This window comes from Entomoplasma ellychniae (genome assembly GCF_002930155.1).
GTDB lineage: Bacteria > Bacillota_I > Bacilli_A > Mycoplasmatales > Mycoplasmataceae > Entomoplasma > Entomoplasma ellychniae.
The window spans coordinates 634383-692053 of the sequence record NZ_PHND01000001.1 but is presented as its reverse complement, the minus strand read 5'-3'; the positions used below and the strand labels follow the sequence as shown (position 1 = coordinate 692053).

Genomic DNA, 57671 nt, shown 5'->3' with positions numbered 1-57671 from the left:
TATTTTTGAAGCTAAAGCAACTGCATCAGATGCAAGAATTGAACCATCAGTTTCAACTTCTAAAATCAATTTTTCAGAATCTTGAGCTTTACCCAAGTTAATTATTTCTGAGTTATATGCAACTCTTATAATTGGTGAGTAATTTGAATCTATAGTAATCATTCCAGGTTCAATGTTTTTGTTATCTTTGTTTTCTTTAAAAGTTCTATACCCTCTTGAGTTTTTAGCATATAAAACTAAGTCAAGACTTCCACCTTCAGCAATATTTGCAATGACTAAATCTTTATTTAAAATTTCTACCCCTGCTGGTAAAACTAAATCTTTAGCTTTAATAGGCCCAACTGTTGTTGATGAAATCTTTATTTCAATATGTTCATCATCTTTATACATTTTTGAATTTATTGATAACACTATTTTTTTAACATTTAAAACTATACGAGATACATTTTCTTCAATACCAGGAATCGAAATGAATTCATGTTGAGCTCCAGCAATTTTAATTGCGTAAACTGCTGCACCTGGTGTTGATGATAATAAAGTTCTTCTTAAAACATTACCTAAAGTAATGGCAAAACCTCTTTCAAGAGGTGAAGCTGAAAACTTTCCGTAAAATTTACTTGGTGATTCTTGTATGATTCCGAATTCTGGTTTATTAAATTGTTTCATTCGCTATAACTCCTATTTTCTTTTATTATTTTCTTGGGCGTTTTCTTGGACGCACTCCATTATGTGGAACGGGAGTGCAGTCTTTAATTGAAGTTACTTCAATACCTGCTATTGATAATGCTCTAACAGCAGCATCACGTCCTGGTCCTGGTCCTTTAACTTCAACTTGAACAGATTTAATACCTTGATCAATAGCTCCTTTTGCAGCAGCTTCTGAAATTAATTGAGCGGCATACGGTGTAGATTTTTTAGAACCTTTAAACCCGATAGCTCCAGCACTTGATCATGAAAGAACATTACCTTGTTCATCACTAATAGTAACAATTGTATTGTTAAAAGTAGAGTGAATGTGTGCAATACCCTTTGGTATATTTTTTTTAATACGTTTTTTTGTACTTGTTTTTGGTTTAGCCATTTTTAAAATTCCTCTACTTTCTATTTTTTCTTGTTAGCTACAGTTTTTCTTGGACCTTTAACTGTTCTTGCATTTGTTTTTGATGATTGACCTCTTACAGGTAATCCTTTACGATGTCTTAATCCTCTATAACATCCAATTTCCATTAAACGTTTGATGTTTAATGAAACTTCTCTGCGAAGTTCTCCTTCAACTTTGAATTTCGAAACCTCAGCAGATATTAATTTAATTTGTTCTTCAGTTAAATCTTTTGTACGAAGATCTTCACTTATATTTAACTTAGCTAAAATAGTTTGTGAAGTTGATAGTCCCACACCATAAATATATGTTAGTGAGATTACAACTCTTTTTTCGTTTGGTATTTCTACTCCACTAATACGAGCCATTTTTAAAATTCCCTTCTTTTATTTTTTAATTTAGACTGTTTAAATTAACCTTGTCTTTGTTTGTGCTTTGGTTGTGCACAAATAATCATTACACGGCCTTTACGTCTAATAACACGACATTTGTCGCAAATTTTTTTGACTGATGATCTAACTTTCATCACAACCTCCGTATTTCTTTTAAAATAGTTTAAATCAGTTTTTAGCTGATTTAATTTATTTTGTTTATTTTTTAATTACTCTCAGGTTTTTTTTGAATTCTTCTGTAGGTAATTCTTCCACGTGTCATATCATAAGGTGATATCACGACTGTTACTTTATCTCCAGGTAAGATGCGAATGTGGTGCATTCGGATTTTACCTGACACGTGTGCATCAATAACTATGTCGTTTTCCAGTTTAACTTTGAATTGCGCGTTTGCTAACACTTCAGCAACTGTTCCCTCAAATTCCATTTCTGCTTCTTTTGCCATTACTACAACTCCTTTACTTTTGATTTGGTTAATACTTCATAACCGCTATCTGTTACTAGAATTGTGTGTTCAAAGTGAGCAGCCATGCTTTTATCAGCTGACAAGACAGTTCAGTTATCAGAAGCTAATTTAGTTTTGTATGTTCCGATTTGAATCATAGGTTCAATACAAATAACCATTCCAGCTTTTAAACGCATTCCAGTATCATAAATACCATAATTAGGTATATATGGGTCTTCATGCATTTGAGTTCCAATACCGTGTCCTGTATAATCTCTAGGAACACCAAATCCATGTTTTTCAGCATGACTTTGAATTATGTAACCTATAGTTCCTATACGAGTTCCTGGTTTAACTTCTTTAATTGCTAATTCCAAACACTCCTCAGTGACTTTAATAAGTATATCATGTTTTTCATTTTTTGCAATACCGCAAATCATAGTAAAAGCGCTATCAGCATGATAACCTTGAAAAATACATCCAGTATCAACAGAAACAATATCACCATCTTGCAAAATTCTGTCTTCAGGTATACCATGTACTAATTGTTCATTGATTGAAATACAAATAGTTTTTGGAAAACCATGGTAATTTTTAAAATTAGATTGACATCCTTTTGCTTTTATGAATTTATAAAATTCTTCATCTAAATCTAAGCAATTAACACCTGGTACTATCATTTTTTTTAGCATGCTAATAGCGTCTGATAAAACACTTGATGCTATTCGCATTTTTTGAATTTCAGCATTTGATTTAATACTAACGGCCATTAAAATGTTTCCATAACTTTTTGATATGTTTCTTCTGGTGTCAAAGTACCTGAATCCACAATTTTTAAAAATCCAGAATTTGTAGAAAAATATTTTATTAATGGTGCTGTTTGTTTTGCATATGCTTTTAATCTAACTTCAACTTTGTTTGGTTCATCATCTACTCTTCTTATTAATTCTGTTTGATCTTTATCGCAAATTCATTCAATTTTAGGTTTTCTGTTAATTGTATGATAACTAATTTTACAAGTTGGGCAAATTAATCTTCCACTTATTCTAGATAACAAAACTTCTTTAGCAACATCAATATAAATAATTTTTGAAATGCTTGATCCTAATTCTTTTAAAATTTCTTCCAAAGCTTTTGCTTGATTTAAAGTTCTTGGATATCCGTCAAAAATTAATCCATTGTGTTTTTCTTTTAAAAATTCTTTAACAATACCATTTGTCACTTCATCTGGTACTAGTTTGCCTGCATTTATGTATTCAATACATTGAATTCCCAAAACAGATTTTTTAGAAATTTCTTTGCGCATCAAATCACCAGTTGACAACTGTGTAAAACCTTTTTTATTAATTAATTTTTCAGCTAAAGTTCCTTTACCACAACCAGGTGCACCCAACAACATTATATTCATTTTGATTCTCCTTATTCTAACTATGTCATTATAACAAAATGCTTTTTAGCTTTTCAAATCATTAGATGAAAAAGCATATGGTAACAACTCTTGATTAATAATAGTTTTAATATAACCGTGCTTATTAAAAATCACAATTTCTTGTAGTGGATTTAACAATTCGCTCATTACTTGTCTACAAACTCCACATGGTGTGCCTAAATTTTCACTATCTGTATATAGCGAAAACTCTTCAATATCTTTTTCATTTCACCCCAAAGCGTAAAGCTGAGATATTGCTGCTCTTTCTGCACAAATAGTTGGTGAATATGAAGCAGATTCAATATTTACACCTTTAACAACATCTTGATTTTTTAATCTAATTATACAAGCAACTTTAAAATTAGAATATGGAGAGTATGCATTATTTTTTAAGTTTAATAACTTTTCAAACAATTCTTCTTTTTTCACAACGTCCTTTTAAATATTATAAAACAAAAAAGTTTTTGCTTTTATTATCATATATGAGTTGATGAATTTTGGTTTTCATCTGTAAACTTTTGTTTTTTAGATTCGATAAACTTGTGTTGTTGTATACGGCCTTGTATTTGTTGTGTTGTTTGTATCGCAACAGAAATACAAATAATTAGTCCAGTCCCACCAATTGCTAAATTACTTGGTAAATCTATTAACTTAGATATAACATATGGTAATGCCGCTATTGCTGCTAAAAAAATTGAACCAAATAAAGAAAGTCTATTTATTGTTGCTTGTAAAAAATTGGTTGTGTCTATTCCTGGTTTAATTCCAGGGATAAATGTCCCTGATTTTTGAAAATTTTCGCTTATTTTTTCTGGATTTATTTGAACTTGTGCATATAAAAATGTGAATAGTATAACCATGATTGAAAAAATCCCTATTCCTCATCATTTACTAAAAGATAAATACATTTGAGTAAACTTAACAAAACCATTTGAAGAGTAAATTCCACTTGACGCTAATGATGCTGCTGCTGTTGGATCTAAAATTTGAGCAATTGTAATTGGTGTTGAAATAATTGCAGAAGCAAATATAACCGGAATAACTCCAGCATTATTTAACTTCAATGGTAAATAAGGAGTATGGTCTTTAGCATCTACTAATCCACTACCAGTTTGTTGAATAGGTATTTTTCTTTCAGCTTCATTCATTAAAACTACAGAAAATATAACAATTAAAAAAATACCCATATAAATAGTAAAAAATATAATTCCACTAAATAAAATATTTATACTTTCTCCCTTGTCTGGAATTCACCATGTTCAAGTTTGAATTATATTTACTGGCATTTGAGTAATGATACCTATAAAAATAACAATAGAAATTCCATTACCAACACCTTTAATAGTTATCTGATCTGCTATTCATAACATGAAGTATGAACCAGCTAACATAACTAGAGGCACTAATATATAATAAAAAGCAGGACTGGCTAAAACTTTTGTTGAAACTCAACCAGGTTCAATTACTCCTTGTTGTTGTAAAGTAAATATAGTTGCAACACCTTGCATTAAAGCAAAAGGAATCATTAATACTTTAGTTAATTTATCTAATTTTTTTCTACCTCGCTCACCAGACTTATTTCATCTAGTTAAAATAGGTATTACATCTGTTGATAATAATTGAACAATAATAGAAGCAGTAATATAAGGAGAAACCCCTAAAGCTAATATTGAGAATCTTCCAATGGTACCACCACCTAAAGTTGATAGCAATTGAAAGAACTGTGAATTATCAATTGAGCTTTGAAAATCACTTGTTAATTTAATTCCTGGAACAGTTATATAAACACCAATCCTAATAATTATTAATAAGATTAAAGTAAAAACGATTCTTTTAATAAGATCTTTATTTTTAATAAAGAAGCTCTTATTAGCAAAATCGCTTTTATTAAGTGATTTTTTGGCTAACTTTGAATATTTTGTTTTCTCAGTTTTTTTTAGTGCCATTATTAAATCACCTCTACTTTTCCTCCAAGTTGTTCAATTATAACTTGAGCTTGTTTTGATATTTTATTTAATTTTACATTAACTTTTTTAGTTAATGTTCCATTATTTAAAACTTTAACTAATTGTTTTTCGTTTTTAATAACTTTTGCTTCTATTAAAGTTTTATGATCAATATTACTTAAGTTTAAATTTTCTAAATCAGAAAGAGTTAATATGATGTATTGTTTTTGATTAATTGAAGTAAAACCAATTTTTGGTAATCTTCTGTATAAAGGAGTTTGACCCCCTTCAAATCCGGGTCTAACACCCCCACCTGAACGAGAATTTTGACCTTTGTGACCTCTTGTAGAAGTTTTTCCTTTTCCAGAAGCCATACCTCTACCTACTCTAGTAGCATCTTTATGACTACCTTCAGTATATTTTAATTCATGTAATTTCATTGTATGGTTTCCTTCCTATTCAGCTTCTACTTGTTTATTTGTTTCAACAATAACTGATGCTGCTTCTTTTTTAATAACTGGTTTAGCGAATCTTAAATCATTTACTTTTTTACCAGTATGCATTAATGTTAAACCATCAAGTGTAGCTCTAATCATATTAATAGGATTATTTCTACCTAATGATTTAGCATAAACATCAGCAATACCAGCCAATTCAATAACAGCACGTGCTGGTCCACCAGCAATAATTCCAGTTCCTGGTTTTGCAGGTTTAATTAATACTTGACCTGCTCCAAATTTACCAAGTACTTCATGAGGTACAGTGGTTCCTCTTAAAGGTACTCTAATAACATTTTTTCTAGCTTCTTTAATTGCTTTTTTAATTGCTTCAGGAACTTCGTTTGCTTTTCCTGTTCCTAAACCAACACGTCCTTTTTTATCTCCAACAACAACAACTGCTGCAAATCTAAAGTGACGTCCACCTTTTGTAACTTTTGTAACACGTCTAATTGTTACAACTTTTTCTTCAAAATCATCTTGTTTTTGAAACTGTCTTGGCCCATTACCACGGCTGTTATTTGGTTTTCTATCAAACTTTCTTTTTTCAGGTTGAGTTTGATCATTTGATGTAGCAACTATTGGCGCTGATACAGCTTCAGTAGTAATTGTAGTTTCCACAACTGGTGTGTCTAATTTATTTTCTATCATAATCTTATTCACCCTTCCTAAAATTTCAATCCATTTTCTCTTGCAGTTTCTGCAAAAGCTTTAACTTTACCATGATATAAATATCCACCACGATCAAACACAACATCAATAATTTTTTTATTAGCTGCTAGTTTTGCAATTTCAGCCCCAACTTTTTTTGCAGCTTCTACATTACCAGCTTTTAAACCAAGTTTTAATGATGATGCTGAAACTAAAGTATTTCCTGTTATATCATCAATAATTTGTGCATAGAAATTAGTGTTAGATTTAAATACATTTAATCTAGGTCTTTCAGCTGTACCAATTACTTTACTTCTAACACGAAAGTGTCTTCTTTTTCTGGCTTCTTGTTTAGTGTACTTCATAATTTAATAACCTTAAGCGTGATACTACTTACCAGCTGCTTTCCCTTCTTTTCTAATAATAATTTCATCAGAGTATTTAATACCTTTTCCTTTATAAGGTTCAGGTTTTCTATATGCTCTAATTTCTGCTGCAACTTGACCAACTTTTTGTTTATCAATTCCTGTAACAATAATTTGTGTAACCTTAGGCACTTCAATTGTTATGCCTTCAGGAATATCATATTCTACTGGATGAGAATAACCTAATGACAGGTTTAATTTAGCACCATTTAATGCCGCTCTATAACCAACCCCATTAATATCTAATATTTTTTTAAATCCTTCATGTACTCCAACTAACATTCCTTGTAATAAAGAATTGGTTGTTCCGTGAAGTTGTTTTGTATGTTTTAATTCATTTTCTCTTTTAGTTGTTAATTCTGTTCCTTCAACTCCAATTGAAATTAAAGGTGAAAATGTTTGAATTAAAGTTCCTTTTGAACCTTTGATTGTAACTGTGTTTTTTTCATCAATATTTATTTCAACTCCTGCAGGGATTGCTAAAACTCTGTTTCCTATACGTGACATATTCTAATCTTCCCTTCTATTATCAGACAAAAGCTAACACTTCTCCACCAAAATTTGATAGTCGTGCTTTCTTACCTGTCATGATTCCTTGTGATGTTGAAACTATTGATATTCCTAATCCGTTTAATACTTGAGGGATTTCGTTTGCTGGTGCATATACTCTTAATCCTGGTTTAGAGATTTTTTTAAGTCCTGATATAACTCTTTGCTTTCCATGATATTTTAATTCAATAGTAATAGTTTTTTTAACTTCACCTTCAACAGTGAAGTCAACGATGAATCCTTCATCTTTAAGAATTTTAGCAATTTCTACTTTCATTTTTGATGAAGGCACTAAAACTGTTTTTAACATTCTTTGATTTGCGTTACGGATTCTGGTTAACATATCTGCAATTACATCTGTTGTCATATTTTTATCCTTTTATCTTTCTATTCCTATTATCATGAAGCTTTTCTAACTCCAGGGATTTGCCCTTCATACGCATATTTTCTAAAGCATAAACGACAAATTCCGAATTTTTTTAGCACAGCATGCGGTCTACCACATTTTTGACATCTTGTATAATTTCTTACACCAAACTTTTGATGTTTGGCTTGTTTAACTTTTAATGATTTTTTTGCCATAATTCGATCTCCCTATTTCGCGAAAGGCATTCCAAATTTTTCTAATAATTTGAAAGCTTCCTCATTTGTATTAGCACTAGTTACAATTGTTATATCCATACCACGAAGTTTAGCAACTTTATCATAATCTATTTCTGGGAATATGATTTGTTCTTTAATTCCTAAAGTATAGTTTCCAAATCCATCAAATGAAGTTTTTGGAACTCCTCTGAAGTCACGCACACGTGGCAAAGCAACTGAAGTTAAACGGTCTAAAAAGTCATACATCTTTTTACCTCTTAAAGTTACTTTTGTACCAATTGGCATTCCTTCTCTTAATTTAAATACAGCTAATGATTTTTTAGCTTTTGTAATTAAAGGTTTTTGACCAGCTAATTGTTGCAATTCAATAGCTGCTGCATCTAATTTTTTAGGATCTGTTGTCGCATCCCCTACTCCCATATTAATTACTATTTTAGTAATTTTTGGGACTTGCATAATTGATCTGTATTCTAATTCCTTAAATAATTCAGGAATAATTTGATCTTTATATTTAGTTTCTAATCTTGATTTCATATTAAATCTATTCCTTTCTTATTTTCCGGCTTTTTTTAAAGGTGATTTAGAAGCTTTAGCTAATCTAATTTTTTTACCATTTTCAATTTTATAACCGATTTTTGATATTCTTTCTTTATTTTTCGGATCTTGTAATGCGATGTTTGATATATTGATGTTAGCAGGAATTTGTTTAATCCCACCTTCTTGATCAGTTTGTGAAGGTTTAACATGTTTAACAACATCAATTCCTTGAACAGAAACTGTCCTTTTGTCTTTTGATATACTTGTGACTGGCCCGATTTCACCTTTGTGAGAACCAGCAATAACTTTAACTACGTCACCAACTAAGATTTTTGATTTGTTCATTTCTAGTTCCCCCTATAATACTTCTGGAGCTAGTGATGCAATTTTAACAAAACCAGCTTCTTTTATTTCACGTGCAATTGGACCGAAAATACGAGTTCCACGTGGTGATTTGTCATCTTTAATAATAACTACAGCATTTTCAGAAAATCTAATGTAAGTTCCATCATCTCTTCTTAATTCTCTTTTAGTTCTTACGATAACTGCTTTAACAACTTGACCTTTTTTAACAGCCCCGCCAGGTGCTGCTGATTGAATTGAACAAACTATAATGTCTCCAATACCTGTAAACTTTCTAACAGATCCACCTAGATTACGAATAACACGGACTTCTTTAGCACCCGAATTGTCAGCTACTTTTAATTTTGATAATGTTTGAATCATTTCTGTGTACCTTCTATAAAACTGCTTTTTCTACAATTTTAACTAATCTAAAGTTTTTTGTTTTTGAAAGAGGACGTGTTTCCATAATTTGAACTTTATCACCTATTGCAGCAATTTGTTGTTCATCATGAGCTTTATATTTTTTAGAATATTTAACACGTTTTTTATAAATTGGGTGGTTTTTGTAAGTTTCAACTAATACAGTAATTGTTTTTTCCATCTTGTCAGATACAACTTTACCAACTAGTATTTTTCTACTATTTCTTTCCATTATTTTGTTTCTCCTTCAGGCGAGTTTATTTGTTCTTCTTCAGCACTATTCATTGCAGCAGCAATAGCGTCTTCTTCACCATTTACTCCACCTTCATATTGTGCTTGTAATTCTTCAATCATTTTACGTTGTTTAGCTCTAACTTCTTTTCCAGATTTTTCTGCTTCTTGAACAGCTTTACTGTAATCAGTTTTCACTTTTGTATTAACATTTTCTCCAGCTTTTGCTTTTTCAGATAATACTAATTGAATTCTTGCAATTTCTTTTTTGATAATTTTAATTTGGTGAGTTTGTTCTAAGCTACCAACAGCAGCTTGAAATTTAAGAGCGAATAACTCAGCTTTTTTAGCTTCGTTTTTTTCAAGTAATTCACTTGTTGATAATGCTCTTGTTTCGTCCATTAATTTATTAGCCATTACTCTTCACCTCTCTTAACGAATTTGCAACGAACTGGAAGTTTATGCATTGCTAAACGCAAAGCTTCTCTTGCAGTTTCTTCGTTTACTCCAGCAATTTCAAACATAATAGTTCCTTCTTTAACAACAGCTACTCACTTTTCAGGGTTTCCTTTTCCAGATCCCATTCTAACTTCAGCTGGCTTTTTTGACATTGAAATATGTGGAAAAATTCTCATTCAAACTTTACCATCACGTTTCATAAAACGAGTCATGGCAATACGAGCTGCTTCAATTTGACGGTTATCAATTCAAGCTCCATCAAGAGACATTAATCCATAATCACCAAAATCAATTGTTTTAGCACCTTTTGCTTTTCCTTTAAAACTAACTTTGTGGGGTTTACGATATTTTGTTCTTTTTGGTAACAACATTATTTTCTTCCCCCTTTATTAGGTCTTCTATTAAAGTCTTTTCTAAACTCGTTAGCATATGTTGGTCTTTGACCTCCAATAACTTCACCATGGTTAATTCAAACTTTAACTCCAATTTGTCCATATGTAGTTGGTGCTTCATATAAAGCATAATCAATATCAGCTCTTAGAGTTGACAAAGGAACTGAACCTTCTATATATCCTTCAGTACGAGCCATTTCAACTCCACCTAGACGTCCACTAACAGAAGTTTTAATTCCTTTAACTCCTGCTTTTAATGCTCTTCTTATTGCAGCTTTTTGCACTGTTCTAAAAGAAGCACGATTTGTAATTTGTTCACCAATTCATCTTGCAACTAGTGTAGCGTCAGTATCAGGGTTTTTAATTTCAACAACTTTAACTTCAACTTTAACTTTTCTATCTTTAATAGCTTTTTTAACAGCTAAAACAATACTCTCAATGTTTTTTCCTTCTTGCCCTAACACTATTGCTGGACGAGCTGATGATATAACCAAAATAATTGATGAGGCAATTCTTTCGATTTTAACTTTTGCAACTGCAGCATCTTTTAATAACTTAACTACAGTTTCACGAATTGCGATATCTTGATTCAATCATTTAACATATTGATCTTTTTCTGCATATCATGTGTCTTCTCATTCTCTAACGATTCCTAAACGTAAAACATTAGGTGATACTTTTTGTCCCATAACTTCTACTCGCCCTTTCTAGTTTCTTTCATCACTTACAATAATTGTAATATGTGATGTTCTTTTTAAAATTTCATAAGCTCTACCATGAGCTCTTGGTCTAAAACGTTTTAGAGTTGGACCTTCATTAACATAAACAGTTTTAACAAATAATTTGTCAGCATCCATTCCGTTATTGTTTACTGCATTAGCAATTGCTGAATTTAATAATTTTAAAATTGGTTCAGCACTTCTTTTATCAGTATTGTGTAGCATAGCAATTGCTTGTGCTACTGGTTTTGTTCTGATTGTATCTACTACTAATCTAGCTTTTCTAGGAGAGATACGAATCATATTTAAATAAGCTTTTGCTTCCATTTTTTAATTCCTATCCCTTTCCTATTTTTTACCTTTATCATCACCGTGACCACCGAATTTTCTTGTTGGAGCAAATTCACCTAATTTGTGGCCAACCATATCTTCAGTTATATATACGGGTATAAATTCTTTACCATTGTAAACTCCGAAAGTTTTACCGATGAAATCAGGGAAAATAGTTGATCTACGTGATCAAGTTTTTATAACTTCATTTTCTTTTGAAACAGCAACTTTTTTAAATAAATATTCGTCTGCAAAAGGCCCTTTTTTTAATGATCTTGACATATACTATTCTCCTTCCCTATTTCTTAGCATTACGCTTTCTTACAATTAATTTCTCACTTGATTTTTTAGTATTACGAGTTTTAACACCAAGTGCTGCTTTACCTCATGGAGTTACAGGATTTTTACGTCCAATTGGAGTACGTCCTTCCCCTCCCCCATGTGGGTGATCGTTGGGGTTCATAACTGAACCACGAACTGTTGGGCGAATTCCTCTTCATCTGTTACGCCCAGCTTTACCTCAGTTAACTAAGTTGTATTCTTCATTTCCAACTTCTCCAACTGTTGCATAACAATCAGCTAAAACTTTTCTTACTTCACCTGATGTTAAACGTAAAGTTACATATTTACCATCATCATCTTTTCCAAGAATTTGTACTGAAGTACCAGCACTTCTAGCCATTTGCCCACCTTTACCAGGTTTTAATTCAACATTGTGAACCAAAGTCCCTTCAGGTATATTTTTTAATGGAGCAGCGTTTCCAACTTTAATATCTGCGTTTTCAGAAGCAACAACATTCATTCCTACTTTCATTCCTTTTGCAAATAAGACATAACGTTTTTCTCCATCTATATAATTAATTAAACAAATAAAAGCATTTCTATTTGGATCATATTCAATTGTAGTAATAGTTCCAATAATTTCTCTTTTGTTACGTTTGAAATCAATAATTCTGTATTTTTGTTTATGTCCCCCACCTTTGTGACGTGTTGTTATAACTCCACGGTTATTACGTCCGGCTTTAGAACTTTTAGCAGCCAACAATGATTTTTCAGGTGTACTTGTTGTTAAAGTAGCCTTATAATCAATAGTTGTCATATTTCTACGACCATTTGTCGTAGGTTTATATTTTTTTAATGCCATAATATCCCTTCCTATAGCTTTTTAATATTGATTTACAATATGCTCACTTATGGGTTTAAGTGTTTTCTATAAATCGTTTAGTAAATCTAGTGATTCACCTTCTTTTAAAGTGATGATCGCTTTTTTATAATTATTTGTTTTTCCAGCAAATTTTCCCATTCTTTTTTCTTTACCATCATAGTTCATAGTTCTCACTGATTCAACTTTAACTTCAAAGATTTGTTCAAATGTTTTTTTAATTTGTACTTTGTTAGCTTTTTTATTAACTAAGAAAGTATATACACCATTAGCATGACCTACAAATGATTTTTCGGTCAACACAGGTTTTTGAATAACTTCTGTTAAATGCATTATGAATATACCTCCTCAACTGCTAATACAGCTTCTTCTGTCATAACTAATTTATGAGCATTTAATATGTCATAAACATTTAATTTAATTGAAGGTATTGTTTTAATACCAGCAATGTTACTTGATGATTTAATTAATAATTCATCATTTTCTTTAGTTACAACTAATATTTTTTGATCTTCAACTTTTAAATTTTTCATTGTACTAATCATCTCTTTTGTAGATGGTTTAGTAAATTCAAATTTATCAATAATCACAATATTTTGTTCAGCAGCTTTAATTGATAAAGCTGATTTAAAAGCTAACGCTCTAACTTTTTTATTAACTGATTTTTTATAGTTAATATCCGGGGTTGGACCAAAAGTAACTCCCCCACCTCTTCAATGAGGTGCTCTAATTGACCCTTGACGAGCACGACCAGTTCCTTTTTGTCTTCAAGGTTTTTTACCACCACCACGCACTTCTGCACGAGTTTTAGTTTTTTTAGTTCCTTGTCTTAAAGCAGCTTGTTGTGAAATTACTGTGTCAAATATTGCTTGTTGATGAGGTTCTACACCTCAAACAGAATCTGATAATGAAATTGATTTAACTTCTTGCCCTTGGACATTTAATACTTTTAATTCCATGATTATTCTCCTGCCTCTTCAGTTGGAGTTTCAATAATAACAGTTTCTTGAACTGCATCAGCAACCACAGGTGCTACTTCAACCTCAACTACTTTTTCAACTTTTGCTTCAACAGCTGGTTTAGTATTTCTTACTAATAACTTAGCTGCTTCAGCAGATTTTAATCCTTTAACATTTTCTTTAATAATTACATAAGCTTTATTTGGCCCAGGAATTGATCCTTTTACCATTACTATATTGTTATTAATTGAAATAACTTCTAGATTTTGGATTGTGCGTTTTGCATCACCCATGTGCCCAGCCATTTTTTTTGATTTAAAAATACGGTTAATAATTGCTCCCATTGAACCAATACCTCTGTGGTATCCTGATCCATGAGCCATAGGACCTCTTGAGTAATTATGTCTTTTAATTGCTCCAGCAAATCCTTTACCTTTTGATATTCCAGTAACGTCAACGTATTGACCAGTTTGGAAAACATCTGAAGCTGTAATTTGACTTCCAACTTCATATCCTCCCATGTTTCTGATCTCTTTTACGAAGCGCTTAGGAACTGAATTAGCTTTTTTGAATTGTCCTAAGTCAGGTTTGTTTACTAAGTTTTCTCTTTTGTCAAATACTCCTAATTGAGTAGCATTATATCCATTTGATTCAAGAGTTTTAACTTGTAGAATAGTGTTTTGTTGAACTTCAATAACAGTTACTGGTATTAATTTACCATTAGTTGTAAAAACTTGAGTCATTTCAACTTTACGTCCTAAGATTCCTTTCATCTTTATATCTCCTTATATTTGTATTTTGATGAGTCATGTATATTTCGTTAACTTGTCTAAAATATGATTTGTGTTTTGTTTGCTTTTTTAAAGTTTGATTTCGATCTCTACACCACTTGGTAATTGAACTCTTTTTAAAATGTCCATTGTAGTTGGTGTTGGATTTAAAATCTCTAATAATCTTTTGTGGGTTCTCATTTCAAATTGTTCACGTGAATCTTTATATTTGTGAACAGCTCTTAAAATAGTAATCACTTGTTTGTCTGTTGGTAATGGGATTGGTCCTCTGACTTTTGCCCCAGTTCCTTCAGCAGCTTCGATAATTTTTAAAATGCTTTGATCTACAATTGTATGATCATAACCTTTTAATTTAATTCTCATTTTTTGTTCTGCCATCATAACCTCCATTTGTTTTTATCTACAACTCCTATGAGTGTGTTGTAATTGTGCATACAAAACATACATGCTAAAATATTATACACAACCCACCAAATTAAGTCAAATAAAAAGTGCATTTAATCAAAATACACCTTTTCTTTTATAATTTTATGTTTTTATTTTTTAATAACCATTAGTGTGTTCTTTTCCATTAACAATATTAACTCCACCACTAGTTCCCAAGCGATCAGCACCTGCATTAATCATTGCAATAGCATCATGATAAGTTCTAACTCCACCAGCTGCTTTAACTTTGCAAGCATTGCCAACAATTTTTTTCATTAACTTTACATCTTCAATAGTAGCTCCACTTGTAGAAAAACCAGTTGAAGTTTTAACAAAATCTAACTCAGCTTCAATAGCTAACTGACATGCTTTAATGATTTGTTCTTTAGTTAATAAACAATTCTCCATAATACATTTAACAATATTTTTACCAGCTGCTTGTTTAACTGCTTTCATATCATTTAATACTAATTCATAGTTTTGATCTTTAAGTGCACCAATGTTTAATACCATATCAATTTCACTAGCACCAAATTTAATAGCTTGTTTAGTTTCAAATGCTTTTGTGTTACTATCACAAGCACCCAAAGGAAATCCAATCACATTTGTGATTTCAGCTTTACTATTCTTTAACAACTCATTTGCATACTGTGTTCATGTAGTGTTTACACAAATTGTAGCAAACTCATATTTGATAGCTTCTTCGCAAAGTTTTTTAATTTCAGCTTTTGTAGCATCTGCTTTTAATAATGTATGATCAATATATTTGTTTAAATTCATCTTTTATTCCTTTTTATATATTTAAGTATTCTTTCATACTTTTAATTATGTTAATTGTTTTCTCAGAAGAGTCTTTTGCATCATGACCAACAACAACAAAATAAATTTTCATTTTAGGTTCAGTTCCACTTGGTCTAACAGCAACTCATGATTTATCTTGTAAATAATACTTTAAAAGGTCTTGACCTGGCATATTATGCAGTCCTTTAATATGATCATCAATTTTAATCACTTTAATTCCTGCAATTTGTTTTAAAGGTTTGATTCTTAGATCGCTCATTATTTTATCAATCTTAGTTTTCTTTTCTTCTGGTTTAAAGTTAAGATTTAAAGTTTGAGTTGTGTAATAACCAAATTCTTCATATATTTGGTGTAAATAATCTACTAATGTTAAATTTTGTTTTTTAAAATATCAAGCCATTTCAGCAATCATAATAGATGCTTGTATTCCGTCTTTATCCAAAGTAGAATCATCAATCACATAACCATAACTTTCTTCATAAGCAAAGACAAAGTGTAATCCATTAATTGGTTCTTTAGCTATTTCTCTCCCCATTCACTTAAAACCAGTTAATGTTTTAATTATCTTAACACCATATTTTTCTTTAGCAACACGATCTCCAAGATCACTAGTTACAAAGCTTGAATATAATGTTGGATTAGTTGGTATTCTATTTAATCTTTTAAAATTAGCTAGTTTTCAATCAATTAGTAATGGTCCGGTTTTATTCCCATCCATTCTGATAAATTCATTATTAACTTTAACAAACATTCCGAATCTATCAGCATCTGGGTCATTCATAATGATAATATCAGCATTATATTGTTTACCATATTGTAAGGGTATAACTCATGCAGGGTCAAATTCAGGATTGGGATTAATTACATTTGAAAATGTTTCATCTTCAAAAGCATGTTCTTCCACTTCAATCACTTCATATCCGCTTTGTCTTAATATTGATGGTGTATATGCACTACCTGTCCCATTAACTGCACTAAACACTATTGTTAAATTTTTCTTTGATTCAACATCATCATAAAATTCTAACTTTTTAATCATAGCAATATAATCATCAATAACTTTTTGATTAACTACTTCAATTAATTCTTTTTTAGTCGAATATGTTCATTTTAAAATGTTTTCAATTTTATTCATCGAATCAGAAATAATTGCTGTCTGTTCATCTTGCAACTGGCATCCTAATGGATCATATATTTTATAACCATTATATTCTTTTGGATTATGTGAAGCTGTAATCACAACTCCGCCAATAGCTTTTAATTGTTTAACTGCATATGAAACAACTGGTGTTGGTTGCATATCGTTGTTTTTAAATAAATATGCTTTGATATTAAAACTGGATAATATATTTGCAACTTCTTGGGCAAATCTTTTTGAATTGTGTCTATTATCATGACCAACTACAACCCCTTTTAATAATTCATTTGAATAGTTTTTAATGAGTAATTTAGCATAAGCAATTGTTACTTTTTTAATAGTGTAAATGTTAAATCTTCCTGGTCCAGCACCAAGTATCCCTCTAATGCCTGCTGTGCCAAATTCTAATTCTATTCCTTCAAATGTAGCAAACAATTCTGATTCATCAGCACTCTCTAATTCTTGTTTCACTTCTGGATCAATGTTTTTAGCATTAATTCATTCTTGATATATCTTATTTTCTTTATTAAAAAACATACTTCTCCTGTCTTTTTATATTATATTATTAAATTATGAAAGAAAAGGAAATATTATGGGATATACATTTAACAATTTGATTGAAAAGAAAAAACACAAACAACAATTAACAACACAAGAAATTAAATGACTAATTGATAGTTTTGTTAAAAATGATGTTAAAGATTATCAAATGTCAGCAATGGGAATGGCAATTTGATTTAATGGTATGAGTGATAAAGAAATTGTTGATTTGACAAAAAGTTATGTTGAATCTGGATTTGTATATGATGTTAGTGAAATTAAAGGATTAAAAGCTGATAAGCATTCAACTGGTGGGGTTGGAGATAAAACTAGTTTAGTTCTTTCACCAATATTAGCAAGTTATGGTGTTAATGTTTGTAAAATGTCAGGGCGTGGACTTGGTGTAACTGGTGGGACTATTGATAAATTAGAATCATGTCCAGGTTGAACTAGTGAACTTAATAAAGACGAATTTATTCAAGTAATTAAAAAATCACATATCGGACTTGTTGGTCAATCAGATGATATTGTTCCTGCTGATAAAAAAATGTATGCATTAAGAGATGTGACTGGGACTGTTGATTCAATTCCTTTAATTGCTGCATCAATCATGTCAAAAAAGTTAACAATTGAAGCTGATAGTTTAGTATTAGATGTTAAAGTTGGAACTGGTGCTTTTATGAAAAATATTGCTGAAGCTGAAAAGTTAGCTAAAACAATGATTTCAATTGGTGAAGGTTATGGAAGAAAAGTTTCTGTTATTCTTTCAAATATGGATAAACCCTTAGGTAAAGCTATTGGAAATGCATTAGAAGTTAAAGAAGCTTATGATACATTATTAGGTAAAGGTCCTGAAGATTTAATTGATGTTGTTACAACAGCTGCTGGGGTTACACTTGTTAATGTTGGTTTATTTACCGATATTAAAGAAGCTATATTAGATGTTAAAAATAAGTTAAAAACTGGTGAAGCTGCTAAATATTTAAAACGTTTTATTGAAGCACAACATGGAGATTTTAGTGTTATTGAAAATTATGATAATCACTTTACTACAAAACATAAAATTGAGATATTAGCATCAAGAGATGGTTATGTTGATAGTCAAGATGCTGAAATAATTGGTTTAATTTCCATGGATCTTGGAGCTGGTAGAAAAACAAAAGAAGACACAATTGATTTTGCTGCAGGCATTTATTTAAATAAAAAAGATGCTGAGCAAGTTAAAAAAGGGGATCTTGTAATGACTTTATATACTAACTTTGATATACAAGATAGCTGAATTAAAAGAGCTGAAAGTAGTTTCAAAATAATAGACCAACCCAGTAGCATCTTGAACATTTACCGCATTATGAGATAATTAATTACTATTAATTTTTAAATATGCTGCATTAATAGTTTTATTATTTATAGTAAATTTGTTTAAACCGAATTAGAAATTAACAAGTCTTTTTTTATAGTAACGTACAATTCAATGATGCTAAAAAATAAATAAATCTAAACAGAAAGCATTTTTATTAGTAACAACTTAAAAAAATTCAAGATATTCTATCAAAAACAAAAAAAGATATACTGTCAAAATATTTAGTTCAAAATGTTAATAATAATGAAAATTTAAGATTTTCTAGTTTTAAAAAAATATTCAATTAATTTTGAAGAAAGGTTTAGTTAAGAAATGCAGATAACAATAAAAGATGTAATTCAGAAAAGGTTTCGATATTTAAAATTATTATTTTCATTTGAAATAATTTTTATGATTGGCATAATAATAATTTTGTTCTTAAATATATTTTTATTTAAAAGGTAATTAAGTGAAAATGATAATTGAATGATTAACGCAATTTGTGGAGTTATAATATTTTTTTATGGTTTTAATTTAATAATTTTTATATTTATATTTGCTATGATTTCATCTTTTTATAAAAGTTTAAATCCAGAAAAAATACAATTTCTTGGCAATTAATTGGATCAATAATGCTTAATAGAAAAACTTATAACAGTCTTTTTAAAAATGAATTAAAATATAATAAATGATCTATTTTCTTGTCAATCATAATATTATTAGATAATCTTAAGTTGTGATTTAAAAATGCTTTTTTTTGATTAGGCATAGCCGGGGGCGCTTCTTCACTTGGAATTTTTAGCGGTTTTTTACTTGACTTATTATTATTTGTGTTTTTCTACTTTCTATTATATTTTTCATTTTATTTATTAACTGTTTTACCAATAAGTATTCTTGTTTTGATCTTTACAATTGGTAAATAAATATTGTTCTAAATTAAATCAAAATTAAATAGATTTACATTGTGGAAATTTGGTTTAATGGCATTTCTGATAAAGAAATGTATGCCTTAAGGGATGTGAATGGAACTGTTGATTCAATTCCTTTAATTGCAGGATCAATCATGTCAAAAAAGTTAACAATTGAAGCTGATAGTTTAGTATTAGATGTCAAAGTTGGAACTGGTCCTTTTATGAAAAATATTGCTGAAGCTGAAAGGTTAGCTAAAACAATGATTTCAATTTGTGAAGTTGCTTAATATTTAAAAGTATAAAAAAGAGCATGCGCTGACATGCTCTTCTCTTTTTAATAATATTTTAAAAAAATTATTAATAGTTTTTGTTTATGTAACTATTTGATGAACTAAAATTAAAATCAAATGTTTTATTCCAATCTTCTTCAAAAATATTTAATTCAAAAAAAATTTCTCTAAATTCTTGGTTTGAAATAAAACTTAAAAAACTATTAAAAGAATTATCAAGAGATTTAAATTTGTTATTAAAATTATTAAATCTGTCATTATTTTCAAATAATTTTAATAAATCTTTTTCCAATGCATCTTTTTCACTTTTATTCATTATTGAAAAACCAAATAAAATTAAATCAAAATTAAATTTTTTTGAGTATTTGTCCTTTAAATATTCCTCTAATCTTATAAATAAAACCATGTAACCTTGTAATTTATTCATTATTTCTGTGTATTCAATTTTGCCAGATTGTAATTTAACAAATTTCACTATCGCTTCTAAGTCGTTAAGATAATTATTTATAAATAAATTAGATAAGTGAACTGCATAGGGTTCCCAATTTTGATTTTTTGAAGCAAAATCAACTTTCAAAAATGATTTGAGTTCTTTCATGACAATATCCCTTACTTTCTCATATAATTATTATAGATTATTTTTAATAAAAACATAAACTATTGTTTCCTTTTTTCTTTAATAAACTTCTTAGTTACTTCATTTTCTTTCTGCTTTTTTTGTTTATACTTTGCATTTTAATTTTATCAAAATAAGTTTTTAAAACAGACTGCTCATTTTTCACATTAGCTTGTTTTATTTTGTCATTTAGTATTTTTGTCATTTCCTCAGTTTTCTTTGCAACATGAATGTTGTTAGATATAAGTTGTGTTAATGCACTAACTAAATTTTATTTAATTCTTCTGAGGCATGCTTAGCTTGCAATTCCATTGCTATGATTTTATCGTCACGAGCCTTGTTCTGCTTGTTTACAAATATCTGTCTAAAGAAGTTGTAAATACCTACAAAAAGGGTTATTAATATCATTATAAATGCTAATCAATTATCCACACTTCAATCACTAAACATTTTTTACTCCTCCTTTTTGAAATTAATATCTATTTTATAAAAATGCTATCGTTTCTTAGTCATTATGAACTTAATTTGATTTTCATTATTCTTTTTTTCATAATTTACATTATTTTACCTAAATTTTCCTGATTACCTATTGTGTGAAATCACTGAATAAACCAATATTAATGTTGATATCAAGTAATAATGCTAAAGCCATTGTGCTTATAATTAATCCCACAAATAATTATATAACATCTCTTTAATAAAAAAAATATATAACAAAATCGTTGGATTAATTCATCTGGTAATTTTTTTGTATTTTGAATTTGATCTTGTCTTTTTTTCGTTTCAAGAAGAATCTTATGAATAACTTAAACCATTGGAACAAATATATTAATTAATTAAACGTCACTCAAAGTTATATTTAAAGGATGTTTCTATTTATAATGAATTTAATTGATTCTTCTTCTTTTGTATCAAAATTTTTCTTTGACAATTCTTTGTGGAGTGCAATTTCCTTTTTCTAACCATATTCTACAGGATTATCTTTTAGTTCTTTTATTACAAGCTTATCTCATATACTTTGATTTAAGTTTAATTAATACATCAGTTCTTTTTGAAACCAATTCAGACTTAGTTTGAACCATTAAAGCCGATTTGTTAGGAGTTCATGATTAGCATCCAAATATTCAACTATTAGCTTATATTTGATTTTCATCAATTTTTTTCAAATTCAGGCAAACCATACAACCAATGTACTTGACACTTTTTATTGTATTCATTTTTCCCATTACAATATTGTTTAAACAAATTTATATCTTCAGTTTAAAGTTTTTTATTTTTTCATATTTACCTTACATAGTGTATTTCAAATTCATTACTCTATCTACAGTTTTTTTATCTTTGCTAAAACTTCAAAAATAATCCAATCCAGTGTTTACTTCTTTTTTCTGAATCATATTTTAACTTATAATTTCTTCAGAAAATCGTTTAGTTTAATTGACATAGATATACAACATATATAGAAAAACCTTACACTATTGAATATTTAAATGGTCACAAAAAGGGTTTGGTATGTATACAAAATTAAACTACAGCATATTCGTGTCAATTAAAAAATGAAAAATTGTGGGTTATCTACTTTCCTAGACCCCACAACTTTTATTTATACTTACTTTTTGGGGTTCACTCTAGAATTATTGTCTTAAAATCATTTTTATTTAGATAATAAATTCTTTGATTTTTTGGAGTAATTACAACTTCATCCTTATTGGATAATACAAAAATATCTTTAAATTTATAATCATTTAAATTTAAATCAGCATTGATTAAAAATAAATTTAAATCTTTTTTTGAAATATTTGCGAAGAATTTTCTAAAAAATATTTATCAATAATTTCTGTAGTAATATTATAATTTCGGTAACTAATTTTATTACGATTTTTAAAATCAAAAACTTGTTTCATAAATTGATTCTTAAATAAAGGCTTTTCGATGATTTGATAAAAAAAGTTATCTTGAGTTAATAAAGCAGTCGTTTTATTTATAAAATCTAAATAGATATGAATTTCTAGAGGCATGTAGCCAGTTCTTATAATTTCACATTGCAAATCTTTATCTATCTTGGTCAAAAATTTCAAAGCCCGATTTCAATTAACCGGAATAAAAGCAGTCTTCAAATATTTATCTGGAATATTTGAAAATATTTCATCACCAACTAAAAAAAGTAATTGTTCTTTAACAATCACTTCTTTAATTTCAATTAAAATATTTTGTTTATCAAAATAATACATAATAATATTTTAACAAACTAGTTGTTATTTAAAACCTTAATAATTTTAAGATCAATATTGTTTTTAAATTTTAAGATGATTGAAATCAATGATTTGATCAAACTCATTAATTAATTTATCATCTAACTTGTGAGAAACAATTATTACAGTTTTATCAATTGATAATAAGTACTCTAAAATAGTGCCTGTATTTCTAACATCAAGTGAACTGGTGGGCTCGTCAAAAATTAAGATGTCTCGATTAGTATTAATCGCTTGAGCTAATAATATTTTTTGTTTTTCTCCTCCAGATAAATTAATAATTTGGCTTTGAAGATTATATTCGGGATGAAAGTTCAGTTTGTCTAAAATATTTTTAATTTTTAATTCATTAACCTCTTCATTTCATAAAGTAATATTATTAAGAATCGTATCTTCAAAAAGGTGAGGGAATTGTTCAGAATAATATATTGAATTATAAAGTGTCTCATCACTTAATGAATGGTAGTTCTTATTATTTAACAAAATGTCCCCGTCATAATTTTGATTTATTTTTACCAAACTTTTTAAGAAAGTTGTCTTACCACATCCACTATGACCAATAATTAAAATCTTTTGATTATTTTTAATTTCAAATCTTAAATTTTTTAATAATTCGATACCTTCAATTGTTAATGCAAAATTTTTTAATTGCAGTTTTTGAAAACTTAATTTCAATGGTTTATTTGTAATATATTGTTGTTCTAATTTAAATTTATTAGCAATTTTTTTACCAGCAATTAAATGGAATAATCCACGAAATGTTGCTTGTGAATCATAAGTAAATGTTGCTGAAAACTGTGTAATAGCAATGACTGATCCAGCTGTTATATTACCTTTATATAGAAGCCAACCACAAAAAATTAAAATCATGACCGATGAAATTGTTGATACCGAATAAATTGCTTCAGATTGTAAAACTTGATTAAAACTATTTTTCTTGATTTTATTTTCAATTAATTCACTTTCCTCATTATTTTTACGGATAAATTTAAAAAGCATTAAATTTTGTCAAAAAAGCGAAAATCCGTTAATTAAATCGGTTATTTTTGATAAAAAAACTTTATTTTGTTCACTAATAGCAATAGTGCTTTTATTAATCATTTTTTGAAATAAACTCGATACTATAAAGATGATAATAGTAATAATAATTGTAGCCAAAAATAAAATTCAACTGTAAGCAGCCAAAAAACCAACCCCAATGATAACTCAAGTAAAGTTATAAATAAATTCTAGAATTTCATTTAAGTATGAATTTTCAATTTGTTCTACATCTGCTGATAATCATGAGACTGAAGGAATAAAGTTTTTATCTTGAGCGTATTCTCAAATAATTTTTTTAGCAATTTGCTGACGTAAATAATTTTTGTAAAGCATTTTGATTTTATTACTTACTAAATTAGTAATTAAATTAAACACTCGAGCAAATAACATTGTTATAATCAAAATTCCACAAAAAATTACTAATTGTTGATAATTTTTATCTTGAGATATATCAATAATTTTTTGTTCACAAACAATTAAAATAGCATAACAAAGTAAATGAATTGCCATTGTTTTACAAAACATTAATATATTATATTTAATTTTTTTATATATTCTCCTTGGATTTTATAACCAAGTTATTAAAAAAATACTACTAAATAGTAGTTAATGGTAAAAAACAATATTCTCTGATTTAATAAAATGGTTATTAGTTAGTTGATTTAAAAAGATAGTTAACAATAACTTTGACTATAGTTGTTTGGATCAAACACTACCTCCTTATTTTGAATAAATGTATCAAAATATATTCCTTTATTATTAATATTTGTGTTTTTTATTTTATATAGTGTTAAAATAAAATTATAGCAAATAATACTCTTAAAAACTAAAATTTATAAAAATTATTTTAAGAAATATGGAGGTAATTATGTTATCAATTTTAAGTTTAATTGGAGCTTTAGGGTTTATAGTGAGTGGTCCGGCTTCTATTTCACATTCTATAGTTAATAAAACACAATTTAAAAAATACGAATTAGAGATTATTGATTTATTTAAAAAAGATCAGGAAATAATTTATAAAAATATTAATTTATTTTCTTCCATTAATAATAATGATATTAAATCATTTTTGATTGAAGAAAATGAAAGTGTAATTTTTGACTTAAATAAATTAGAAAAAAGAGGATTCAATCAAGAATCTTTGAGTTTTCTTTTTAGAAGAAGCTTTAAAAACACAACCTTAAAGGGTTTAGAAAACAAAGGAATGTTTGAAGAAAAACATTACAATGTTAATACAAATAATTTATTTTTGGAAAATAGAATTATTGGACAAAAGGAAATTGCATTTAGTGGTCCCAATCATTGATATGAGTATTTAATTGGATATTGAAAGATTCATTTTAATAATGAAATGTCAATTGAATTATCAAAAGGAAATTTTTTAAGCACTCTCTCAGAATTGTCGGGTGTTTTAGCTGATGGGATGGCGAATATTCCTTATATTGCTACTGGCGCAACTGCTGTTTCTTTATTGGCGGGCATTTTAGCTACTTTAGGTTCATCAATATTTGAAAGCGGAAACAAAGGCAATGGAATATATATTAGATTTGCATTTCTTATTCCTACAGGTTGGGGACCAAGTGATAAAAAATGAAATTAATATATATGTGTCAAAGTTAGAAGAAAGGAAAAAAGGAAAAAATGAAAAAAGGGATATCAATTTTAGGTTCTTCTTGAATTTCGTTATTACTGAATTTAACTATAATAGATTTTTTTTGAATGATATTTTTAATTTTTAATTTTGAGCAATTTCATTCAATGTTTTTTATTTCTTTATTTGTATCGATTATTTATTTAGTTGTTCTAAGTGCATATATTATTTTATTTATTTTACATAACCAAAAAAAAATTACGCTAAAATGGATTAAGTTTCTCTTTCCATCTAAAGTACCTCAAAAAACCAAAAATTTAGGATGGTTAAATTTTTTGAATTGAATATGATCATTTTTATTATTATCCTTAGGGATATTATTCTTCGCTCTTTTCAAAGAAGGAGCAACTGTTTTATTAGGGTTGTCATTTATATACTTCTTTTTTGGTGCTTTGGCTTTCGTTTGCCCAATTTTAGTGTTCTTATTTTATTATTCAAATAATAATTTGCAAAAATACAATGTTTATTTTGCATTATTTGGTCTAGGATTTAGTTCTATTTATGGTTTTTATGAATTGTTAAATCATAGATCATATTCAGAAAACGCAGTTAATAATATTCAAAATAACACCAAAGGTATTTCAGTAATAGGAAGTATTTGAATCGGCTTTGTAGCTAATGTTTTAATAGCATCTCCATTTCAAATTGTGGCTGGAATTTTAGAAAATAAAAATTGATTATTTATTTTAGGAATTTGTTCATTGGTTTTATCTTGTCTTTATTTAATTTTATTTATTTTAACTAAAAAAAATATTATCCATAAGCATTTCATCAATTTTTTTGTTCCACAACAAAAATCTAGAGTTAAACATGATCTATTTTATTTATTGTTAATTAATATAATTTATTTAGTTAGTTTTTTAATAACTTTTATTCTTTCAGTATTTCTTAAACAAAATTGAAGTTGGGAAAGTAATATGATTTGATTTTACTTTAATGTTGTCATTATCATTATGTCTGTAATCAGCTCGTCATGTATTTTATTAATTTGATATCAATATGATCAATGAATACCTTATATTAAATATATAGCTTTATTCAATCCTTTTTTTGGAATCATTTATGGGATTTATGAAATTTATAATCATAATATAGATAACGATGGTGAAATAAAATTATAAAAAAATACTAGTAATCTAGTATCCTTTTTGATGTTCTTCACCTTTAATAATAGCTACACCACCACTAGTTCCTAAACGTGTTGCGCCATTTTCAATCATCTGAATTGCATCCTGATAAGTTCTAACCCCACCAGCTGCTTTAACTTGAGCATTATTTCCAACTGTTTCTTTCATTAGTTTTACATCTTCAAAGGTTGCTCCTGAAGTTGAAAAACCAGTTGAAGTTTTAACAAAATCCAGCTTTGCTTCAACAGCTAATTCACACGCTTTGATAATTTGATCTTTGGTTAATAAACAATTTTCCATTATACATTTTACAATTTGTTTTCCAGCAGCGTTTTTAACTGCTTTCATATCATTCAATACAGTTTCATAATCACCATCGATTAAAGCACCGATGTTAACAACCATATCAATTTCTGTTGCTCCATTTTTAATTGCATTTTTGGTTTCAAATGCTTTAACTTCGCTTGAACTAGCACCTAATGGAAAACCAATCACATTAGTTATTCCAATATTTGAACCAATCAAAATCTTTTGTGCTAATGGAGTTCAATATTCATTAACGTAAACTGTAGCAAAATCGTATTCGATTGCCTCATGACACAACTTGATAATTTCAGATTCAGTTGCATCAGATTTTAATAAAGTATGATCAATACATTTATTTAATTTCATTTTTTCCTTTAAATTTTCAATAATATTTTTAATTCTTGATAAATTCTTTCAACTTTAGTTTGTGCTAGTTTTTCATTGCTATCAACCCCAACAAAATAAATTTTTAATTTGGGTTCAGTTCCACTTGGGCGAACTGCAAATCATGAATTATCATCTAGATAAAATTTCAACAAATCTTGTCCAGGCATATTATATAAACCATTAATATAATCTTCAGTATTGATAACCTCTAATCCAGCAATTTTTTTAATTCCATTTGTTCTTAATTACTTCATTAATGGTTCAATTTTCACAGTCTTTTCTTCAAGTTTAAAATTAAGGTTTGCAGTATAGGTAAAGTAATATCCATACTTTAGATATAACTGATCAAGATAATCTATCAAAGTTAAACCCTTTTCTTTATAATACCAACAAGCTTCAGCAATCATGATTGAAGCTTGAATACCATCTTTATCACGAGTTGAATCATCAATGACATATCCATATGATTCTTCATAAGCAAAAACAAAATTCAAACCGTTCTCGTTTTCTTTAGCAATTTCACGACCCATTCATTTAAAACCAGTTAATGTTTTAATGATTTTAACTCCATATCCTTCACTAGCAATACGATCTCCTAAATCACTAGTCACAAAACTTGAATATAAAGCAGGATTATTTGGGATTTTATCAAGACGTTTTAGATTTGCTAATTTTCAATCAATTAAAAGCGGACCAGTTTGATTACCATCTAAACGAATAAATTCTTTATTTGCTTTAACTGCAATTCCAATTCGATCAGCATCAGGATCATTTAAAATAATTAAGTCCGCATCATGTTTATAACCATATTCAAGCGGAATTTTTCAAGCGGGATCAAATTCAGGGTTGTGATTTATTACATTTTTAAAGGTTTCATCTTCAAATGCATGTTCAGCAACTTCAATTACCTCATACCCACATTGGCGCAGAATAACTGGTGTAAACTCTGTACCAGTTCCGTTGACTGCAGAAAAAACAATTTTAACTTTGGCTTTTGCAACTTCTTTCTTCGGATAAAATTCTAAATTATAAATCATTGCAAAATAGTCTGTGATAACTTTTTGTGGCACAACCTTAATATAATCTGGTGATGGTTTAAATTGGTAATTAAGAATTTCTTGAATTTCTCCCATTTCATTTGCCAAGTAATCAGTATCAACTTCTTCTAATTGACAACCAACCGGATCATAAATTTTATAACCGTTATATTCTGCTGGGTTATGAGAAGCGGTAATAACAATTCCACCAATACAGTTTAATGCTTTAGTTGCAAAAGATACAACTGGAGTGGGTTTCATATCATTATTTTCAAATAAATATGCAGTGATATTATAACTGCTTAAAATTTCAGCAACTAGTTGAGCAAATTGCTTTAAATTGTGGCGATTATCATGACCAATACATACCCCACCTTCTAAACGATTTGAATACTTATTTTTTAATAGTTTGATAAATGCTAAAGTAACTTTTTAATAGTATAAGAATTAAATCGGCCAGGACCAGGACCTGAAATTCCTCTAATTCCTGCAGTTCCAAATTCTAGTTGAAAATTGAAAGCAGCATTTAATTCAACATCAGAGGCATTATTTAATAGAATTTTTAATTCTGGATCTAAATCAGTTTGGGTAATTCACTCTTGATAATTTAAATTATTTTTATCAAAATTCATTTCTACTCCTTTTAATTTTTTAATTATTTTTATTATATCATTTACATAGCTTAATGATAACTTGGGTAAGTCGTTAAATCGACTCATTCAACCCACTAATTATTAATCAAATAGTAACTTTACAGTAAAAAATTAATAATTTTTGTTATAATTTTATTGACTATTATTCACTACTTGCTTGTTTGTCAATAGGTAAATAGAAATGTCCCAAAAAAAGTTAAATTAAATACTAAATTTAAGAGTGGAAGATTGTTCTTTCCACTTTTTTTGATAATAAATTCAGTTTGAATTTTTTCATTTATTGCTAGTTGTTTTAGTTTTATTAATTTTTGACACTTCAATATTTATATTTTCTAACCCAAATTTTTCTTTGTCAATTTCTATTAATGAATAAAAGTTTGTGTAATAGTTTGCAAATATTTCACCAGTGAAAGCTTTAACAATCATTACTTCTTGCTTTTTAGCTAAATTAACTCTTGTGCCACTTTTATCAAAAGTTGCATAATTTTATTCTCAAACTTAATGGTTGAACCATTTAAAACCTTTCTGCTATAGTGAGTCGAAAGAGCAAAATCCATATCAACTTCATGGGCTTCTCAAGGCACAAATAAATTTTTTGTTTCGTCTATTTTAAAGGTATACTTTGCATTATAATTTTGAATGAATTCTTTGATTCATTCGTTAGCTGAATTGATATCGTTTATACAAGCTAATCTTAACTCTTGAGGAATGCGCTTTTGAAAGCTTCCTCATAGTCTTTCAATCTTACCTTTTGTTTGAGCTACTGATGTACAAGTTAAAATTATTTATAATTGATTACACATAAATCCATATTGTGTGTTCGCATCATTTTTATCTGTGTTTTTCTTAGTTGAATAAAAGACTGTTCTTTTGTCTGTAAGCACTTCTTTTCATGTTCTATAGTTCTCAAACATTTGTTTTGTAGCCCTATAATAGCCGTTTAAAGTTTCTTGTTTATCAAAATAAGCAGAAAGTACTATTGCAGTTGAATCGTCAATAAAAGCATGTAGTGCTCACTTTTCCTTTTCAATTCAATTATGAATAGAACATCTGTTTGTACACATTCACCAAAAAAATTTTTCTTGGTTGTAAAGGATGAGCAGATTTGGAGTCTAAAATGCTCTCATTTAAAAATTGTTTAAAATCCTGTTGGTCAACGCTTTTATCTTCCATAATTTTCTTGGCCATTTTCTTTCTAGTTGAACGGTGTTAAAAAGGTGAAATAATATACTGTTTTTCAAGAATAAAAATTAATGTTTTATAAGAAATCTTAATATCGTGATCTTGAATTAATTTTTCTCAAAAATGTATATAACTAAAATCATAGTAAATTTCATATCTTAGTTTTAAAATTTTGTCAACTACAACTTTATGTGTTGCTTGATTAGATTTTTTATTACAGTTTTTATGAATAAAACCTTTTATACCATTTTGTTTATATCTTATTATTTTTCTATTGATCGTTCTTATTGTGCAATTAAGTATGATTGCTGCTTTTTGTTTTGTAACCTTGCCCTTCATTACTTGTTCAATAAATTCGAATGCATTTCTTTTGATATAGTTTACCTCTGTTCTCATTTCAACACCTCAAATATATTTTTAAGGCTTTAAGACATTTCTACTTTCTAATTCATTGAGACATTATCACTTACAATTCGACAGAATAAAACAGAAAATCTAGTTTTAACTTGATTAAATTTTCTTTGAATTAGATCTGGATGAACATTGATGTAACTTTGTAGAATTTTGTTAATTGAAGCTTTTTTAATCATTTTTCTAACGTAATGGGCGCGAATACCATAGGTATTCATTATTCTGAGAATCTTTTTATGATTAATAGTTATGCCTTTTCGTCTAAGGGCCTTATCTATTTCTCGATAGCCAAATTGTTTTAAATTTTCATCAAAAACCTTTTTAATTTCTTGTAAACAAATTTTATCCTTTTCATCAAAAACAAAATTTTTGTATTTATCTCAATAAGATCTTTTTAATGCTAAAACATCTAACATTAAAGATAATTTATAATTTTTAAGATTTTCTCTGATAAACATTACTTTGAACCTTCTTGGCTTTCCAAGAAGTCAATGAACTTTTTTAGAACTTCATACCTCTCTTTATAATTTTTTTCATCTTTTTTTCCGAAACCCTTTTTCTGTTTTACAATTGTTTCATGATTTTTATACTTATGCTTTCAAGTTTTTATAGTACCTGATGGTATTTGAAATTTTTGCGAGGTTGAATTAATTCCGTTTTTTTCGCGTTCTTTAAGAACCTCATTAATAAATTCAATTGTGTATTTATTATATTTTTGTCCTTTTTTTCCCATAGTAAAAGAACCCCTTTCTTTTAAAGTATTATACAAGTTTTATTTTGTACTTACTTTTCGGGGTTCAGTCTATTATATGCGTTGATTTTAGCATTATAATTGAGTTTTATTTTAACCGATTCTATATCTTTTATTTAAATATTATTTCAATTGATCCATCTGGACGAACAATAATTCTGTCAATTTCAAGCTTGGGTTGTTTTTGAGCGAAAAATATCATTTTTTATAGCCTCCTTTCAATACCAAAATTAAATTTGAATAACTTTATCGAACTTTGATTTATTTTCTTCTTCTATTGAGTGAGAAATAAATAAAATTGTTTTATCAGAATTTAAAATTATTTCTTCAATTAATCTGCGATTATCGATATCTAAATTAGCAGTTACTTCATCCAAAAATAATAACTCTTTATTTCTAAGTAAAACTCTTGCTAAAGATAATCTTTGCATTTCTCCAGACGAAATATTTTTATTTTCACTATTAATCATCGTATTTAAATCACTACCATTTTGTTCAAACCATTTAATCATGTTAGTTCTTTTTAAAGCGTTTAAAATATCATTTTCTTCAATATTTTCATCAAATAGCGTTAAGTTATTTTTAAGAGTATCATTAAAAAACAATGGGTGTTGATTAAGAAAATCAATGAATTGAAATAAAGATCTATCATTTATTTCATTATAATTTATTTTTTTATTATCATTAAAATAAATTTGTCCAGAAAAATCTTTTACTCTTTTCATTAAAATATTAAATATCGTTGATTTACCAGCTCCTGACTCTCCAATGATTAATATCTTTTCATTTTTTTTAATATCAAATGATAGATTATGAATTATTTCTTTATTTTCAATACTATAGTTTAAATTATTAATTTTTAAATTTTGAAAGTTTATTTTACTTATTTTAGCTTCTTTATTGTTAACATTAAATTTCTTTGCTAATTCAGTATGAGAAAAAAATGAGGTAAGATTCGTAATAATATTAGAAAATTGAATTACAAAAGAATATGATAGTGGTTCAATTGATAAGACCATTAATGGTCCACCCTTTATTATTCATTCATAAGATGAAGATAAAATAATAACAGCAACAATAACAGCAAATTTTACAAAGATAATAAAAGAGTGCATAAATAAAAGCAGTTTATTAACTGTTAGTGTTTGTTTTTGTTTGACATTCTCATAATTTAACCCAGTTGTAGTTATTAAACTTCTTAAAATATTACTTTTGTTACTTGCATAAAATTCTTCATAACCATTCATCAAATTTTCTGTTCTACTAATAAAATCAGCAGAAGAAAGTGAAGAATTAATAATATTTTTAGTAATTCTTTTTTTCATAAAATAAGGGACAACTAAAAATAATAAAGAAAAAAATATTGTAATCAATAATACTATTCAACTAATAAAAGCTAAGGCAATGAATGTGAAAATAATGCTAAAAAATGAATCTAAAAAAATAAGAAATAATGAATAAACTCCACTTTCAATATTTTCCACATCATTGTTAATTCAAGATAAGTATTCTCCTTTTTTATTTTCATTAAATTCTTGCAAATTATAAGAAAATATTTTTAAAATAACGATATTTATCAAATCGATTTTAATTTTTTTGCTTAAATCAGTTTTTACAATTGTATTAATATAACTACAAAATGCTGATAATAAGAATAGTGTTATAGTAAATAAGGATAGATAACCTGCCCTTGTAAAATCTGAAATAGGTGGTACAGCATTTTTTAGCACCATCCCTAAAGAATATGTTGATAAAACGACACTAATATTTTGAATAATACTTAAAGTAATATAAATAGCTAAATGCCCTTTATGATTTTTGAAAAGAATTATTTTCTTCATTTTATTCCTCCATATCTAATTTTTACAATATTATCATAATTTCAAATAAAATGAGTAATAATAATAAATAAGTGGCGATAAATATTCTTTTTTGCCTTTTTAATTAGTGCATTAATTAAATTAACGAAGATAAAAAATGGTGAAAATATAAGATTGTTTTATTAAGTTAAGTTGAGGATTTATTCAGGTGAAATTGATGTTGGTCATCACAGTCATGCTTCAAAGTTTTGTCAAGCTTCTAAAAAATATGTTGAAAAATAAAAGCCAATGATGTCATTTAAAAACTTGAGAAAAACAGACAGTTCGCTCAAGTTTTTTGCATTTGAAATTATATTGTGATTATTTGATTAATTTTACTTTGATTTTCTTTGCTTAAATTATGACTTATCATAACAACAATTTTATCTTTTTGATTTAAAATGATATTTTCAATAATATATTTATTTTCTTTGTCAAGATTAGAAGTAGTTTCATCAATCAATCATATTTGACGATTTAAATATAATGCTCTAGCTAAACCAATTCGTTGTTTTTGACCACCAGAAATTTTATCACTATCCCCACCAATAATTGTGCTGTGATCAAAATTAGCAATAGAATCCAATTGAATTAATTTTAAAATTGCATTAATTCTGTCTATATCGTAATGATCGCTCAAAGCTATATTAAAACCAACAGTATCATCAAATAAGTATGTATTTTGTTCGACATAACTGATGTGATTTTTAAAATCATATAGATTTTTATTATCAATGATTTGATTGTTAACTGAAATGACTCCTTGATTAATATTTTTAAAACCAACAATTGTTTTTATTAGTGTGGTTTTTCCAGCCCCTGATTTTCCGCTCAATAAATATTTTTGGTTAGCTTTAAAATCACATGATAAATTGTTAATAATTGGTTTTTCATTATAACTAATACTAATACCTTGCAAACTAACTTCTTCAACCTTTTTAAATTGATTACCACTAGAAATATTCAACTCATTTTCTAAATTGAATTTTCGATTAATTGAATTAGTTGAAAACAAGTTAGCTGTTGATTCAAAAACTCCAATTAACTCATTATTGAAATTAGTAAAAATTGGAATGACAGCAATAAATTCTGCAGCAGTTATTTGTTTTGAATATAATAAATAAGCATTTAAAATTAAACATATACATCAACTTAAGCGATTATTTAACCCAAAAGGAATTGACCATTTAAATTGTTTACAAATAAATTTAGCGTGGTTTGTTTCAAATTCATCATTAAAATTATCTAATTTTTTTTGAAATATTTTGATTTTAGAATTAGAAAACATTAATTGGAAGCCTTTTAATAAGTTATTTAATTTATGAACATAGCTAGCATTATTAAGTGATATTTTTTCAACTCACCTCATTAACATTGTTCCTGCATAAATTGAAATAAGTAAAGTAATTATGCTAAACCCAAAACTAGCTCCAAATAAAATTGGGGAGATATAAATTAACATCCCTGCTGCTACAAGAATAGTTATTGTATTTTCAATTAATACAAAATAAATAGAATATCGAATTCTTATCATTTTCGCATCATTCATAAAATTAGATTTATATTCATTGAATTTCATATCTTCAAAATCTTGAAATGAATGATTAACTATATAAGTGGTAATTTTACTTTTATAATTTAGCATCATTAATTTTAAACATTTATTTTTTAAATAGTCTTGCAGAATTTTAGAAGATAACCACACAATTCATAAAATTGGATAAATTGCTAAAATTAAAACTGTTTTTATCAAATCAGAGTTTGTTTTACCTAAAAAAGAAATGATAAATGATAAAAATAAATATACTGTACTTTGAAAAATAATAAGTAAAGCAGTAAAAAATACTAATATTTTAAATTTTTTCATAAATTTCCTTTCTAATTGGTATTTAGTTTAATTTCATGGTCCAAATATTGATAATTTTCTTTTAATAAATCGTGGCTAATCATAATAATCATTTTATTTCTTTGAGTTAAAATAATCTTTTCAATTATCTCTTTATTTAATTTATCTAAATTTGAGGTGTTTTCATCAATTATTCAAATGGGTTTATCAGTATACAAAGCTCTTGCTAAACCAATTCGCTGTTTTTCACCCCCAGATAACTTATCATTTTCTCCACCTAAATTGATTTGATCATTTTTAGCAGTAATTTTTAGTTGTGGTAATTTGATTAAATCGAGAATTTGATTAATTTTGTTTACATCATATTCTTCATCTAAAGCAATATTAAAAGCCACTGAATCATCAAAAAGATAGGTATTTTGATCAATATATGCTATTTGGTTTTTTAAATTTGGTAAGTTTTTATCATCTATGGTTTTGCCATTGATTTTAATGTTACCCTCACTTATTTGAGTTAATTGAATTAGACTTTTAACTAATGTACTTTTGCCTGTTCCACTAGGCCCACTTAATAAATATTTTTGATTAAGTTCAAATTTTTGATTAAAGTTTTTAATAACAACTTTATCACCATATTTTATTTGAACGTTTTCAAATTCAATCGTTTGAACTTGTTCGGATTCAAAGTTAAACTCAAGATTATGATTTTTATCATTATATTTATTAAAAATATTTTTAGTTGAATTAAAAACTGCCAAATTTTGTAAAAAACTTACAATTGAATTAATTAAATTTATCGATAATGAACTTATTGCGATACTTTCACCTAAAGTTATGATATTTTTTATTCAAAGATAAATAGTTATAATTGTTATTAATATTGTTGAAAAATAATTACCTAACTTTAAAAGTGTATTTAAAATATTTTTTTGATATTGATTAGTAAAATCCTTAGTTTCATAATCTGTATTAACTTTATTCATTTTATCTTTGAATAAATTGATTAAATTATTTCCAAAAATAATCTGATACCCATGAAGAATAGAATTTAAATTTTTATTATATAAATGATTATTTTGAGAAAAATTTTCCTGGTTTTTTCTTAGTTTTTTATTTCAAAAATTATAATTTAAAAAAATAAGTAAACTAATAACCACTACAATTAAAACAACTCACAAATAAATAAAATCTTTTTTAGTTAAAATATTATAGATGATAATCCCAATGGCTGTGATCATTTCAATTGATAAACTAAAAAAATTGATTGCTATGGCGTATCGGTTTTCTCTAATGATTTCAGCATCATTAAGAAAAACAGCTTCAAAATCTTGGACTTTATCAGTTCTTAATAATTCAGTAGAATTATTTACTAAATAATGATTTATTCTCATTTTGTAATTAAAAATTAAACGTTTTCATAATCTTTGCTGAAAGTAACCGTTCATCATCGTAAAAAAGTAATAAATTAAAGTAAGAGCTACTATAATGGATAGAATAATTATAATTTGAACAAATGGAGTTTCTTTTTCTAAAGAATTGCCAATAAAAGAAGTTGAATATGATGAAATCACCATCAAAAAACCTTCACAAAAAGCTAAAAAAATAACAAATGATAAAATAACTTTATATTTTTTCATAATAATCTTCCTTTTAAAGTATTATAGACTTTAAAAAAATAAAATGTTGGAAATCTATTATTAAATAGATTTTTTGCAGTTTTAAAACATAAACAGCATACTACATTTTACAAAATCATCAAAATATAATACCCTTCAACAACTGCTACTTATTTTATATTTTTAATTCTATTTTTATAAAAATTAATATCATTTTCAAAGAAAATAAAACTCCTAAAGTTCCGAATGAAAAATCATTAGAATAAACTGATTTATCTTTATTTAAAAAATAAATAAAATTTTTATTCTTTATCTCCATTAATTCAATTTCTTTGATAATTTTAATTAAATAATCAGTATTATTATTTTTGTTTAATATTGTGTTTGCTAATGCAAAACCCGCTAAGCCATTCGATAAAGAACTTGAATTTGAATTTATAATGAAAGAACATTTTAAAATTTGATCAAACTTTGTCTTATTATTTTCAATTATTTTTGAAGGAAAGAAATTAAAATTTAAAACGAAACCTGACATACCTTCAAAAAGTCCCGGTTTTAAATATAAACCGTCTCTAATAAGATAGAGATGGTTGTATTTTACTGTCTTCTGCAAAATAATATCTACATATATTTCAATATATTTAAATACCTGTTTTTTTGGTTCTATTTTATAATATAAATTTAAAAACATCATTTTTAAATAAAATAAATGATTTATTTTAATATTATTTTCGTGATTTTGACTTTGATTGAAAAACACAATTTTATCAAAACTTTCAAATATTCAATTTTTTAAAAAATTTGTGTTTTCTTTTATTTTTAAATAATGAAAGCATAATATGCAACCAAGTAAAAGAATATCTTTTTCAGAAGATACACTTATTATTTTTTTTATGCTGCATTTTTCATATTTTTCTAAAAAATTTATGTTACTAAATAAAAAATTTTTATTTATAGAGAAGTTATTAGTTATTTTTAATATAATGTCGAAAACATTTTCCTCTTTTTGTATATTGAGATTGCCTGTAATTGCTTTAAATAAGAGAGTGTGTCTTTTATTTAAAGTAGTGAGTTTTATGTTTTTTTCATAAAATTCAATTTTATTTTGAAGTAAGTAAAAAATATCCATATTTTGTAATTCTTCTTCTAAAATCTTATGTACTTTTTTTAATTTTGCTTTAGATTTAATAACCAAATTTAATATTATTTTTTGAATATTTTTTGAAAAATCAAAATCATTGATTATATCTGAAATTATTTTTTTAGAAGAAGATTTATTTTTTAAATATGAACTCTTATTTTTAAACATATTAACGAATATGCAACCCAACGAATACAAATCTCTATTGTTTTTATTCAAGCCAATTTTGTAATTAGAATAATTACCGTATATTGTGAAATGTTTTTTCTTTTCATTTTTAAAATATGCATGGTCAAAATCTATTAGATAAACATTATTTTTACTGTTTAATAAAATATTTTCAAGACTAAAATCTCCATGAAATATTTTATTTTTGCGCATTTCTTGATAAATTAAAAAAATTTGAAGAAAAATTTGAAGAGCAAATTTTTTATAATTATATGTGTCGATATATAAAATTGAATTAAAGTTTTTAAAAAAACAGTTTCTGTGATTTATAACATTACTTAATTTTTTGGCTTCAATGTATTCTTCAACTATAAAGAAATTTTCTCATTCTCAAAAATAATCAATTAATTTAGGAATTGCAGTCAAATTTTTAATTTTTTCTCTTATTTTTATTGAATTTTTGGCGAAGAAAATAGAATCACGATTGTTAGAATCAATATTAGTATATGGTCTGTATTCCTTTACAATAATTTTTTGATTATTAAACTCGCCTAAATATATATTCCCCGTACTTGACTTATGTAAAATTGAAATAATTTTATAAAGTTTATTGATTTTTTTGAATTCGTATTTATTGTATTTTAAAAACAACTCATCAAGAGCTTTTTATCTTTTTCAAATACTTTGTAATAATTTTCAGAATTTAATAGTATTTTATTTTTTTTATAATAAAAATAAGGATCTCCAAATTCATTTAATAAAATTCTTGGATAAATAGCTCCAAATCTATAATATATTACTTTAGAATCTTTATATCTTTTGTCTGTATAAATGTATGGTCCATTAGCCTTTTTAGAATCTATTAAGATATAAATATTTTCAATGTTATTAATAAAAGATTTTTTTGAATTGAAATAAATAGTTATAAATTTTCCTAATTGCTCTTGCCTACTTTTTTTACTTAATGAATTTAAGAGAATTTCTGAATTTTTTAAAATTTTAAAATTTAATGAATTAATTTTACAATATCGAATTATTGTCTCACATAAATAATTTGAAGATAAAATATCACTAGAAATATGAATTTTTCATCCCATTATTATATTTTTTTTATCATCAATACAGCAAGATTTAAAGTAAAATAAATCTTCCGTATAATTTATATTAAATTTATTTAAAATTTTTTCATAAGAATGTGTTTTCATAAATTCCTTTTTTATATTTTATACCATAATATGAATTATATTTTAAAAAGTATTATAATATCTACTAAGAAAGGGGGGATAATATGAATAATGTTCTTGATTTAAATAATTATGAGTTTTTTAACGGTATTGATCCTAATAACTCTTTAATTCAAACTGATATCGAAAGTTTCTGAATTTCTCTTAAATGTACAGTGATATGTAATATACCCAGAGAATCAGAAAAATCAGAATAATTTAGAATTATAAAAATTTTTAAATACTTTATTAATATTAATTATAATCATTACAACTGTAGAACTTATGTAATACTTAAATCATAAGATTTGCAGTTTGTCAATTTAAAAAAGTAGTTTAAATTATTGAAATACTAGAAAGCACTTCATAGTTTTATGGAGTGTTTTTTATTTTTATTCTTTTAAAGTTATAATAGTCTGTATATTAAAAATCTTTATTCCTAATAGATTCAAAGTTTTCAGTTTGAAAATTTTGCAATCATTCATTTTTTCAACTGCTAAAAAAAGTTTCACCTTAATCTCTCTTACTTTATTTTTTAATCTCACTATTTCATGATTTTTGTGCTCTAAAGAGTTTTTCTCGCAGCACAATTCTTTAATCTCATTATTTCGACCTTTCCTATTAGTAATTTTATAAATGTAGTTTTTTCTGTTTATTTTTTAATCTGAACACCATCTTCTAACAGTACAATAACGAAAAAATATTTTAATAGCCAACAATCTAAAAGTTAATTAAATCTTATAGCGATCATTAATAATTTGCATTTTTTCTTCAAAGGATTTAATATTTGATTTTTTACATTTAATATTGTCTATAAAAAAATCTCCTTTAGTTAAAATATTAGCAAGAATATATTTTTATTCTTGAAATACTATACTTAGGAGATTATATTCACACCAAAATTAATGGTTCTACAAATAAATTTATTTTAATTTTAAAACCGATTCTAAAGCTAATTCAACCATTCCCATAAAATTGTTTTGGCGATCATCAGCGCTTGTTTCTTTGTGTGTAATCAAGTTATCAGATACAGTTAGTAAACATGCTGCCATTTTTTTAGTTGTAATAGCATTTGTAAAGAGCGCAAATGATTCCATTTCAACAACATCAAGGTTATGTTTAATAGTGAACTCTAAAGAACTATCTTCTCTATAAAATACATCAGATGAATGAATTCTTCCAGATAATATTTTTTGACCTTTTTCTTCAGCTGTTTCATTGATAGTTTCAAATAAATTTCTTGAAGCTTCAATTACTTCACTATCAATACCTGCAGCAACTTTTGCATATGTGCTTTCACTATAAGCTTCTTTAACATTATAAATAGAATATAAATCAATATCAGCTTTATAACTTCCAGCAGATCCAATTCTTATAATTGCATCAACATCATAAAATTTATATAGTTCATAAGAATATATTCCAATGCTTGGGCAACCCATACCACTTCCCGCAACAGTTATTCTTATTCCTTTATAATATCCTGTATACATAAACATGTTTCTTACATCATTTACTAATCTGACATCTTGTAAAAATTTTTCAGCAATAACCTTAGCTCTTAATGGGTCTCCTGGCATAAGCACAAACTTTGCAATGTCTTCTTTTTTTGCTTTAATATGTGGTGTCATCTTTTCTCCTGTCTTTATATAATAAATTATGAATTAAAAAATAGAGTAATTATAAAAAATAATGAATTTTATTTTAGATCAATAATATATTTCTTAAAAACTAGCTTGATTTCCTACTTAGCAAGTTTTAAATCAAAATTTTAATAATAAAATTATCTTTTTTATTAAAATAAATTTACCTGTTATCCGCCTAATTTTATTGGTCTGTATATTCATTTATTTAAAACCTTAAAATGTTTTATAATTTTTTTGCTTTTTGATCAGCTGCTTTTAAAGCTTTTTTAACTATTTTTTCAAATTTTTCACTATCAAGTATTTTTTGACCTTCAATTGTTGAACCACCAGGAACACAAATCTGATCTATTTTCTTTCTTAAATCTAATTTGGGATCAGATACATTTAAAATACTTCCTATAATAGTTTGTTTAATTATTTCAAAAGATTGTTCTTTTGAAAAACCATTTTCAGTTGCATATTCTGTCATAGCTTTATAAAAAGATATCACATAAGATGGCGAACAACCAGAAATCGCTGTGAAAGTACCAAACTTATTTTCATCAATAATTTCTACTATTCCACAATTTTTAAATAAATTTTTTGCAAATTCTAATTGATCTGCAGAAGCATTGTTTGTAGCCAATGCAGTAACTGATTTTTGAATTGAAGCATTCATATTTGGCATCATTCTTATTATGCTAATTGTTTTACTTTTTTGAAAACTTTTTTGTAAATCTGATATTGAAACTGCATTGGCCATGCAAATAACTGTTATATTTGCCAAATTTAGATTATCGATTTGTTCACAAAGCTCTTTTACATCAATTGGTCTAACCCCAATTACTATACAATTAATTTGAAGTTTTTTAATATCTGATATTTCAGATATAGATTTAAGATTTGAAATTTCATTTAAAGCTTTTTGTTGCACCTCTTTAATTGCATCAAATCCATAAACTTCTATATCTTCTTTGTTATTTTGCAAAACACCCTTAACTAGTGAAGCACCCATATGCCCTAGCCCAATAAATAAAACTTTTTCCATAAAATCCTCTTTCTTCTTTTCTTTTAATTATAATGTCTACAACACAAATAACTTTTGATTCCTTATAAATAAATTATTTTTTAATATTTTTAATTCCTCATTCAGTCATTTGATCTAATATTGGTTGTAAACTTTTTCCAAGATTAGTTAAAGAATATTCTACTTTAGGTGTTACAACTGGGTATACTTTACGCTCAACTAAATTATTTTCTTCTAAGAATCTCAAGTTAGAAGTCAAAACCTTTTGACTGATACCAGCAATTTTCTTTTCTAATTCATTGAACCTTTGAGTTCCTAAAGTTAATTCTCTTATTATTAAAATTACTCATTTTGATTTAATAAAATTTAAAGTGTATTCTAAAGGGCAAAATTGTTCCATGATTCCTTACTTTCTTTTTTGTAAGTATATAACAATAAAGTGGGTACTTACATTTTTATTTGCTTTGTATTATTATATACTTGTATAAAAAAAATACAAAATAGAAAGCGTAAAATGAAAAAAATATTAGTTATAAACTCAAGTGTTTCGCAAGAAAATAACTCCGATTCACTTGAAATGTCAAAATTATTTGTAAATGAATATCAAAAACTTCATTTTGATGATCAAATTATATATTTGGATTTAAATGAAATATCAATGTCTCAAAAAACTTTAACAAGAAACAATATTCAAACTTTTTTTAATCAAGAAGACTCTTTTAAATTTATAGAACAATTAAAATCAATTGATAAAATTATTTTAAATTTTTCTATGATTAATTATAGTATCCCTGCTATATTAAAAAACTTTATTGACCATATTACAATTGCAAACCTTTCCTTTACTTATAAAGGGTCGAAAGATGGAAAAGCTATTGGTATGTTGTCAAACATTGAAAATGTTCAATTATTAGCAACAAAAGGTGGAACAAACACACCAAATGGCGCTTTTACAGATTATGTTAAAAATATTTGAGAATTTTTAGGTGCAAAAGTGACTGTACCAATTATTAATGAAATGATGGACATGCCACCTTATAATGAACAAACTTCTTTAAAAAATATTGAAAAGGTAAGAGATGACATTTTAAAGGCTGCAAGACTTTTCTAAAACACTAAAGTTGATTTTAAAAAATACCACTACAAATTAGTGGTATTTTTTAAATGCGATCGCCTTTTTCGTTAACTTCATAAAGTCTTTCAGTAATTATTTTGCATTCATCTTTTTGAATGATTGCTAACCCTCTGTGTAAATGTATATATCTGATTTTGCCATTTTTTTTGTAATTCATATTCCCAATTTTTAAAGCACTAATCATGGGTTCCATATTGGCTAATACACCAATTTCACCATCAGTTGTTTTTAAATTGATAATTTCAACTTCTTCATTATCGATGAATTTACCATTAGGAGTATTGACTATTAATTTAATTAACATAATAACTAAACTTTTCCTTTGTTTTTTTCAAACTCAGCAATAACGTCTTCTGCAGTTCCTTTATACATAAACATCATTTCTGGTATATGATCAAGTTCACCATCAAGAATCATTTTAAATGATCTTACAGTATCACTAATTTTAACAAAGGTTCCTGGTCTACCAGTAAATTTTTCACCAACAAAAAATGATTGAGATAAGAATTTTTTAACTCTTCTAGCTCGGTTAACAATTAATTTATCTTCTTCACTTAATTCATCCATTCCTAAAATAGCAATGATTGATTGAAGTTCTTCATATTTTTGTAAAGTAGATTGCACTTTTAAAGCAACATTGTAGTGCTCTTCTCCAATAATTTCTGGGTCTAACATTCTTGATGATGATGATAATGGATCAACAGCAGGATAAATACCTAAACTAGCAATTGAACGGTCAAGAACAATTTTTGCATCTAAGTGAGTAAATGTTGTAGCAGGAGCTGGGTCAGTTAAGTCATCAGCTGGAACATAAACTGCTTGAACAGAAGTAATTGAACCTTTGTTTGTTGATGTAATTCTTTCTTGCAACATACCCATTTCAGTTGATAAAGTAGGTTGATATCCAACAGCTGAAGGCATACGTCCCAATAAAGCCGAAACTTCACTTCCTGCTTGAGTAAATCTAAAAATGTTATCAATAAATAATAAGACATCCATATTTTTTTTATCTCTAAAGTATTCAGCAATTGTCAAACCAGTTAATGCAACACGCATACGTGCTCCAGGAGGTTCATTCATTTGACCAAAAACTAAACTTGTTTTATCCAAAACACCAGCTTCAATAAACTCATGATAAAGATCATTTCCTTCTCTAGTTCTTTCACCAACCCCAGCAAAAACAGAAACACCTGAGTGAGCTTTGGCAATGTTATTTATTAATTCTTGAATAAGAACAGTCTTACCAACTCCAGCTCCACCAAATAAACCGATTTTCCCACCTTTTGCAAATGGAATAATTAAATCAATAACTTTAATACCAGTTTCTAATATTTCAGCATTTGTAACTAATTCTTCATAAGCAGGGGCAGCTCTATGAATTGGCATTCTTGATTTAGTAAATTCTGGTTTTTCATCAATAGCATGGCCAGTAACATTAAACATTCTTCCTAAAACACCTTCACCAACTGGGGCTAAAATTGGACTTTGAGTATTAATTACTTCAATACCTTTTGCAAGACCTTCAGTTGGCCCCATAGCAATTGTTCTAACAACTTCATCACCAATATGTTGTTCTACTTCTAAGTAAAGTTCAACACCATTATTATAAACTATTAAAGCATCATAAATACTTGGAATATTATCTTCATTAAATTTAACATCAACAACAGGACCTAAAACTTGGAAAACATATCCGGAAGTATTTTTTAATGTTGTTTTTTCTATTTTTTTATCTGCCATGTATTTCTCCTAATCTTGTAAAGCACTTGCTCCAGAAACTATTTCAGAAATTTCTTGAGTAATTGATGCTTGTCTTTCTCTGTTATATTTGATACTTAAATTAAATGATAATTCTTTTCCATTATTTGTTGCGTTTTCCATTGAAACTCTTCTACTTGCTTGTTCGCTAACTTGTGATTCAATTATGCATCCATAAACCATTGTGCTTAAATATATATTTACCGCACTGTCAAAAACTTCACCAGCAGATGGTTCAAAAGTGTAATTAACTTTTTTGCTCTCTGTTTGAATCACTTTTGATTTTATAATTGGAAAAATTTTTAAAATTCTTGGTTCAAAAGTGACATTATTAATAAATTTTGTATAAACAATACAAACATCATTAAATTCACCAGAAGAATAATAAGCTAATATATCATTACCAATTTCTTTAGCTTGACTATTTGTAAAATCAATATCGACATTTGTGATAGATTTTTTAATTTTCATTTTTCTTGATGAATAAGTTGATATAGCTTTTGTTCCAATAGTGTAAACTTCATCTTCAGGTTTAAAACCATTGATAACCAATTTGTTAACATTATTATTGTAACCACCACACAAACCTAAATTTGAGTTAATAACTACTCATAAGGTTTTTTTAATTTCTATTTCTTCATTTTTTAAGAATTTAGATTCAGTTGAAGAATTAGAAATTATATCACTAAAAACACGATATACATCATCCATATATTCTTGAACATCTAAAACTTTTTTGCCAATTTTTCTTAATTTAGCTGATGCTACTAGTTGCATTGCATTTGTGATTTTACCTGTATTTTTAATACTTAATATGTCGTTTTTTAAAGCACTAAGATTTGGCATTATTTTTTCATCCCTTTAAATTCTTCATCACTACCAAACATTAAATGATTATAATTTGTTAGTTTTGCTGTAAATTTAATGATTAATGATTGCAATTCTTCCTTAACAGCATGTTCTAGTTCTTGACTTCACTCTTGATTTTCATGCAATTGAGATCTAAGTTTAAATGCTTTTTTATCATTAGAAAAATAAGTAATTATACTGTCTTTAAAATCTCTTATATTCTCTAAGGGAATTCATTTAATTAAATGCTCTTTAATAGCCAATAAAATTATGGCTTGGTCAATTTGATCGATTGGTGAACTTTGTTTTTGAATTAACATTTTAACAATTCGTGTTCCATGGTCTAATGTTATTCTAGTAGCTTCATCCAAATCAGAACCAAACTTAGCAAAAGCTTCAAGTTCATAGTATTGAGCTAACTCTAATTTTAAAGTCCCCGATACTTGTCTCATTGCTTTTATTTGAGCTGAAGAACCAACTCTCGACACAGATGGGCCAATATTAACAGCTGGTCTAACACCTGCCATAAATAAATCACTTGACAAAAATATTTGTCCATCTGTAATTGAAATAACATTAGTTGGAATATATGCTGAAATATCTGATGCTTGAGTTTCAATGATTGGTAGTGCAGTAATTGAACCACCACCAAATTTTTCATTTACTCTTGCAGCTCTTTCTAATAATCTTGAGTGTAAATAAAATACATCTCCAGGATAAGCTTCTCTTCCTGGTGGTCTTCTTAATAAAAGTGACATTTCTCTATAAGCAACAGCATGTTTTGAAAGATCATCATAAACTATAAGAACATCTTGTCCATTTTCCATTCATTCTTCTGCAATAGTAACTCCAGTATAAGGAGCTAAATATTGTAGCGGTGCTGAATCTGAAGCACCAGCATTAACAACAACAGTATAATCCATTGCACCATGTTTTTTAAGTTTTTCGACTATTTGTACAATAGTGGAATCTTTTTGCCCAATAGACACATAAACACATTTAACATTTTTGCCTTTTTGATTGATGATTGCATCAATAGCAACAGTTGTTTTTCCTGTTTGTCTATCCCCAATAATTAATTCACGTTGACCTTTACCAATTGGAATAGAAGCATCAATAGCAAGAATTCCTGTTTCTAAAGGTTGATTTACAGATTTACGAGCCATAACTCCAGTTGCAATTCTCTCAACTGGTTTAGATTTATTTGTTTTAATAATCCCATTATTATCAATTGGTTCACCTAAAGAATTAATAACTCTTCCAATCATAGCATCACCAACTGGTGTTTGAACCACTTTACCAGTTCTTTTTACAATGTCACCTTCTTTGATTTTCTTGTAATCACCCAGAATAACAGCACCAACAGCACCTTCTTCTAAGTTTAAAACCATTCCATAAACATCATTTGGGAAAATAATAAGTTCACCCATCAAAGCTTTATCAAGTCCGTATATTAAAGATACACCATCTCCTATTGTAACAACACTACCTTGTTCAGTTTCAACAATTTCTTTTCCATAGTTTTTGATTTGTTTTTCAATAACTTCAGAAATTTCTTTAATATTAAGTGCCATTAATTTACCTCCATTTCATTCTTCAATACTTTATATTTCATTTCATCTAATTTACCTTTAACAGAACCGTCAAATACTTTGTGATGAACAATAACTTGAATTCCACCAATCAGCTTTTCATCTATTTTATTAATTAGTTTCACTTTTTTATTTAATTTTTTTGAAACTTTTTCTTCGATAATTTTAATTTGTGTTTCTATAACTTTTTCTGTTGATCAAATAACCCCAAAAACAATATTGTTATGACTTGATAAGTTGTTTCTTAATTTTTTTAAGATTTGTCTAACACTTGAAAAGGCTTGCAATTTTACAAGAATTTTAAAAGAATTTAAAATATCTTCATCTATATCAAACTGAGCAAAAGTTTCTTCAATAATATTTATTCTTTTAACTTCATCATGCGAAGTTTTAAAAGTAAGTATTTTAAAAAAATCATCTTTATTTTTTAAAACTTCTACCAATACATTTGATTGTTCAATAAAAAGATTAACTTTATTTTCTTTTATTGCAATTTTAGTTAAAGCTGAAGCTCAATTATCAATTACGCTTTCTTTTAAAACCATAATTAATTGTCTAACCCTTCAATGAATTCATCAATCATTTTTTTGTTGCTATCTTTTGAAATTTCTTTTTTTAAAATTTGCTCCGCTGCATTAAAAGCAACTTCAACAATTGTGTTTCTTAATTCTGATTCAATTTGAGATTTTTTTTGATCAATATCTTTGTTAGCTTGTAATTTAATTATTTCTGCTTGATTATGAGCATTTTGAATAATTTGCGTTTTTTGAACATCAGCATCAATTTTAGATGCTTGAATAATTAAAGAAGATTCTTTTTTAGAGTTTTCTAAAATTTCTTCACTTTTTTTAGCATTAACATTAGCTTCTGTTTGTTTATAAACAGCTTCAGCTAAAAGTTCATTAATTTTTGCTCTTCTTTCTTTTATTACCTTTCTAAAAGGTTTATAAATTAATTTAGAAATAACAGCAACTAAAACTATAGTTGCTATCACATGAGCAATAAAATTAGGAAGATTAGGAAATAAAGAAGTAATTATATCTGGAACTCCTGCAGTCCCTGAATTTGCTATAAACATTATTCTCAAGACCTTCTTTCTATTTGCTTAAACTAAGCAACAAATATTAATAAAATCGCTATAACTAATGCGTAAATAGCACCTGACTCTGCGATACCACAAGCAATAATCATTGTTGAAGTAATTTTTGGAGCCATTTCTGGATTTCTTCCAATAGCCATACAAGCACCTTGCCCAATAGCACCTTGACCTATACCAGCACCAATTACACCCACAATAGCAACTCCGGCTCCTAAGTATTTTAGACCATCACCAATATTAACTGTTTCAGCTAGTATTATTGGTAAAATTTGTGTCATAACAGATACATATGCTGTTAAAACGTTTGTTACATAAAATGAATTTAACATTTTTCTCCTTTAATTTTTTGTTTATTTTTCTTAATTTTTTTAATTTCTGCAATCAAAAATTTTCTTTTTTCCCTATGCGGGTTTTTACTTTTCAATTCTTGTTCTTCTTCACTCATAGCTTCTGCTCAATAAGATAAAGTTAACATTATAAACACCACTGATTGAATAATCGAATCAAATATATCAAAGTAGAAATGAAGGAATGGTGTAATAACACTTGTAAAAATATTTATCCCTGATCATCAATACTTATATTGATATGTTCAATAATCACTATTTGGTGCTACATTTCATATTCCAAATGATGGTCAATGTCCACCAATTCTTTCGCCACTTCAACTACTTTGGAAACCTATAAATAGCGCGTAAACTAATCCTAAAATAATTGAACCACCAAGAATATTACCAAAAAGACGAAATGACATTGATAATAAAGGTGTAAACTGTGTAAATAATTCTAATGGGTTTTTAAACTTTTTAAAAAAAGCTGCTCTTTGATATTTTATACCAAAATAATAGATCATCACAAATGTAACTAAAGCCATTGAAAATGTAATAGTTAATGACGTGGTTGGCGATTCAAAACCTAACAAAGAAATCATCGAACCTATAAATATATAAAAAAATATATATAAAAAGTATGGGGTTATAGACCTATATTTTTTTCCCATTATTGAAACAACTAAATTTTCAGTCGAAGAAACAATCATATCAACTATCATAACATATCCTGAAATTTCATCTGATTTATTTTTACCTTTAACTTTAACATTATATGTAATACAAATAGCACATATAACAATTGTTGTTAAAAATATGGCAGTGAACTGAGAAGTAAATTCTTTTCAACCTTCTAATAGTTCTGACAAAACTACACCTCCTTATTTGTTGAATTATTATTGACTTGCAAATTAATGAAAGGGATAAATATCAAAGAAATAAAACCGATCATAACTCCATTTATGTGAAAAATATAATTCACATTTAAAAAAGCAATAAATAACGGGGTAGCATAAATTCCTACTTTCAATAAAAATAAAAAATAAAATAAAAAGTGATTTTCTGTTCTTACAATAACATTAAATGATTTTTTAGCAATTCATAAAACAAGTAACACAGATGTAAAAGATAACAACAAACCTAATAACCATGAATAACTTAAAACATTTGCTACTCATAGTATAAAAAGAACCATACTACTGCAAACTATATAAGTTAATAGCCCCAATAAAATTTTATTGTTTAAAAATCAATTCTTTTTAAAATTATTTTTTAACTCCATTTAATAAATAGCGACCTTCCTACTACCACGTTATATAATATTTTACTCTTACTATATAAATGAGACAATAAAAAAGGGAAAAATAAAAAAATCTATTTAAAGATTTTTTGTTGGAATTTTATTTTGTCCCAAATATTCTATCACCAGCATCTCCAAGACCTGGAACTATATAACCTTTTTCATTAAGTTCTTTATCTTTTGATGCTGCATAAATTTCTACATCAGCGTGTTTTTCTAACACTCTGTCAATACCATATTCAACAGCCACTAAGCACACAAACTTAATTTCTTTTACCCCTCAAGATTTAACAATATCTATCGCTTTAATAGCACTTCCACCAGTTGCTAACATTGGATCTACTATAATTACATAACTATCTTGAATATTTTCTGTCTTTTTTGCAAAATATTGATGAATTTCTAAAGTTTCTTCATCTCTGTACAAACCTATATGAGCAACTTTAGCAGTTGGAATTAAAGTTTGAATACCATCTAACATTCCAATTCCAGCTCTAAGTATGGGCACTAGTACAATAGGTTTATCTACAGTATAACCTGTTGTTTCAACCATTGGCGTTTGAATTTGTATAGGTACTAATTTAATATCTCTAAAAATTTCATAAACCATTAGTTGTGCAATTTCGTTTAAATTTTGTCTAAAATCTTTTGATGAAGTTTCAATTTTTCTCATTCTTGTTAATTTATCAATAATTAACGGGTGTTTCAGTTCTGTAAATGCCATTTTTTTCCTCTAACCTTCTTAAATTATTTATAATTATAAATGCTAAAACATTTTTGTGTTTAAAATTTAATATTTAATATTTTTATAAATAGGAAACTTTTCGCATAAATCTGATACTTCTTTTGAAAGTGCTAGTAAATTTGCTTCAGATTGATTTTTTAATGATCTTGAAATAATTGAGGCTACCTTAACAAACTCTGCTTCTTTAAAACCTCTTGTTGTCATGGCTGGTGTTCCTACTCTGACACCGCTTGTGATAAAAGGTTTTTCATCATCAAATGGAATCATATTTTTATTTGTTACAATCCCTATTTTTTCTAGTATTTTTTCAGCATCTTTTCCTGTAACCCCAAATCCTGATTTAACATCAATTGTAATTAAATGATTGTCAGTTCCATTAGCCACAAGTCTTATTCCTTCGTTTTGTAAAGCTTTAGCAAACGCCTGTGCATTAACAACTATTTGTTTTGCATAATCTTTAAATTCTTGTGAATCAGCTTCATATAATGCTTGAACTTTACCTGCAATTTGATTTTCTAATGGTCCACCTTGAATTCCTGGAAATATAGCTGCATCAATTTTTTTAGCTAAAGATTTTTTACAAAGAATCATTCCACCTCTAGCACCTCTTAAAGTTTTATGAGTTGTTGTTGTAACTACATCAGCATATTCCATTGGGTTAGGGTGAGCTCCACCAGCAACCAAACCAGCTATATGAGCCATATCAACCATTAATAAAGCTTCAACCTCATCAGCTATTTCTTTAAATTTTTTAAAATCAATAATTTTAGAATAAGCACTAGCCCCAGCTACAATAAGTTTTGGTTTGTGTTGTAAAACAATTTTTCTAACTTCATCAAAATCAATTTCTTCAGTGTCTTTATTAACTCCATAATGTTTGAAATCATAATGTTTCCCTGAAAAGTTAATTGGATATCCATGAGTTAAGTGTCCACCAGCATCTAGACTCATAGCTACAATTTTATCACCATGTTCTAAAAGGGCTCTATATACACCTTCATTAGCTTGACTTCCTGAATGTGGTTGTAAATTTGCATGATCTGCTTTAAATATTTTCTTAGCAAGTTCAATTCCTAAATTTTCAATTTCATCAATAAACTCACAGCCTCCATAATACCTTTTTCCTGGATAACCTTCAGCATATTTATTAGTTAAAATACTTCCTGATAAAGTTAAAACAGCTTCACTAACATAATTTTCACTAGCAATTAGCTCGATATGATTTTGTTGTCTTTTTAACTCATTATTCAAAGATTTTAATATATTTTCATTAATTTTTTTCATTTAATATATCCACTCTTTCTTGATGTCTCCCACCTTCAAATTTAGAATTTAAAAATGTGTCAACAATTAAAATTGCTTTGTCAATTGCTATTAACCTTGCTCCTGTTGCTAAAATATTAGCGTCATTATGTAACCTTATTAATTCTGCTGTTTGAACTTCATAAACTAAACCAGCTCTTGCACCCTTAACCTTATTAGCTGCGATACTAATACCAATGCCAGTTCCGCATAAAGCAATCCCATAACTATTTGCATCTTTAACAACTGCCTGAGCTAACTTAACTCCATTATCAGCATAATTACATGATTGACCATCGTTATTACCTAAATCCTTAACCTTATATCCTTGTGATTCTAAATGTTTTTTAATTGCTAATTTCATTTCAACTGCTGTATGATCATTTGAAATATAAATATTTTTCATAAAAACCTCGCTTCTTTTTATTTAATTTTATATCATTTTTTATTTATAAGTATCATAATAATTTATAGATAGGATAATGTATGAAAAGTATTGCAATTAATAACAAAGAGTTTTATGCGTTGGTCAAAGAAGGATACACAGTTGTTGATGTTAGAACCCAAGGTGAAGATACAATAACAGGGCTTTATTTTAATAGTGCTATAAACATACCATACCCCAAAGTAATAAATAGTGCTTCAAAAACTTTTCCAGACAAGAATTCAAAATTGATTTTTATTTGTAACTATGGACAACGAAGTAGTTTAACTGCAAAAGAGTATCAAAAAATGGGTTATTCAAATGTTTTTGTTCTTTCCAGTGGGCTTTATAATTTAAAATAAAAAAGCATGATTTAATCATGCCTTATTTTTTATAAATGGGGCGCCGAACGGGAATTGAACCCGCGAATGTCAGGACCACAACCTGATGTGTTAACCACTTCACCACCGGCGCCATAAAAGATACTTTCTTATTATACTTAATCAATATATAATTTGCAAATAAAAAAGTACTAATTGTTTTTTATATAAATACTATATATTTCATTTTTAGTTAAATTAGCTTGATTAGAAACTACTTGACAAGCATCTTTTAGTTTATTTCCTTGTTGAAGTAAAAGATTAACATTGAATAATATTTGTTCAACTGACATTGTTGTTTCAACTATTTTTTTATTATTTAAAACAATAACAAATTCCCCTTTTTCAACAAAACTTTCAGATTGAATAAACTCATTTATTTCAACAACAGTACCACGAATAAATTCTTCGTTTATTTTTGTCAACTCTCTAGCTATTAAAATTTGACTATCACTTTCAACCAACTGCGACAGTGCATTTATTGTGTCTTTTATTCTATGAACAGATTCATAAAAACTAATTATTGTTTCAGTGTAATGTTCTAATATTTTTTTTAATTCATTAAGCTTTGAAGTTTTAGATTTATTAACTATAAAACCATAGAAGTAATTGGTATTATTTACAAAACCACTTGCTACAATTGCGTGCATGTAAGCAGGGCCAACATTAACACTTGTAATATTGCAAATGTCTTTCGCTAATAATTCTTGTACAACTAAAGCTCCTGGATCACTTATTGTTGGACAACCAGCATCACTAATAATGGCTATACTTTCACCTATTCTTAAAATATCTTCGATGCTTTTTATTCTTTCTTTTTCATTAAACTTATGCAAAGATATCAAAGGTTTAGAAATTTTGTGTTTTTTTAAAAATGTGCTACTAGTTCTAGTATCTTCACAAAAAATATACGAAACATGTTTTAAAGTGTCTAACGCTCTTAAACTAATATCATCAAGATTACCAATAGGTGTTCCTATTAAATAAACTGTTGGCTTATCATTTTTAAAAGTTTTTTGAATATTCATAACTCTCCTTATAAATAAAATTACCCTTATGGGTAATCTAATTATTTAATATCTAAAATTTTAACTGAGTATGGCTTATCAACAGATTTAACATCTACTATGTCACCAACTTTTTTATTTCAAATAGCTTTTGCAATGGGAGATTCATTAGAAATGTAACCTTTGAAAGGATCTGCTTCTGTAGAACCCACTATTTTTACGCCTAATTTTTCTTTTGTGTTTAGCATTTGCAGTTCAACTTTTGAACCTAACTGAACATTATCAGTTTCAACATCTTCAATGATAATTGCTTTATCTATCATGTTTTCTAGTTCTTTAATTCTTGCTTCAACTTCAGCTTGTCTTTTTCTAGCTGCATCATAATCAGCATTTTCGCTTAAATCACCTTGATTTCTTGCTTCAACTAATTCTTCAATAACTTTGGGTCTAACTTCATCTAATAAGTATTTTAATTCAATTTTTGCTTCTTCAATACCTTGGTGAGTTAATAAAATTTCTTTTGCCATTTTTTGTCTCCTGTTTTTAACTTTTTAATTATATAATTATTTTCACTGAAAAGTATTACTTGTAATCATCTAAATATTTTTTAAGATTAATAAATGCTTTTTTATTTTTTAATAAATTTATTAACTCTTCATCTTTGGTTTGTTTTATTTCATTAATTGTATTGTACTTTTTAAATAAAATTTGAATTCTTTTTTCTCCCAATCCTTCAATGTTCATTAAGTCATTTTTTAAAAGTGATACAGCTTGTTTTTTTCTATATCCTGATTTAGCATACTCATCTACTCTTATTTGCATCGCACTTAATCAATTAAATAATTTCAAATTAACTTTTATTTCTTTTTCTTGCTCATTTACATCAATAAGTTTTTCGGTTCTGTGTTTTTCATTTTTAACTAATCCTATAACACTAATAAACTCAAGACCAAGGGTTTTTAATATATCTTTTGCTGCATGAATTTGAATAATCCCACCATCCATAATAATTAAGTCTGGTAAATCTCTTTTCTCCAATAAAGCCTTTTGAAATCTTCTGTAAAGCATATGCTTTAAACGGTCATAATCAGATGTGAATTTTGCATCAATGTTGTATTTTCTAAATTCATTTCTAACTGGGTGTCCATTGATATAAACAACACAACTTCCTGTTATAAATTCATTTGCTATATTTGAAATATCAAACATTTCAATTCTTCTTAACTCTTTTTCAGTATTAGATACATTGGCTAGTTGCAACAATATTTCTTGCTCATTTCCAATATTAATTGTTTTTGATATTTGAGATCTTCTAATTATGTCTTTTGCATTTTCAAATGAAATATCAAACATCTTTAGTTCATCTTTTGTAATAGGGTGAGTAGCTATTTTCTTAAAATCATCTGATAAATTAATTAATTGTATTTCATTTGAAAGAATTAACTTATCAGGAATAATATTTTTTTTGTATATTTGATTTAAAAAATGTTGCATTAAATCATTGACATCTTGTTCTAAATAAGTTTGAATATGTTCATCTTTTAAAATAAGTTGACCTGATCTGTAAAATAAAGTAGATATAGCAATTTTTTCGTCATCTATTAAAAAACTTATAGCGTCAATATTTAAATCATTTTGAAATTCAACATTTTGTTTGGTTGTCATAAAACTTAATGTTGCTATTTGTTCTTTTATTCTTTGAGCTTCTTCAAACTGAAGATTTTCAGAAGCTTTATTCATAAAAGCAGTTAAATTATTTTTAACTTCCCCAATATTGCCTTTAAAAAACATATCCACTTTTTTAATTTGTTCTTTATAAAAAAGCTCATCTACTTCTTTATAGCAAGCTCCGCTACACTGATTTAAAAAATAATGAAAACATGGTTTGCCTAAATTACCTTTACATCTTCTTAAAGGAAATAATCTTTGTAATGTTATTAAACTATCTTTTGCTTTAGAACCAATAGGCAATGGACCAAAACTTCTTAAAGCTTTTTTATCTACTTTTCTAATATATTTATACATCGGGTCTTTTTCATTGGTTATTGTTATATAGGGATATGACTTATCATCATTTAATAGCACATTATACTTTGGTCTATACTTTTTAATTAAATTTTCTTCTAAAACTAAAGATTCTTTTTCATTAGAAACAACAAAATACTTTATATCAACAATTTCTCTCACAAGTTTTGTTGTTTTTAAATTATGAACTCTATCAAAGTATGAAGAAACTCTTTTTTTTAAATTTTTTGCTTTACCAACATATATAACATTATTATGTTCATTATAATACAAATAACATCCGGGTTGATTAGGAAGTGTACTAATTATAGATTTAATATTCATAATCCTCCTTAATGTTTTAATATTATATATCTTTATAAAATAAAAAGTGCTGAAGCACTTTAAATTACTTTCTAAAAACTTCTCTTGGTTTAGCCCCATTTTTTGGTCCTATAATTCCGCTTTCTTCTAGTTGGCTCATTATGTTAACAGCTCTAGCATCACCAATACCAAATCTTCCTTTTAATTCAGAAGTTGTTAGAGTTTCTTTATTAAGAGCAAATTCTTTAGCTAAACCAAATAATTCATCCTTAGTCGACATATTAGAAAGGTTTTCACCATCAAATTTATCATCATATTCTGTTTGTTGTTGAGCTATTGTAAAATCAACAATTTCCTCAATTTCTTCATCAGACATAAATGCACCTTGTGCTCTCATTAAATCTCCACCACCAGGTGGCATAAATAACATGTCACCACGACCTAACAAGTTTTCGGCTCCAATTGCATCAAGAATTGTTCTTGAGTCAGTTCCAGTCGTTACTGCAAAAGCGATTCTTGTAGGTATATTTGTTTTGATAGTTCCTGTGATAACATCAACTGATGGTCTTTGAGTTGCAACTATTAAGTGAATACCAGCAGCTCTAGCCATTTGTGTAATTCTCATAATTGATTCTTCAACAGCTTTTCTATCACCTGTCATCATTAAGTCAGCAAGTTCATCAATAATAACTACATGATATGGCATTTTTTTTGAGTTGCTTACTTTTTTGTTGTATCCATCTATGTTTCTAACTCCAAGACTCATGAAAGATTCATATCTTCTTTCCATTTCTAAAACAACCATTTTTAGAGCATTAGCAGCTTGTTTCATGTCCGAAATTACTGGACTTAGCATATGAGGTATTCTTGAGTAAATTGACAATTCAACTTTTTTAGGGTCAATCATAATAAACTTCACTTCATTTGGCTTTGCTCTTAACAAAATTGAACATATTAAAGTATTTATCATAACTGATTTACCAGAACCAGTTGATCCAGCTACTAATAAATGTGGCATTTTATTTAATTGAGCTGTTAAAGGCTGACCTAAAACATTTTTACCAAGAACAAAAAGTAGTTTGTCATCTTTGTTAGATTCAGGAATAGATTCTATTATTTCACGCATTGAAACCATTTCTGAAAATGAGTTTGCAATTTCAATACCAATTAAAGTTTTTCCAGGTATTGGTGCTTCTAAACGCATGTTATTTGTAGCAAGTGCTAATTTTAAATCATTTTCCAAACTTGTAACGCTGTTAACTTTAGTTCCTGGTTTAGTTTGAATTTCAAATTTCATAACACTTGGTCCAATAATTGTGTTTACAACTTTTGCATTGACATTGAATTGAATAAAAGTTTCATCAATTGCTAAAGCCTTAAGGGCAGCATTTTCTTTATTAGCTCTATCTTTGTCATAATCTTTTTCAATTTGAACCAAAACATCAATTGGTGGTAACTTGTAATTTTTTTTGGTTTCTATTTTCATTTCTTCGATTATTGGTGGTAATAATGTTGTCTCTTTTGCTGTTTGTGTTTCTAAAATAACTAAATTTTCTTCTATCGTTGGGTTTGAAACGTTTTCTTCTTGAGTAATAATTTGAGGTTCAACTTCATTAAAAATAATTTCATTATTTATTTCTTGCATATCATCTTTAAAAAAGTCAATAGTTATATCTTGTGC

Annotated in this window: 70 protein-coding genes, 1 tRNA gene and 2 pseudogenes (2 of these 73 cut by a window edge); 6 read left to right on the top strand and 67 right to left on the bottom strand. The window is 27.2% G+C overall.

Annotated elements, in window-relative coordinates; translation table 4 throughout:
- The 31 genes from EELLY_RS03200 to EELLY_RS03050 form a co-directional block, all read right to left on the bottom strand.
- Nucleotides 1–666, bottom strand: the 5' portion of a protein-coding gene (locus EELLY_RS03200; protein ID WP_104206027.1) for a DNA-directed RNA polymerase subunit alpha. The gene continues 291 nt to the left of window position 1, outside the view; 666 of the gene's 957 nt are visible here — the first part of the coding sequence; its start codon is at nt 664–666; its stop codon lies off the left edge, out of view.
- 25 nt (nt 667–691) lie between these two features.
- Nucleotides 692–1081, bottom strand: coding sequence for a 30S ribosomal protein S11 (gene rpsK / locus EELLY_RS03195; protein WP_104206026.1), 390 nt, complete (start codon nt 1079–1081; stop codon nt 692–694).
- A 20-nt stretch (nt 1082–1101) separates the two neighbouring features.
- Nucleotides 1102–1467: a 30S ribosomal protein S13 gene (gene rpsM / locus EELLY_RS03190; RefSeq protein ID WP_104206025.1), complete on the bottom strand. Its 366-nt coding sequence runs from the start codon at nt 1465–1467 to the stop codon at nt 1102–1104.
- A 44-nt stretch (nt 1468–1511) separates the two neighbouring features.
- Nucleotides 1512–1625, bottom strand: a complete 114-nt coding sequence (gene rpmJ, locus EELLY_RS03185) for a 50S ribosomal protein L36 (RefSeq protein ID WP_011183044.1) — start codon at nt 1623–1625, stop codon at nt 1512–1514.
- Between the two features lie 71 nt (nt 1626–1696).
- Nucleotides 1697–1936 carry a translation initiation factor IF-1 gene (gene infA / locus EELLY_RS03180; protein WP_104206024.1) on the bottom strand — a complete coding sequence of 80 codons (240 nt, stop codon included), beginning with the start codon at nt 1934–1936 and terminating at the stop codon, nt 1697–1699.
- A gap of 2 nt (nt 1937–1938) precedes the next feature.
- Nucleotides 1939–2706, bottom strand: coding sequence for a type I methionyl aminopeptidase (map, locus tag EELLY_RS03175; protein WP_104206023.1), 768 nt, complete (start codon nt 2704–2706; stop codon nt 1939–1941).
- Entirely contained in the window at nt 2706–3344 is a 639-nt protein-coding gene (locus tag EELLY_RS03170) for an adenylate kinase family protein (RefSeq protein WP_104206022.1), read from the bottom strand. Before EELLY_RS03170 ends, map begins: the two co-directional genes overlap by 1 nt.
- 45 nt (nt 3345–3389) lie before the next feature.
- Nucleotides 3390–3794, bottom strand: coding sequence for a cytidine deaminase (cdd, locus tag EELLY_RS03165; RefSeq protein ID WP_104206021.1), 405 nt, complete (start codon nt 3792–3794; stop codon nt 3390–3392).
- 44 nt (nt 3795–3838) lie between these two features.
- Nucleotides 3839–5311, bottom strand: a complete 1473-nt coding sequence (secY, locus tag EELLY_RS03160) for a preprotein translocase subunit SecY (RefSeq protein ID WP_104206020.1) — start codon at nt 5309–5311, stop codon at nt 3839–3841.
- 2 nt (nt 5312–5313) lie between these two features.
- Entirely contained in the window at nt 5314–5751 is a 438-nt protein-coding gene (gene rplO / locus EELLY_RS03155) for a 50S ribosomal protein L15 (protein ID WP_104206019.1), read from the bottom strand.
- 15 nt (nt 5752–5766) lie between these two features.
- Complete coding sequence (gene rpsE / locus EELLY_RS03150; protein WP_104206018.1) at nt 5767–6459, bottom strand: 30S ribosomal protein S5; 693 nt, start codon at nt 6457–6459, stop codon at nt 5767–5769.
- 17 nt (nt 6460–6476) lie between these two features.
- Nucleotides 6477–6824: a 50S ribosomal protein L18 gene (gene rplR, locus EELLY_RS03145; RefSeq protein ID WP_104206017.1), complete on the bottom strand. Its 348-nt coding sequence runs from the start codon at nt 6822–6824 to the stop codon at nt 6477–6479.
- 24 nt (nt 6825–6848) lie between these two features.
- Nucleotides 6849–7391 (bottom strand): 50S ribosomal protein L6, encoded by a 543-nt coding sequence (gene rplF / locus EELLY_RS03140; protein ID WP_104206016.1) that lies wholly within the window; start codon nt 7389–7391, stop codon nt 6849–6851.
- A gap of 19 nt (nt 7392–7410) precedes the next feature.
- Entirely contained in the window at nt 7411–7800 is a 390-nt protein-coding gene (rpsH, locus tag EELLY_RS03135; RefSeq protein WP_104206015.1) for a 30S ribosomal protein S8, read from the bottom strand.
- Nucleotides 7801–7829: 29 nt separating this feature from the next.
- Complete coding sequence (locus EELLY_RS03130) at nt 7830–8015, bottom strand: type Z 30S ribosomal protein S14 (RefSeq protein WP_104206014.1); 186 nt, start codon at nt 8013–8015, stop codon at nt 7830–7832.
- A gap of 12 nt (nt 8016–8027) precedes the next feature.
- Nucleotides 8028–8570 carry a 50S ribosomal protein L5 gene (gene rplE, locus EELLY_RS03125; RefSeq protein WP_104206013.1) on the bottom strand — a complete coding sequence of 181 codons (543 nt, stop codon included), beginning with the start codon at nt 8568–8570 and terminating at the stop codon, nt 8028–8030.
- An 18-nt stretch (nt 8571–8588) separates the two neighbouring features.
- On the bottom strand, nt 8589–8918 hold the full coding sequence (gene rplX / locus EELLY_RS03120; protein ID WP_104206012.1) for a 50S ribosomal protein L24: 330 nt from the start codon (nt 8916–8918) through the stop codon (nt 8589–8591).
- Nucleotides 8919–8930: 12 nt separating this feature from the next.
- A complete protein-coding gene (rplN, locus tag EELLY_RS03115; protein WP_104206011.1) occupies nt 8931–9299 on the bottom strand; it encodes a 50S ribosomal protein L14 in 369 nt (122 codons plus the stop codon).
- Between the two features lie 13 nt (nt 9300–9312).
- On the bottom strand, nt 9313–9573 hold the full coding sequence (rpsQ, locus tag EELLY_RS03110) for a 30S ribosomal protein S17 (protein ID WP_181021084.1): 261 nt from the start codon (nt 9571–9573) through the stop codon (nt 9313–9315).
- Nucleotides 9570–9986 (bottom strand): 50S ribosomal protein L29, encoded by a 417-nt coding sequence (gene rpmC / locus EELLY_RS03105; RefSeq protein ID WP_104206009.1) that lies wholly within the window; start codon nt 9984–9986, stop codon nt 9570–9572. The genes rpsQ and rpmC overlap by 4 nt, the downstream gene beginning before the upstream one ends.
- Nucleotides 9986–10399, bottom strand: coding sequence for a 50S ribosomal protein L16 (gene rplP, locus EELLY_RS03100; RefSeq protein ID WP_104206008.1), 414 nt, complete (start codon nt 10397–10399; stop codon nt 9986–9988). The genes rpmC and rplP overlap by 1 nt, the downstream gene beginning before the upstream one ends.
- Nucleotides 10399–11109, bottom strand: a complete 711-nt coding sequence (rpsC, locus tag EELLY_RS03095; RefSeq protein WP_104206007.1) for a 30S ribosomal protein S3 — start codon at nt 11107–11109, stop codon at nt 10399–10401. Before rpsC ends, rplP begins: the two co-directional genes overlap by 1 nt.
- A gap of 18 nt (nt 11110–11127) precedes the next feature.
- Nucleotides 11128–11466: a 50S ribosomal protein L22 gene (rplV, locus tag EELLY_RS03090; RefSeq protein ID WP_104206006.1), complete on the bottom strand. Its 339-nt coding sequence runs from the start codon at nt 11464–11466 to the stop codon at nt 11128–11130.
- A gap of 21 nt (nt 11467–11487) precedes the next feature.
- Nucleotides 11488–11751, bottom strand: a complete 264-nt coding sequence (gene rpsS, locus EELLY_RS03085; protein ID WP_104206005.1) for a 30S ribosomal protein S19 — start codon at nt 11749–11751, stop codon at nt 11488–11490.
- 16 nt (nt 11752–11767) lie between these two features.
- Entirely contained in the window at nt 11768–12613 is an 846-nt protein-coding gene (gene rplB / locus EELLY_RS03080) for a 50S ribosomal protein L2 (RefSeq protein ID WP_104206004.1), read from the bottom strand.
- 66 nt (nt 12614–12679) lie between these two features.
- Nucleotides 12680–12964: a 50S ribosomal protein L23 gene (rplW, locus tag EELLY_RS03075; RefSeq protein ID WP_104206003.1), complete on the bottom strand. Its 285-nt coding sequence runs from the start codon at nt 12962–12964 to the stop codon at nt 12680–12682.
- Nucleotides 12964–13590, bottom strand: coding sequence for a 50S ribosomal protein L4 (gene rplD / locus EELLY_RS03070; protein WP_104206002.1), 627 nt, complete (start codon nt 13588–13590; stop codon nt 12964–12966). Before rplD ends, rplW begins: the two co-directional genes overlap by 1 nt.
- A gap of 2 nt (nt 13591–13592) precedes the next feature.
- Nucleotides 13593–14363: a 50S ribosomal protein L3 gene (gene rplC, locus EELLY_RS03065; RefSeq protein ID WP_104206001.1), complete on the bottom strand. Its 771-nt coding sequence runs from the start codon at nt 14361–14363 to the stop codon at nt 13593–13595.
- A gap of 87 nt (nt 14364–14450) precedes the next feature.
- Nucleotides 14451–14759 (bottom strand): 30S ribosomal protein S10, encoded by a 309-nt coding sequence (rpsJ, locus tag EELLY_RS03060; RefSeq protein ID WP_104206000.1) that lies wholly within the window; start codon nt 14757–14759, stop codon nt 14451–14453.
- A gap of 165 nt (nt 14760–14924) precedes the next feature.
- Nucleotides 14925–15587 (bottom strand): deoxyribose-phosphate aldolase, encoded by a 663-nt coding sequence (gene deoC / locus EELLY_RS03055; RefSeq protein ID WP_104205999.1) that lies wholly within the window; start codon nt 15585–15587, stop codon nt 14925–14927.
- 13 nt (nt 15588–15600) lie between these two features.
- On the bottom strand, nt 15601–17283 hold the full coding sequence (locus tag EELLY_RS03050; protein ID WP_104205998.1) for a phospho-sugar mutase: 1683 nt from the start codon (nt 17281–17283) through the stop codon (nt 15601–15603).
- Nucleotides 17284–17338: 55 nt separating this feature from the next.
- Here EELLY_RS03050 and EELLY_RS03045 point away from each other — a divergent pair, with 55 nt between their 5' ends.
- Nucleotides 17339–18643, top strand: coding sequence for a thymidine phosphorylase (locus tag EELLY_RS03045; RefSeq protein ID WP_104205997.1), 1305 nt, complete (start codon nt 17339–17341; stop codon nt 18641–18643).
- Between the two features lie 970 nt (nt 18644–19613).
- Nucleotides 19614–19808, top strand: a pseudogene (deoA, locus tag EELLY_RS03035) (pyrimidine-nucleoside phosphorylase); the annotation flags it as partial.
- Nucleotides 19809–19893: 85 nt separating this feature from the next.
- Here the strand turns inward: deoA and EELLY_RS03030 are convergent.
- The 4 genes from EELLY_RS03030 to EELLY_RS03015 form a co-directional block, all read right to left on the bottom strand.
- On the bottom strand, nt 19894–20424 hold the full coding sequence (locus EELLY_RS03030) for a hypothetical protein (protein ID WP_104205995.1): 531 nt from the start codon (nt 20422–20424) through the stop codon (nt 19894–19896).
- A gap of 94 nt (nt 20425–20518) precedes the next feature.
- Nucleotides 20519–20647 carry a hypothetical protein gene (locus tag EELLY_RS04365; RefSeq protein ID WP_281253996.1) on the bottom strand — a complete coding sequence of 43 codons (129 nt, stop codon included), beginning with the start codon at nt 20645–20647 and terminating at the stop codon, nt 20519–20521.
- 1570 nt (nt 20648–22217) lie between these two features.
- Nucleotides 22218–22670, bottom strand: coding sequence for a hypothetical protein (locus tag EELLY_RS03020; RefSeq protein WP_104205993.1), 453 nt, complete (start codon nt 22668–22670; stop codon nt 22218–22220).
- Between the two features lie 63 nt (nt 22671–22733).
- Nucleotides 22734–24242, bottom strand: a complete 1509-nt coding sequence (locus tag EELLY_RS03015) for an ATP-binding cassette domain-containing protein (RefSeq protein ID WP_181021051.1) — start codon at nt 24240–24242, stop codon at nt 22734–22736.
- Nucleotides 24243–24600: 358 nt separating this feature from the next.
- Here EELLY_RS03015 and EELLY_RS03010 point away from each other — a divergent pair, with 358 nt between their 5' ends.
- Together EELLY_RS03010 and EELLY_RS03005 are read left to right on the top strand one after the other, a co-directional pair.
- Nucleotides 24601–25332 (top strand): hypothetical protein, encoded by a 732-nt coding sequence (locus tag EELLY_RS03010; RefSeq protein ID WP_104205991.1) that lies wholly within the window; start codon nt 24601–24603, stop codon nt 25330–25332.
- Between the two features lie 326 nt (nt 25333–25658).
- Nucleotides 25659–26504, top strand: a complete 846-nt coding sequence (locus EELLY_RS03005; protein WP_146063620.1) for a hypothetical protein — start codon at nt 25659–25661, stop codon at nt 26502–26504.
- Nucleotides 26505–26519: 15 nt separating this feature from the next.
- On the opposite strand, the gene deoC (EELLY_RS03000) is transcribed toward EELLY_RS03005, so the two are convergent.
- The 15 genes and pseudogenes from deoC (EELLY_RS03000) to EELLY_RS02930 form a co-directional block, all read right to left on the bottom strand.
- Nucleotides 26520–27182: a deoxyribose-phosphate aldolase gene (gene deoC, locus EELLY_RS03000; protein WP_104205989.1), complete on the bottom strand. Its 663-nt coding sequence runs from the start codon at nt 27180–27182 to the stop codon at nt 26520–26522.
- An 8-nt stretch (nt 27183–27190) separates the two neighbouring features.
- Nucleotides 27191–28872, bottom strand: a pseudogene (locus EELLY_RS02995) (phospho-sugar mutase).
- Nucleotides 28873–29094: 222 nt separating this feature from the next.
- Nucleotides 29095–29319 carry a hypothetical protein gene (locus EELLY_RS02990; protein WP_104205988.1) on the bottom strand — a complete coding sequence of 75 codons (225 nt, stop codon included), beginning with the start codon at nt 29317–29319 and terminating at the stop codon, nt 29095–29097.
- A gap of 359 nt (nt 29320–29678) precedes the next feature.
- Entirely contained in the window at nt 29679–29957 is a 279-nt protein-coding gene (locus EELLY_RS02985) for a hypothetical protein (protein WP_104205987.1), read from the bottom strand.
- A gap of 145 nt (nt 29958–30102) precedes the next feature.
- Nucleotides 30103–30471, bottom strand: a complete 369-nt coding sequence (locus EELLY_RS02980; RefSeq protein ID WP_104205986.1) for a hypothetical protein — start codon at nt 30469–30471, stop codon at nt 30103–30105.
- A gap of 47 nt (nt 30472–30518) precedes the next feature.
- Nucleotides 30519–30944 carry an IS3 family transposase gene (locus EELLY_RS02975; protein ID WP_104205985.1) on the bottom strand — a complete coding sequence of 142 codons (426 nt, stop codon included), beginning with the start codon at nt 30942–30944 and terminating at the stop codon, nt 30519–30521.
- A complete protein-coding gene (locus EELLY_RS02970) occupies nt 30944–31219 on the bottom strand; it encodes a hypothetical protein (protein WP_104205984.1) in 276 nt (91 codons plus the stop codon). The genes EELLY_RS02975 and EELLY_RS02970 overlap by 1 nt, the downstream gene beginning before the upstream one ends.
- A gap of 248 nt (nt 31220–31467) precedes the next feature.
- Nucleotides 31468–33078, bottom strand: coding sequence for an ATP-binding cassette domain-containing protein (locus tag EELLY_RS02965; RefSeq protein ID WP_104205983.1), 1611 nt, complete (start codon nt 33076–33078; stop codon nt 31468–31470).
- 328 nt (nt 33079–33406) lie between these two features.
- Nucleotides 33407–34963: an ATP-binding cassette domain-containing protein gene (locus EELLY_RS02960; RefSeq protein WP_104205982.1), complete on the bottom strand. Its 1557-nt coding sequence runs from the start codon at nt 34961–34963 to the stop codon at nt 33407–33409.
- An 11-nt stretch (nt 34964–34974) separates the two neighbouring features.
- On the bottom strand, nt 34975–36579 hold the full coding sequence (locus tag EELLY_RS02955) for an ABC transporter ATP-binding protein (protein WP_104205981.1): 1605 nt from the start codon (nt 36577–36579) through the stop codon (nt 34975–34977).
- A 154-nt stretch (nt 36580–36733) separates the two neighbouring features.
- Entirely contained in the window at nt 36734–38518 is a 1785-nt protein-coding gene (locus tag EELLY_RS02950) for a protein kinase domain-containing protein (RefSeq protein WP_104205980.1), read from the bottom strand.
- A complete protein-coding gene (locus tag EELLY_RS02945) occupies nt 38509–39072 on the bottom strand; it encodes a class III lanthionine synthetase LanKC N-terminal domain-containing protein (protein WP_104205979.1) in 564 nt (187 codons plus the stop codon). Before EELLY_RS02945 ends, EELLY_RS02950 begins: the two co-directional genes overlap by 10 nt.
- Before the next feature lie 941 nt (nt 39073–40013).
- Entirely contained in the window at nt 40014–40721 is a 708-nt protein-coding gene (deoD, locus tag EELLY_RS02940; protein ID WP_104205978.1) for a purine-nucleoside phosphorylase, read from the bottom strand.
- 238 nt (nt 40722–40959) lie between these two features.
- Nucleotides 40960–41763 carry a pyrroline-5-carboxylate reductase family protein gene (locus EELLY_RS02935; RefSeq protein ID WP_104205977.1) on the bottom strand — a complete coding sequence of 268 codons (804 nt, stop codon included), beginning with the start codon at nt 41761–41763 and terminating at the stop codon, nt 40960–40962.
- 73 nt (nt 41764–41836) lie between these two features.
- The gene (locus EELLY_RS02930) at nt 41837–42142 is read right to left on the bottom strand and encodes a winged helix-turn-helix transcriptional regulator (protein WP_104205976.1); all 306 of its coding nucleotides are present in this window, start codon (nt 42140–42142) and stop codon (nt 41837–41839) included.
- Nucleotides 42143–42256: 114 nt separating this feature from the next.
- Between EELLY_RS02930 and EELLY_RS02925 the strand changes: the two genes are divergently transcribed.
- A complete protein-coding gene (locus EELLY_RS02925; protein ID WP_104205975.1) occupies nt 42257–42853 on the top strand; it encodes an FMN-dependent NADH-azoreductase in 597 nt (198 codons plus the stop codon).
- A gap of 49 nt (nt 42854–42902) precedes the next feature.
- Here EELLY_RS02925 and EELLY_RS02920 read toward each other — a convergent pair whose 3' ends face one another.
- The 12 genes from EELLY_RS02920 to rpiB all read right to left on the bottom strand — a co-directional run bounded on the left by EELLY_RS02920 (nt 42903) and on the right by rpiB (nt 52257).
- Complete coding sequence (locus EELLY_RS02920; RefSeq protein WP_104205974.1) at nt 42903–43181, bottom strand: hypothetical protein; 279 nt, start codon at nt 43179–43181, stop codon at nt 42903–42905.
- Nucleotides 43182–43186: 5 nt separating this feature from the next.
- Nucleotides 43187–44617, bottom strand: a complete 1431-nt coding sequence (atpD, locus tag EELLY_RS02915) for a F0F1 ATP synthase subunit beta (protein ID WP_104205973.1) — start codon at nt 44615–44617, stop codon at nt 43187–43189.
- Between the two features lie 9 nt (nt 44618–44626).
- The gene (gene atpG, locus EELLY_RS02910) at nt 44627–45481 is read right to left on the bottom strand and encodes an ATP synthase F1 subunit gamma (RefSeq protein WP_104205972.1); all 855 of its coding nucleotides are present in this window, start codon (nt 45479–45481) and stop codon (nt 44627–44629) included.
- Complete coding sequence (gene atpA, locus EELLY_RS02905; protein WP_104205971.1) at nt 45481–47058, bottom strand: F0F1 ATP synthase subunit alpha; 1578 nt, start codon at nt 47056–47058, stop codon at nt 45481–45483. Before atpA ends, atpG begins: the two co-directional genes overlap by 1 nt.
- Entirely contained in the window at nt 47058–47621 is a 564-nt protein-coding gene (locus EELLY_RS02900; RefSeq protein ID WP_104205970.1) for a F0F1 ATP synthase subunit delta, read from the bottom strand. The genes atpA and EELLY_RS02900 overlap by 1 nt, the downstream gene beginning before the upstream one ends.
- Before the next feature lie 2 nt (nt 47622–47623).
- On the bottom strand, nt 47624–48154 hold the full coding sequence (atpF, locus tag EELLY_RS02895; protein ID WP_181021050.1) for a F0F1 ATP synthase subunit B: 531 nt from the start codon (nt 48152–48154) through the stop codon (nt 47624–47626).
- Between the two features lie 32 nt (nt 48155–48186).
- Nucleotides 48187–48504, bottom strand: a complete 318-nt coding sequence (atpE, locus tag EELLY_RS02890) for an ATP synthase F0 subunit C (protein WP_104205969.1) — start codon at nt 48502–48504, stop codon at nt 48187–48189.
- The gene (locus EELLY_RS02885; RefSeq protein ID WP_104205968.1) at nt 48498–49373 is read right to left on the bottom strand and encodes a F0F1 ATP synthase subunit A; all 876 of its coding nucleotides are present in this window, start codon (nt 49371–49373) and stop codon (nt 48498–48500) included. The genes atpE and EELLY_RS02885 overlap by 7 nt, the downstream gene beginning before the upstream one ends.
- A 2-nt stretch (nt 49374–49375) precedes the next feature.
- Complete coding sequence (locus EELLY_RS04415; RefSeq protein WP_104205967.1) at nt 49376–49786, bottom strand: MG406 family protein; 411 nt, start codon at nt 49784–49786, stop codon at nt 49376–49378.
- 118 nt (nt 49787–49904) lie between these two features.
- Entirely contained in the window at nt 49905–50528 is a 624-nt protein-coding gene (gene upp, locus EELLY_RS02875; RefSeq protein WP_104205966.1) for a uracil phosphoribosyltransferase, read from the bottom strand.
- A gap of 66 nt (nt 50529–50594) precedes the next feature.
- On the bottom strand, nt 50595–51833 hold the full coding sequence (glyA, locus tag EELLY_RS02870; protein ID WP_104205965.1) for a serine hydroxymethyltransferase: 1239 nt from the start codon (nt 51831–51833) through the stop codon (nt 50595–50597).
- On the bottom strand, nt 51820–52257 hold the full coding sequence (gene rpiB / locus EELLY_RS02865; RefSeq protein ID WP_104205964.1) for a ribose 5-phosphate isomerase B: 438 nt from the start codon (nt 52255–52257) through the stop codon (nt 51820–51822). The genes glyA and rpiB overlap by 14 nt, the downstream gene beginning before the upstream one ends.
- Before the next feature lie 80 nt (nt 52258–52337).
- Here rpiB and EELLY_RS02860 point away from each other — a divergent pair, with 80 nt between their 5' ends.
- The gene (locus EELLY_RS02860) at nt 52338–52637 is read left to right on the top strand and encodes a rhodanese-like domain-containing protein (RefSeq protein WP_104205963.1); all 300 of its coding nucleotides are present in this window, start codon (nt 52338–52340) and stop codon (nt 52635–52637) included.
- A gap of 36 nt (nt 52638–52673) precedes the next feature.
- Here EELLY_RS02860 and EELLY_RS02855 read toward each other — a convergent pair.
- The 5 genes from EELLY_RS02855 to EELLY_RS02835 all read right to left on the bottom strand — a co-directional run.
- A tRNA-His gene (locus tag EELLY_RS02855) sits at nt 52674–52749 on the bottom strand.
- 58 nt (nt 52750–52807) lie between these two features.
- Nucleotides 52808–53683: a 16S rRNA (cytidine(1402)-2'-O)-methyltransferase gene (rsmI, locus tag EELLY_RS02850; RefSeq protein ID WP_104205962.1), complete on the bottom strand. Its 876-nt coding sequence runs from the start codon at nt 53681–53683 to the stop codon at nt 52808–52810.
- Between the two features lie 41 nt (nt 53684–53724).
- Nucleotides 53725–54189, bottom strand: coding sequence for a transcription elongation factor GreA (greA, locus tag EELLY_RS02845; protein ID WP_104205961.1), 465 nt, complete (start codon nt 54187–54189; stop codon nt 53725–53727).
- Nucleotides 54190–54244: 55 nt separating this feature from the next.
- The gene (uvrC, locus tag EELLY_RS02840) at nt 54245–56011 is read right to left on the bottom strand and encodes an excinuclease ABC subunit UvrC (RefSeq protein WP_104205960.1); all 1767 of its coding nucleotides are present in this window, start codon (nt 56009–56011) and stop codon (nt 54245–54247) included.
- 64 nt (nt 56012–56075) lie between these two features.
- On the bottom strand, nt 56076–57671 hold the 3' portion of the coding sequence (locus EELLY_RS02835) for a DNA translocase FtsK (RefSeq protein WP_104205959.1). It continues 1338 nt past the right edge of the window; 1596 of the gene's 2934 nt are visible here — the last part of the coding sequence; the start codon falls outside the window, past its right edge — the gene reads right to left on this strand; the stop codon is at nt 56076–56078.